The organism is Dyadobacter sp. 676, assembly GCF_040448675.1.
GTDB lineage: Bacteria > Bacteroidota > Bacteroidia > Cytophagales > Spirosomataceae > Dyadobacter.
This window is the reverse complement of sequence record NZ_CP159289.1, coordinates 7166881-7223176: the sequence shown is the minus strand read 5'-3', so window position 1 is coordinate 7223176 and position 56296 is coordinate 7166881. Positions and strand designations below refer to the sequence as shown.

Genomic DNA, 56296 nt, shown 5'->3' with positions numbered 1-56296 from the left:
CACCGTCAGATCACCGCCCTGATAATTTACCTGCACGCCATTTGGATAAATGACTTCATAAGCATTGTCCATGGCCGAACGCTGGGCGGATATACGAACAAAACCCGTCGCTTTTTCAACCAACTTTTCCTTTCCGACCCAATAGCCAAATTTAGCTACTGTCATGCCGTGCAACTTGCAGAATTCACTTTGGCTCAGGCCACTTTTACGCCATTGTCTCACTAATTTGAACATTTCTTCTGACTGATCCATAATGCGTTATGTTTTTGCCAAAAGTAATCAGGCGGCCGCTGCTAAAAAATATGCACTTGATAGGCCGGATACGTTGCTCTGGCGAAGTAGAATGAGCTGCCATCACCATCAATAATCTTATTGGCACGAAAAGTCATGCTTGAGACGCATAATGGCTAGTCGGGCTGACATCCAGGTCAGGCAATTTGCAGACTTCATATTGGCCTTCAGCCGCGAACACAATTTGTTGGAATGCGTCGGTGTGTACGACAATCCAAGGTACCTGACCGTCCGGTTTGCCCGTGTGCTGAGGAAGAACGTGGGCATCAGGCTCCTGATCTTGGTACAGACCGACGGTGATAAATATTAATGCGCAGCGTAAAGCGACTATGTTTTCACGACTGCAACCGAAAGATCCTTGTTGGCAAACCGGTTTGGCCTGTTTGGAACGATTTTTAATGGCTGATTCAGAAAGAATAGTTAGCCTTCGGGCCAAGTAAAACGAATGTAGGCATCACATGTTCGGTTGTAATCTATTGCTGCGTTCCGAGGACTGCCGTATGGCCGACTATGACAAAGCACTACTATTTCATTTTAACGAGCGTGAAGGGCAGACCCATAATTTATTCCATAACTGAAACCTCACCCGCGTGAAACCAGCCGAATTTCAATATATTGCTTTTTAGCATTTCAGGGTTATCTGAATAGGCGACGATAGCGAGGCTCTCTTTGGCGCGGCTGCAGGCAACGTAAAAGAGCCTTCTTGTCCGGTCGATACCGCTTTCTTTACGATCTTCTAAATTTTTCTTGTCTGTTTCGCTAAGATCTTTTGTTCCGAACAATTTGTCGTAGCTGAACATAAACCCTCTGGCCTCGTCGTCATCAATTATTACCATGACGCGAGGGTACTCTAATCCCTTGACACCTTGATGTGTTCCAAACTTCGACTTTTCGGAAATGTATTTATGATAATTTATGATACATGAAAATGGGGCCTGTAGTGCGTTTCCCAACGCGACTAACAGATCATCATCTACTTCTTCCTCCTCGTCGTCCGCCGCATCGTGTAATTTTTCCTTTGCTAATGCGTTTACTCTTGCTTCCTTCGATATAACCAAAGAAAGATTATCCGAGATTTGAAACAAGGATGAGTTATAAACTTCTTTGGCGATTTCAATCAATTTCGGATCTCTGCCTCCTTCCCACAAGTCCAACAAATTTCGCACTTTCTTACCCATCATATCTATCTCGTCGACTTGATTCACACTTGCTAGCAAGGCCTCTCGCGTTAGAGAAGGCGCATTTGCTTTCACAATCCTTGCTATTGAAAACTGATCGCCACGTTTATGTGCGTCATACAGAGGAAGTATGATTTTAGTGAACAAGCTTATACTCGATAAACTACCGTCAATTAATCCAGTTTTAAACCTGTCGACTCTGTAGAGTGGTTCAAAGAATTCCATGAAAGATAGGCGATTCGCCGCCATGTGGTGTTCCAGAATTAAGAACTTTGTATCAATAGTATCGGTCGTCCAAAGCTGGTCTGCAGTCACCGACGCCATTTCCGAGCACACATTTTCTTCGATCGCGGATTTATCGCTACCTCGCTTCGCAATAAAAAATCTAACATATCCGTCTCTTTGCTCGGTCCTTGGTATCTGTTTCTGATCGTCAACATTCTTTCTAATGTCATTGATTAAATTGATAATACGCTTACTTGACCGATGATTCATCTTCTTTGCTGGTTGAAGCCAGTCGGCAGGAAGTTCAGTGCCTAAGTTCTCCTTCCCATCGGAGTAGATTCGCTGCATGGTATCCCCAAACAATCCGAGTGTAAGGCAATCTCTCTTAGCGTGTTGTAATGTAAACAGCGCATCTACTAGTTCCTTCTTTGTATCTTGACTTTCATCGACAAAGATTATTGGAAATTTACATGTCAATATGTCTTGCATCAGCGGCTTACTCTGAATAAAGCTTGCCGTCATACTGATTACCTCAGCATGGTTTATAGAGTCCTTTGTAATATTGTCTCCATTGGGGTTGTAGGTGAACCTCACTACGTTATCAAGATGCACTAGTCGTTTCTTTTTAGAATCGATCCTGAGGGCTCGAGCAATGGAGGTCTTGTTGTTGAGATTTCGGCTTTTTGATTGCTCCTCCTCAAGAATCTTGATTTCCTCGCTGAGATTGAATTTGAGCCAATAGCGTATATCATGCGTAAAGTTTTTAACCAGTTCCCAGGAAAAGCTATGGATAGTGCTGACAACAAATATGTCATCATGATCTAGTCGATGAGTGATTTCGTCAGCAGCAGCATTTGTGTAAGTTATGATTGCAACTTTCTTTCTCAACAGACGAAATCTGTTGCCGTGGTTAAGTTTGAATTTTGTTAGAACGTTAACTAGCGACCTTGTTTTCCCAGATCCGGCTCCCGCAAACAGAAAAAAGCTTTTAGGAGCCGATGGTGTCAGACAGTCGTATATTACATCATCAACCGTATCATCGATGCTGTTGGGTGCAACCTGTACCATAGTTAGATTCGGCTAAATTTTTCCGTGAGTTAAAGGGGTTTCCCAGCGGCTAGTTTGCCTTCCAGCCAATTCAATCCTTCTTCGATATATAGGGGTGTTTTTAAGATGTTTGGGTCTTGAAAATAGAATAACTCAAGGGCGAATTCTGCCTTTTTAGCACCCTTCTCAGTTATTTCCTTATACATCAACTGGGCTGACTTTTCAAAATCTGTTTCTTTGGCAGCAGCACACATTTTTCTCAACAGACCGGTACCCTTTTCGAGACCTTGAAATAACCCTCGGTTTTCAAGAACAAGCGAATCTTCAAACGTGTACGGGTAGACAATAGATTCTTTTTCTCCGTTCATCTCACTCACCTTAAATTGATATGCTACTCTGACGGGATAGCTTTTATCGACCTTAGCATCCTGTGAAAATCCCAAGAGTTTGTCTAGATCTCTTGTTCCCGGAAGCCATTCCGCTAAAGTGTCATTTCCCGACTTGAAGCCCTTTCGAAGTTCGGGGGGGCACTTTACTATTATGATTTTCCGGATCAATTGAATCAATATCCGTTATGATTAGACTTATTATCCCCAAGCTCTCGATAAGCGGTTTTAAAGTATGAGCGTGGCTGCCTCCGATTTCCAGTATGGAGATGTAGCAATTACTCATTTTAGTGTGGTGTTTAATAAAGTAGGGAATCAGCATGCGTTCTGCTGGGCCCTCAACCATAATTACCGCGTCAGCAAAAAAAAGATCACTATGTGTTGTCTTAAGGTATCGAATGGCAAATTTAGTAGTCTCAGTTTCATCACCGAACGTCCTGGATAAATTGACAACTTTCGAAGTGTGCAGGCTCTTCCCATGCTCAATTTGCCTCTTAAAGTATCGCAAGCAGTTGAAATCGACTTCGTGTGCTATGTGATTTGAATGTGTGCTAATGACTAGCTGGGTGGTGAAATTATTATCGCTTAGATTATCATGCCGCCGCAGAGTATTAAAGGCCTGCTTGATAAAAACCTGTTGGACCTGTGCGTGTAAATGTGCTTCAGGCTCTTCGATCAGGACTAGGTGCAATGGTTCAAAGCTAAAATCGGACTCTCCTGATGCCGTCTTAATTCCCTTTCCAACCTGCATCCATTCATCCCTAAACCGGATTAGTTTAAATATAATGGATATAAGATTTTGGTAGCCCAGTCCATTATATTTCTCTGGCAGCGAGAGGTCCAACATACTTTCATCCAGAAAATATTGCACTGCGGATTCATGACTCAATCCTTCGACAGTATTGATTATGGTTGAGAGCTTTATTTTCGGGTTCCCAAAGCCGGGGTAGTTTAGGAATTCAAGCTCTTTAAGTGGAGCCGCAAAACTTTGTTTTAGATTGTCATCAAAGGATTCTTTAGCATTATAGATCATTTCCAATGCACTCAAATCCGCTTCCGTAGGGTTAATGGCTGGGTTCAAGTGCTTATCATAATAACTTCTTAACTGGCTGGATAAAGTTTTGTTGGTAGTAGATGCATCTGCTAATTCGGAATTCGGATCGGAAAATCCTCGTTGCGCATTTATAATATCAACTTTTATAAGCCCGTTAAAGGCATCTATGTCCAATGGCAGATTTGTCGATTCAAGCTTTTGAGGCGATTCGTGTAGTTCCGGATTAAGTAGATATGTTCTTACAGTAAAGAATTTTCCGAGATGTTTATCTAGGAAATCCCAAAGGTCTTTTGGCCATAAGTTTATTTTTCCTTCTTTTTTTTTGGCGTTACTTACCTTTTTTGAATTATTATACTGTGTGCTGAATTCGTTGTATAAATCAAGTAAATTTTCTGGTTCAAATCGTAGCCGGATCCCTAGCACGCCGCCTGTCCATTCAAGGGTCGGTATTAAATGACTAACATAGTGAACCTCTTTTGAACTGACATTGAGCCATACGTCCAATGTCGGTAAATACTGCTCCCATTGATCCATCCGCAAGTCAAGTTTGGCGAACTCTGCTTCATTTGCCCATACGTAGCCAATATCATTGATCGAGCGCCAGTTTGAGATGGTAAAATCTCGAGTTGTGAATTTATGCCGCGCTTTTAAGAATAGAATCAGCGCGTCCATCGCTGTTGTCTTTCCGCTGTTATTAGGCCCAACGAAAATTGTTTCTTTCATTGAGAACTCTATGCGGCAGTCCTTTTAGTTTTCTGAAATTTTGAAGATGTACAAAACTGATATTCATGAAGGGGGTATTTAGGCTGTACTTTTAGATAGCAACTGTTTGATTGTCGGATGCGGCTAAGCCGACTTGAAACCGAATACATTTAGCGCCGCAAACAAATCCTCCTCAAAAACCACTTCCGGCCCGGCTCCTTTCTTCTTCATACTCATTGCTTTCTCCACCTTTCGCCCGTACATTTCAAATGCCCACGCCGGATTTCTCTTCTCACATACTACTAGATATTGAAGCTTCGCCGTAATAGAGTTTGTCGCAAAACCGCCGTACATCTCAACAATCTGTGCGAGCTCCTCCCGAGAATACTTTTCGGATTTACCGGTGAAGCAAAAAGTAGACTCTTGTATCACAATTGCTACTTTCTCATTGGAAAGTTTCATCGCGATGGACGTTCTCCGTCCCTGTGGCGCCCCTAGGCTACAGACTGACTGACAAAAATCCAGCAATTGAGTCTGCCGTTCTGCGCTCAGGTGCTTTTCTGTTTCAACCTGCGCAATGATCGGTACCAGCGTGTCAAACGGCCAAACTTGCGTAAGCGAAGCGTTTTCCGAGGTCCAATTTCCAAGCGCAATTAACTCTTCAACATTAATAGATTTATCGGCCGAGATCCCTGCCAGAAACCCACTTAACTGTTGAGCCGACGAGGTGATCACATCGTAGTACGGACTATTATGGTCGAGATAGCTTCTACATAGCCAAATCAAATCTTCGGCTTCTTCCTCTGTAATGACTCCATCACTGATGATTTCATTGATCTTGTCGACCAGCTTAAAGTAGGGCGCTTTCGTACGTAACGTACCGATGGAATTGATCCACGAGCGCAGTAAGTCGATTTCTGTTTCGTTAATATGTCCGTCGGCCTGTATGCCTACAATGTATCCGTAAAGAGTGTTCAGATCTTTGTGCAGCTGTGCAGGGCCGCAGAAAATCGAGTGCGAATCGTTGTCATAGGATTGAAAGAATGTAGTATCAAGCATCGTGAAGTCGAGTTAGGCTTACATTCAAATAAAGTAATTTAAGTAACCAAGCTAATCTGAGATGCTCATGAATTGATTAAACGGTCAAACCATCGTATCGACAAATCACCTGATTGCCTTATCGAGTCACCGTTAGTGAGAGAGTATGAAAAGTAACTGATGGTGATTAAATTGCTAAATGTGTTATCTGATTGTTAGACCATGAATCTTCACTCCACCATTCGGTATCCGTTTTTTAAATTCATAATTGAAGAATTCTCCGGCACTTTTTACGAGGACGATTTAACCAGCCTGAACAGGCTTCTGATTCTCTACCATAATAGGTATTCATTTACGGTTAGGAGGAACGACGTCGGCGAGTTCATTACTTCGTACGAGCAAGGCATTTCCGGGCCTGACTGGCTGCACTGGTGGTTCGGTCCATCGAAGCGTGTTAGGGTCCGCCAAGTCAAGCGTCGCACAGCATTCACGCTTCTACATAATCGAGAGGTAATTGAACAGCTTTTGACAAGGGAGGACTATGGGTCTGAGAAAGCCATCCACGATACTATCACTTCAATTTCAAACTGGGTTCAAACGTTATCCCCTGAGGCAGTAGCGGAGAAATTGCTTGACTTAGATCGATGGCGAAAGGAGTTGGAACTTTTAGTTCAACAATTACCAAAGCCAGAAGCTGCTACAAAGAGGGCAGCGCGTACCCGGGTGTCGGAAAGCTTCCAGGAACAATTTATAGACGGAGAAACTGACGAAAGGTTGCTCAAATTTAACCGCTTGAAGCGTATCTTGTTGACGGAACGATGGATTGTGCCGATCGGCGACACGGATACTTACCGGTATTGCAAACAATCCAAGGGTGGAAGGCTTTACATCGCCGCGCTTTACTACGTTCTAATGGAAAAACATTATATCAAGATGACAGCAGATGCGCCGCAGATTGCCGCATCCTTCAACTCTTGGTTGGTGCATGATTTTGAACAAAGCTCCTTTGTGAAAGCCTTTCAAGCGGAAGAGCTAAGTCAATTCGATGGGGGAGATAAAAAATCCTCGCACAAAATATTTAACAGAGGTCAGATTGCTCCTTCGAGACTTCTAAACTAAATTCTTTTCATTCCCGAGCGAATAGCAGGAAGGAAATCCTGCTACCTGACTCTGAATTTTGCCAGCATGTTTTCTCAAACAGAAAGGCAAAATGAAAAACAAAACTCCGGATTCGGGGATCCACAATCCCAACACAAACCCCACTACTCAGGATACGCTCCCTGCCAAAATGCGCTCCGATCCTGCGGCCAGCTCTGACCATCTCGTCGATGTGCGCGAAGCAAAGCGGTTGTTGAAAAGAGTCACTGCAAAGAAGCTTTACTACCATTGTGCCAAGGGACATCTGCCATTTGTTCGCCAATCAGGGAAGCTGTATTTCTCCGAGACGGTTCTTCGGCACTGGTTCCGCAGGAGTGAATACCAGAAAGATCACAAGATTAACCGTTGACGCTATGGAGATAACCAAGGAGTTGGTCTTGAAGCTCTGTGAGCGAAAAGACCCTAAACGCAAGCGCATGCTTTTTGAGCTGTACCGCGATCTGTTTACCACCACGATGTCAGCCAGGTTCCTTGTGGACGTGATCAACGAAAAGCTCTCGACGGAGGCAGTGTCGCTTTATGATATCAAATACATCCGCGCTAAAATGAAAAAGTGGGGTGACCAACAAATGCCAGTTCAAAAAACTGAAAAGCCCGAAGCTGAGGCTCAACCCAAAGCGGCAATGAAATTTCCCCGCTCCGAGCCTGAGCCATATGTTAAACCATCTAAAAAGTACTAACCGATGAAAAACTTACATTTTATAGTGCAAGCCAAAGGAGGCGTAGGCAAATCCATTTTGATGTACCTGTTTGCCCTCAAACATTATCAAGACCCCAAATGTCTTTTTATTGACGTGGACGCTTCTACGCAGACCAGTACACGTCAGCTGAAATTCGTCCATCAGGATCAATCCGATGTTGCGAACCTGTTAGACGAGAAAGGTCTTTTGATCCGTGATAATTTACTGGCTTATTTGCAGAGTATCGCAAAGGAAGATTTCGAAGAAGCCTATTTCGATTTCGGTGCGCCTGAAAGCGAGCAGCTTCCAGCGCTTATCGAGTACGACATCCCTCTCAAAGCTTTTGCGGAAGCGCTGGGTTTTGAAATCACATTTTATATCGTCATCGGCGGTGGAGGTGCTTACAATCCATCCATCGATTATTTGCTAAGAATGTTTGACCTTGTCAAAACAGACTTTGAAATCGTCGTCTGGCAAAGTATGGTCACCTTTCGCAAGTTTCCGCATCTGACCCAGGAGCTCAAGGAAAACTGTAAGAACTCAGGCCTGGCATTTCGCAGGTTTGGAGATTTTGAGCCTGAGTCATTTCTCGGGGCAGAAATCCTGACAGGCATCCGCAAAGGCCTTGCACTTGATACCTACACCATTGGGCCAAGACTAAGGCTTCAAAGAGAACTTCAAATCAACTTTGCCGATGTCTAGCCAGCCGATCAATAGACAAACCCTGGCCAGGATCAAAGCGGAATACCTGGCCAGGTACGAAATCGAGATGGACGACTGGTCGGCAATCATACTACTGGACAACCAAGCTCAATTTCAAAACATGGATAGCCAGCTCCGGGCAGTTCTGGATGAGAACAAAAAGCTGAGCGGCAAGATCAAGGACTCTGTGAAGATGGTCCAATTCAATTCGATTTGGGAAGCTTTCATCCACGGATTAGGGAAGGGATTGCCGTATTCGATTACTGCACTTGTTCTGGGAATTCTGTACTACGTATACATGAGTACGTATGTGGATTACCAGCGGATCGAGGATTTCGTTTCAGCTTACAAAAATGCCTCGAACTATGCGGCACTGATCAGCGAGGGTGAGACGGAAACGTCAGGCGGCATTGAGTATCTTATTCTCTCGCCTTCAAAACGTGGCAAATATGTGTTCGGAAAGTCTTACGAATTCGACTCGCGACGAAAATTGGTCAAAGTGCCTTTGCAGAGGAAAAATTGATCCAAAAGCGATACAGAAAGGTCTAAATGTGCTCCAAAGGAGTCTTTAAGGGGCATTAAGAGCCAGAAAGTGCTCCAAAGAGTCAAAAAGCAATCCAGAAAAATCACTTAAAGAAAAAATTGAGCCAGAAACGGTCAGGAAAGGTCCTGCGCGGTGGTTTCCTCCACAGCCAGCTATCGCCGGTACGTCGCGAAATGCGACTCCCCGGCGGGAGCTGGCCATGGGAGAACCCCTGGACCCCTGCTATTCGCCTCCGGCTCATAGCTAATCAAAAAAGACACATGGAAAATCAGAAACAAAAAGGCAGACCGCCAAAGGAAAAAGGCATTGCCAAACGGGAACACTTTTCAGTATGGGTGAGCGCTGATCAGAAAAGACGGATCAATGAACTCATAGAGAAAAGCGGGCTTTCCGCCAGTCAATATTTCTTGACCTTGGCGCTGGATGTCCCTTTTAAAAGGCCACAGAAAAGGGCGCTCCCCAAAGCAACTGCTGAAATAGTCAAGGTGCTCCAACAACTTTCGGGCGTCCTATCCCTAGCGGCGCTAAAAACCAAGGGACACCAGATGCTTTCAGACCAGTGGCAGCACAGTAGCCAGCGGATTAGGCTACTCGCTGATCTTATCACCCTTTGGGTGTTTGAAAGCTTTGAGATCCGCAGCATGAAGAAGGCATTCGAAGAACTGCATAAATGGTCAAATGAGCTCAGCTCTTATCTTTCTCAAATGCTGCCTGAAACCGAAGGCAAACATCAGCTGCTTCTAAGATGCAGTGCGACCAGTCGACTGATCGGTGATTTGCAGCAAAAATATGAGGCCTACTATTCGCAGCCTCTTGAAGAGCTCGCGCCCCTCTGGAAATCGGGTGAAACCGATGCACTTTCCGTTCACGCTGAGATTGAAAAAGCTGTAAATGCAACCCTGAAAAAGATGAAATTGTGATTGGAAAGGCGACACTCGGCAGTTACGCTAAAGGGCTCATTCAATACTGCTACTACGACAAGCATGTCTCCCCAAAGATGCGGCAAAGGCTGGACGAACAAGATGTCCGAGGGGAATTGGTTTATATCCAAAACCTGGGTATAAAAATGCAGGCAGACGGGAAGCTGGACCTGGACTATTTGATCAATCAGTTTAACAGTAACCACATGCAAAATACGAACCTGAAAAAATTCATGTGGCACCAGTCTTTTAGCTTCGCGCCGGGCGAAAAGCCGGGCAACGAAACGATCGCCGAGATTTCCACGGAATTCGGCAGGGAGTTTGGGTTTGAACAGAACCAGATGCTGGTTTTCAAGCATGAGGATAGCGCCAATTTGCACTTTCATATCGTTGCCAATCGCATTGATTCGAATGGTAAAAACACCTCAAAGCATTTTCATAACTACGCCAGAACCGGCGAGTTTTGCCGAAGAATGGAACAACGGCTTGAATTAGTGCAGGCACCGGAAATGAGGATCAATAAGCGGCTCGGGCTTGAAAATGTCCTGACCGACAAGCAGTATCTGAAACTTAAATCATCCGTTGACGAGCTTCTAAATTCGGCAGCATCGATCGATGAGCTCAAAGCGAAATTGTTAACCCAGGGGTATAAGACTTATGTTGGAAGAGGGATCGCATTCTATCATATGCAAAAAAATATCAAGATTAAGGGCTCCGACTTAGGACGGAGCTATTCGCTAGCCTCCATTGAAAAACGACTGGCTCAAAACATCGGAATCGAGGTAAAAGAGCAGTTGCAGCAGGTGCAAAAAAGACAGAAAAAGCAGGGCCTTGGCATTTAAATGCCAGTTTCTAGGGAGAATGACTTATTTTAGCCAAAAATAACCAATTGCACCCATGAAGCTTAAAGCAATCAAATTCTTTTCCCCAGAGGAAAACGTATCAAAAGCCAAGGAGACCCGCAAAGAAGCACCGCTTCCAACGGGTTACATTTCTAATACAGGCAAACTTGTCTTTCCGGCAACTGCACTACGTGATCTAGGAATTGATCCTGAGTCCACCAAATTCAAAATCGGCACTCAGGAAGGGAAGCGAAAAATCAAATCCGTATATCTGGTCCCATCTACAAGTTCCGATCAAACTTTCTCATTCGAAAAAAGCGGCCGAGGTCATGTAATTCCATTGGCCATAATTTTAAAAAAAGGTAACGTCAACTTCGAAAGTGAAAAGCTAATTTTCAAAATCTCGACATTTGATTTTGATCAGACCACGAAGGGGTTTGAGCTGGCAATTGAAGCTGAGGCTCCGAAACCTGAATACACAGGTAAGCCACGTGGCAGAAAGCCTCGTCAGCAGGCAGAATAGATCGTTATCGCGACGCGCTAGATTTTCATGATAAGCAAGAAAGCCGCGTCGACGCGGCTTTCTTTTTGTTACTTTTTGCTCAGAAGCTCAACTTTCTCTCGTTCACTTTGAAGCAAACGCTCATAGAGTTTCCTATTTTCTTCATAAGCTTCAATGAGTTTATCCAGTGGATTAAAAGTGCATTTGTAGTTTTCAACGTAGGCCACCGACTCGTTGTGGAAGGTGTTGGCGATAATATTGAAAACAGCCTCTTCGCTAAAATTTTTGATTCCCTCGGCAGGCACACCCAGTATCTTACTGATCTGTTCGAGCAATTCTTCATCAATAGTCTCGCTCTGCTCGATTTTCGACACCGTTTGCTGGCTAACCTTCAATTCGTGCGCGAGGACTTCTTGCTTGAGTCCGCGTAGTTCGCGGATGCGGCCGATCTTGTGACCAATATGATTTGGTTTTGTTGCTGTGCTCATGGTTACAAATAAATGAAATATACTGGCTAAGGTCAACTGTTAACCCGGAAGTATTATACCAGTCATGATTGGTGGAATACAAGGGACCATGGTTCGCTACGTCTGAGTTGTTTGGCTCCTTGCCCTAAAAACTTGGACTATGGAGAATTTAGGTATCAATCCATCACAAAGCTATAACGCCGAAGTAGCACAAGCACTTCAAGAGATATTGGTATTCTTTCAGCCCGGAGATCTAGAATATCTACGCGTAGATTTATGGCACTGGTTGAAAGCTGTGACAGGTGAAAAGCCATTCCTTTTTCGTGGAGAGCCATCAACGGTTATTTCCCTATGGAAGCAGCTGACTAAAATGATAGATACTGGAAGGCTGATCCTGGATACCACCGGCAGGCATGACGATAAAAAGCAGCGAAACAGCTTTCCTGCTTTTAGCGAAGAACAGATTGCTAGCGATTTTCAATACATGCGGGAGATCAAATTGCTAACAGCAAAGTACAATGGAACAATAAGGAGACTGACGCTCGCTGAGTCGGAAAGGCCTGTGTTTTTCATTAAAAGATTCTTTGAGACATACAGCCAGGATGATTGGAACCAGATTTTGGAAGACTGGGTCGAATATGGTTTAAGCAAGATGAGCATCTGCGAGGCGACGGGAGAATGCAATGAGGTACACCAATATGAGCTATTAGAGGCACTCGCAGAAGCTTTTTCCCTAATTTTGAAAGCCGAGTACGAGGTAGGCGACAAGGGTGAAAGCCAAGAAGTGGCATTCGATGTGAATCCCTAAATTGTATCGCATAAATTGGATGTACCCGTCAACATAAACCTAAGTCAGTAATGAAATTGATTTCTTGCATATTTTGCTTGGGACAAATGTTTGTCGCTCTCGATGCATTTGCTCAATCCGGCGCAGGTAGTAATGGCAAAAAAAGATCTAGTCGGTTGGTTTTTCAGCCACGAAGGAACGAGGGCCGATATTGACACTTCTGTAAAGGTAAGTGAGTATAGCGTTGCGCAAATCCGCCACCTACTTTCAAAAATGGAGATGGTGGACCAGCTCTACCGGGACAGATTAATGAGTGTACCTGGCACAGATCAACGGTACTTGGGGTACGTTTCTAAGTTGATAGCAAATGACAAAGCCAACCAGGCGATTTTGACAAAGATTATAGCGCATATGGGATGGCCCAAATTAAGCGTGGTTGGAAGCCAAGGAGTCAATGCCGCATGGTTAGTCGTTTGGCATGCGAAGAGGCCGTATCAGGACCGGTACTTCCCATTAATAAAAAAAGCGCATGAAAACGGTGAAATTCCTGATGCTCATTTCACAACACTGAGAAAGAAACTTGCACCAGCTCATTGAAATTAACGAAGCAGTGCGCTTGCCGTCGCATTTGTAAACAGGCACTTCCAACGTTAGCACTTGCGATGGTGTCTTTTTCGAAAATAACGCGGGGAGCATATGAAGAACCTTACCTTTAAAAAATTCCGTTATTTCGTTTTGGTTCTCGGTTTGTCTGGGTGTCATAACATTCAGCCGAAGGAGAAGGCCGCCTACATTGATAGGGCAGATCCCTTGTTTTGCGGTTGGTGCGGTGGATGGCTTGTGACCATCGATTCAATAATGTATCGGGCGAATGTTCCCGAGCCGTATAAGGGAGGGAATCAGGACGTGTGGATACGATTTGAAAAAGATGAGAGCGACGGAGCGAAAAAACAAGGGAATTGGATCATTATATCGTCGATCCGTCCCAGATAAAATCACCAGACCATGAGAGTTCGAAAATTTCTACGCGCTCCATTTCTGCTGCCGGTACTCCTGGCAGCAGCGGTTTCAAGTTGCCACGGAGACAAAGATCCTGATCCCAGCTGTCAAGAACAGCCGCGAAATGACTCCGGATGTTATCATATTTACCATCCTGTCTGCGGCTGTAACGGCAAAACATATGGCAACGAATGTGAAGCGCTCGCCCATGGCATTACTTCCTACCAAAGCGGTGAGTGTTCAAAATCCAAATAGTCAAACATGCTTGAATGTGATCCCTCGCATTTAAGGTCTCAATTGACATCCCTATGACAAACTACCCGGTCAGCAAGAGCGTTTTAAAGATTGCGTTGACAATGGCATGTCTAGCCTGTAAGGAAGATGCACCGGAGCCACTTAACTGCCCGGATATTTACAGGCCGGTTTGCGGGTCTAACGGAATAACATATGGGAATAGTTGTGAAGCGGAAAGCCACGGAATCGTCTCCTATACCAACGGAAAGTGCTTGTAACCTATTCTCCGTGAAGGCATATTTCGCTTACTTTGCTGCAAACCTGTCCGGAAGTACCTGTGATCAATTATGACGACGTCCAAAGCCAATTCGCCAGCGATGGCTTTTTTGTACTCAATGAGGTTTTTACTGGTGAGGAAGTTAAAATGTTGCTGGAAACTATTTCTAATGCCGATGCCAGTAACGATACATTTCGTCAGAATGGCGATTTATTCGCAATCAGGCAGTTCGTAAAAGAAATTCCGCAGATTCAATTGCAGGTTATGAATCAGCGGCTGGACCATTTGATTGACAGGCTTTTCGGAAACGATTACTTTATCATTAAATCTATCTATTTCGATAAGCCAGAAAAGTCGAACTGGTTTGTGCCTTATCACCAGGACCTTACCATCTCGGTCGACAAAAAAGGTGATTATCCCGGCTTTGGGCCATGGACTGTAAAGCAAGGGCAATTTGCCGTTCAGCCGCCATTGGAGATCTTGGAAGATAATTTTACGATCCGGATTCACCTGGATGATACCGATCAAACAAACGGGGCCCTCCGGGTGGTGCCAGGATCCCATGCCAAAGGAGTGTACCGCGCCGAGGACATCGACTGGTCTGCCGAGCGTGAGGTTATCTGCAATGTCCCGAGTGGCGGAATCATGTTAATGAAGCCGCTATTGCTTCATGCTTCGAGCCGCACAACTTCTAACCATCGCCGTCGTGTGATACACATAGAATTTGGCAGAAAACCATTGCCCGAGGGGCTCTGTTGGTCTGAATTCGCCAGTATTTCTTCGATGCCGAACTGATTTGAAGGAAAACAGGATCAATCGTTGAGAATCTGTTGAAGAAATAAGTGATGGGGTAAAACTTCAATTTTTCCCTTTGTTGGAATCATGTTCTTCCATACCCAATTGTAGTGGTCAATCACCTGATGGGCTCTCAGACCCGGTCTGTCGCCGGTAGTGTGACCATCTTCGATGACGGTTACGTTATAATCCTTGGAAACCGCTGACTGAACCGTGGATTCTACACAGAAATCTGTGGCGCAGCCTGTGATAACTAATTCGTTAACAGCTAGCAGGTCCAGTCTCTTTTTGAGTTCGGAGCGATAGAATACGTCATTGGCATATTTGTCAATGCGGATATCATCGTTATCAATTTTCAGCTCGTCCAGCAATTCCCACTCAGTAGTAAAGGGCACGAACTCGTTCATTGTGCTACCATCATGCTGAATAAACAACACGGGCCAAGATTGCTCGCGAAAGACCGCTGCAAGCAAATTGATTATCTGCACGACTCCTTCGGTGTTGTGACGAGGCGTGGCTTCTGTAAATGAGCCTTTTTGCATATCAATTACCAGAAGCGCTTTTCTATTGAACATCGAAAATTGGATTTAAGTAACGTTACTTGTCGGGGCTGTTTACGACTTCCAGAGCAAATCAATTAATTTTCTCCACTCGAAATAATCGGAAAGCTCTCCGTTCATCAAAACAATCAACCCTTTTTTTGAGAACGGGTCATAAAGCATGTAAGTGGATATACCGGGGCCATGCCCGCTATGGCTGTATGTGGGTGTCTCGGTGTTGAGCAAATACATAAACCAGGTGTGAAATCCCAGGCTCACGTCTTTTGGCGTGAGAAGTTGTACTGACCTGGCTTCAATAACATGCTTGCCAGCATATACGCCATCGTTTGACCAGCAGGCAAGGAACTTCGCCAGATCGTTTATTGTGCAGCGCAGCTGGCCCGCGGGGTAATCAGGATATTTGCCTTGGGGCAGTTTTTGATACCGGCCTAGTGAGTCTGAATACAGATAAGGCACCGCCAGCCGATGTGATTCGGGCGATTCTAAAAGCCAACTGGTATGATTCATTTCCAGCGGAGCGAACAGATGCGTTCTGCAATACTGGTCGAATGGCATTTTCGCAATTCGCTCGACAAGATAACCTAGCAACGCAAAGCCAATATTGGAATATTCGAACCTGCTACCGGGTTCAGCGACGGCAAAATTCTTATTCGCGTGATAATGTTTGCCCCCGACAGATAGATAGTCTGTAAGAAACGTTTCCAATGGGATATCGGCACCCTGATATTCATTCTCCCAAAATGGGAGCAGATAATCCGTGTTATCTGTTATCGACGAGCGGTGCCGCAACAGTTGTCTGAACATGATCGGAGCAGCTGGAAACAATGGATTCACAACTCGGAATGGGAGGGAGCGGTTTATGTCATCATCCAGTTTGAAGTATCCCTTTGCTTCGAGTTGCATAATGGCCGCAGCCGTTATTGTCTTAGAAATAGAGGCTATGTGAAAGACCGTTGAATCTGTCACGGGTATTTTCTGCTCCATGTCCTGGAAGCCGTAATAGCGCGTCCAGGAAACTTGGCCATTTTCAACCTTCGCTGCGGCAAGGCCTGGAACGTGCAGCTCTTTCAACTTCCCGATAACCATCGAGTCAACTTTTGATGTCTGAGCATAAGCTAATCGAGCGAATAGGGAAAATGCAACAAGCAGTAATGGACTTTTCATAAACCGCGGAGGAAATGATACTTGAATGGGAACCGAAGTTAACGATGTGATCAGTGCAAACGAAAGTTACAAAGCAAAAAATGACGGTTGCAAGCCTTTACTCCGTCATCCGGCTTTTTAGCTGGTCGCACAACTCCCAGCCGCACCTTAAACCGCCGTATGGGCTTGCAACCAGGGGGACAAGCCCCGTCATTTTTTCTTTGAGTGGAAGGCAGCGATTGCCCTGAGCACAACGCTGGGGCCAAAGCAACCTAAAATGTCTTTCAATCATGAAAAGTCTCGAAAATGCTCCAAAAATCTATGTGGGAACCTATGGCCAGTACAACAATGGGTCGCTGTTCGGGAAATGGTTTGACCTGACAGACTACGCAGACGTCAAAAAATTCCTGCAAGACTGCCACGAGTTTCATCGAAACGAATTCGATCCGGAGTTGATGTTCCAGGACTGGGAAAATATCCCGGATTTTTTGATATCAGAATGCAGTCTTCATAAAGAGGCGTTCGCTTACTTTGAGGCAACCAGCGAAATGGACAAAGAGACTGCCGAAGCGTTCGAGATTTACTGTAAGCAGATCAATTATTGGCCATCTAATGGCTGCGAGCTGGAAGACCAAATCGAAAGTTTCCGGGAAAGCTACCAAGGATTCTTTGGAGGCTCTGGGAAAGACGCTACAGTTGAATATGCCTATCAATATATCGAAGACACAGGTTTGTTGTCAGGTGTGCCACAGTCTCTTGAAAGGTACTTCGACTACGAAGCCTTCGCTAAAGACTTGTTTTTAGAAGGATACAGCGATCACGAAGGTCATATCTTCACAGATTATTGAAGGCAAGTGCCGTTCGATGCGGCCCGCATCGAACGGCACTTATTCTTTTTGTTCCACCTGGAAAAATAGGAAGCAAGTATCAAGTCCTGACTATTATTTTCCGATCAAAAACATCGACTGCACGTGTCAATCGATGTTTTTGATTGTTAACATAAAATAATGTGCAATGGAAAAGAAGGGCAAGCAATCTGAGGAGAGTTCGGAGTTGTTCATGCATCAACTAGTCACTTTGGCGGATCTTGAAAAGTTTAAAGAGCAAATGCTCTCTGAAATGAGACGGCTGCTGGCAGGTGGAGGCACTCAGCATTCCAAACAATGGCTCAAATCTCGGGAAGTAAGGAAGTTACTTGATGTATCACCGGGCAAGCTGCATGCGATGCGCGCAAGTCGTCAGCTTGCCTTTATGCGGATCGGGGGTGTGATTTATTATGATAGAACTGATATCGATAAGATGTTCGAGAAATTCAAAATTGCGGCATCCAAATGAAATTCAACAACGCCCAACCGGTTTTGGATGCCAGTGTCCCCCGAACGAAGGCCACGTTAGGGTTTATTTTTTGTAGAAGGGATCGATGGCCGGAGAAGCAGCCAGGTTTTTCTGCCATTATCAAAGAATACAATGGCAAAATGTAAATGGTGAGCAGCTAAAAAATTGGGAGAGACCTGCTTGGGCGTGGGTGTGGTACACCAAATGCGCCTGAAAAGGTGACGGGTTGTTAATTTTAACCCCTATCTGTCAGATCAAGTAGTGACTATTGCATAGTCCCTCAAAATATTCTCCAGTCGGGTGGGATTCTATTTTACAGCATCAAAGGCATAGATATTTAAATTCGTACTCACGTATATTTTACCTTTGTTTCCGCTATATGCGGGTAATCCGGTAACAAATCCCCAAAACCAGGAGTCGGAACGTCCCTCTTCATGTTTGTCCGGCGATTCCATGTTCCACAACATTTTCCCCGACTGTATATCAGCAGCCCGCAGCGCATTAGTAGCGATCCAATACACCGTGCCATCTTGGCAGTAGAGATCGCTTGCAAATGCGCTTGATGGTAGCGACCAGCGTTGTGCCCCCGTCGTTTTATCCAGACAGTACAATTTGGCATCGCCCGAGTTAACGAGTAGATTAGAGCCGTCAACAATCATATCCAGGGCTGTTGTGCTGGTTTCCGTAAGCCGAGTTTGCCAAATCCTTTTGCCTGTCATAATCTCATAACAATCTACAGCGGCGCGTGAAGTCATGTAAACAAAGTCCCCATCGATAACAGGCACGACACTCGCAGTTGTGCCGTCTTCGCTAATACCCAGAGGAATTCGGTCATATATCCATTTCTTTGTATCCAAATTGTACATACCGAACAGTGCACGTACGCTAGAGTATTTCACTGCCGGACCCGGCTCTGCGTAGGGTATGATCAAGTAGCTTTTCCCGTCCTTTTTGAATGCATGAAAGTTTACAATCGCACCGCCCATATCCACGCGACCATCAACTTTCTTAAAATACTCATCGCTATACTTCGGCATTGCGATTTGTCGCAGGTCGCCATTCTGATAATTACCCTCATAAATAGCGTCTTTGGCAATATCGAGGGCCATTATTTCTGGGTCGGACGCTTTGATAAAATAACGGTCGTCAAGAAAGGAAGCGTGTGGGCCAATACCAGGTAGCTCGCTCTTCCCCTTCCATATGGTCTTGCCTGCATCCGTGTCAACAAAATACCGGGATCGCCCATCATGTAAAAGCATCCTGCCTTTCTGAACATCAATGCTCTGACGAATGGTGTTGGCGATCCTTTTATCGAACAGGTCGTCCCATTCCCAAATATTTCTTCCTGTTTGTATGTCTTTAAGTTGCAGAAAATTGTCACCATAGCCTTCCGGCGGCGTAGAATTTTTCATCGCCACGCAAAGAAGCCCTTTCCCGTCAACTAAATATCCTCTTGATATTGCTGATAAGCGGGCGCCGTCCGAGATACGAGATTTCCATAAAAAGGGCATTTTAGTAACCACGCCATCCTTGTCGACCTGGGTACCAATCTTCTCCTGATTGCAGCTCTGCAACCAGGAGAAGAACAATATAAATAGTAGCTTACGCATTTATCTGAGGTCAATTTGGAAGTGCCCACTTTGGTCACCGTTATTGAAAACCCAATCCAACGTCGGTCTTACCCTATCCGGTCGCTTAAATTCTCCGTGATTGGTGTTCGGAGCTTCTAGGTGGATCCCTTGCCAGCTACCTCCATCGTTCGTCGCTGATCGTTGGGTTACTACTCCGTCACTCGGATAGTCATGGTACACGGTGTAAGAATGATATACCTGATCTGTACAGTAGTCATCACAATAGCCTGGTGGAGGACTTGAAGCATAGCATGCTTGCCATTGGTTTGCATCGCATGTTACAACAGTTTCATACCACGAAACCAATTCTGTGTAATTCGAACCAATCACTTCCTCCCATCCAGCGTTTGAGTCATTATTAACCCAATTCTTACCTTCTTCCCATTTGCCTTTGCGCCATTGATGGAACCCATGCATAGGCAGGTTTGCCCAACTCAATGCTTCCTCACCATTGGCGATTGTATTATAAATGTCAGCGGCAGTAGATGCAATACTTACTCCCTGATCATCGGTTCCATTATCGGATGAGTATGTTCCGACGGTTCGCCATAAAAGCGGATAAACTTCATTTCCCCAAATTAGTATTTTAGGTACGGTAGCACCCTGGAATTGCACGCCGGATTGATAGTTACTATTGGGGTGCAAATCCACCGCGGTTTGTCCGACGAGGCCGAAGCTATTCATCAACGTACTATTCGCTTTGGAAGCAAGCGTGCCGGAAAAAAGCTGGCCGAGAATACTCACTTGGTGGATTAGTATTCCTAGGTTCGGAAAGATTGGAGGTGCTGTTCCTGCTCCAACTCCCGGTCCGGCCATCATCCGGTCGATACCATTGTTGATGAATGCAGTGTTTGTTCCATCCGAAGCCGATGCAGATATTTTTGCACCTCGCAAAGGCGATCCCATGGTTACTATACCTCTCCAGTGCGAATTGTTCCAGAAACTGACTTGTCTCGCGGCGGTTCCTCCGAGACTATGGCCTATGCCAAGTCTGTTAGCTCCTCCTGTGCTTCCTTGAACTGCAGTTGCCATGTTAGTAATCCCGTTACTCGTATTGTATCCCTGACGGATTGGGGTAACTACTCGTCGCAATGCATTATATAAGCTGTCCACTCTGCGCAACGAGTTCACATCCCCACCGAGACCGTGTATCCAATCGACGCCCCGCGTTTGCTGGCCGTAGGAAAGTGAACGACTCGTGAACAGAGCCGTAAGTGCTGTAAGCAGCATTATCCTGGATCGAGTTAAGATTTTCATCCTTAAATTAGTTTTGATTTACGACAATGTTCATTTTCGAGTAGAAAACCTGTTTGGTTACCTTCGTCCGCAAACCCGTCCTTGGATCTTCGTCAAAGGTTTCACTAATGATTTTCGAAACCTGATTCCCTTCCTCTGGAGAGGAGTAAAATATACTGGATTTGTAAAGCAGCTTATCAGTGCTGCTTTCGAGTAACTTTTCTCCCAGCAGCCTGTGTCTGTCAAAATCATAATATTGCACTGCCATTTTGCTTAGGCTCTCCCCCTGAGCATCAACCTCGCCACTGAATTTTGAAAGATCGAATGTTATCTCGGTAACGGCCCCATTGGCCTTCACAACGGCACCCTTCTCCTGGGCAGTTTTAAGAATTTGAGATTCTGTTATAAGGGGATGTCCGATGATCTCGTTCGAAATCGAATTGTCGCCACCTTTACTTTCAAGCACCTTAGCCACCAGTTTATCGAATCGGCCTGCTTTGAACATTGAATTTCCGACTTCTTCCCCTTTTGAATTGTAAAATGTAGCTACATTATTCCTGACAACTGTTCTGTTTGACAGCACAGACTCGGAAGCTCTTTTTCTTACCGTCGGAGGTAAAAGATCTAATCGTTGCGGGGAAAGCGGCTGTATCGTAAGTTCGTAAGAACCATCGCCATTAATCTGAAAATTGACTTTCTGTCTTTCGATTCTTGGTTGCAACCCGATTTCTGCGAAAACAATGTCGGATTTGGCCGCCTTCGAATCACGAGACTCAATTCGTCCTATTGAGACCGTTTCAACTTCATAGTCAGCTTTAAAAACTGGTTCCCCAGAAAGTCGAGCCGCTCGCTTGCCTTCGTCGGGACTGCTTCGCGTCTCGCTTAGCAGCTGCTTGTCGCAACCACTTAACAACACCGACAATGCACCACAAAAACTCAGGAAAACCGGCCACGCCGATCTACGTACCTGATAGGAAGTTGTTCTCATACCCATTCGTTTAATTTGTAGAATAAATATTTATCGGTTACAAATTAAATCACAATTGAACTATGCTTATCTTGTTATAAAACATCACTTTTGGTTGTTGTTCGACAACATTTTGGCTTGTTGTAGCACAAGAAACTAAGCATTACACTTCGCAATATTTATGAAAGACTCTAAACCTCTTACGTTGCTTTTCGACGCTTTACAATCGGAGGCTTTCGCCGATTTGAAGCACGAATTTTCTTCACTGACTAGTCCTTATCGAGTTAGAAAGGGACGTATTCTTGTGGATGTCGGACAAATAAACGATCACATTTACTTTATTCATTCCGGAGTTATACGCACCTACTATCACATCGGAGGGGAGGACGTGACATCCCGTTTGGTCGCCGATGGCGATATGGCATGCGTCGCAGAAAGCTTTTTTCTGAGGCAGAAATCTAATGAAGCAATCGAGACGTTAGAGGACTGTTTGATTTATTCAGTTTCATATGCGGAGTATAAAATGTTAGCGGAAAGACATGTTTTGATTTCCAATTTGATAGTGAGAATATTGGAGCAACGGTTGGTCAATTTTAGTGAACGTATTAAATTGTTTAAGTCTCTGACGGTCGAAAAGCGCATCGAATCATACCTAGGTCAGCCCAATTCATTGTTCCGCCGTATCCCAGATCACTATATCGCATCTTACCTTGGGACAACTCCCGCAACATTCAGCCGCTGCCTGAAACTGTTGTTACGGGATAAGCCATCTCAGTTGCCTGTATTGACGTTCAATACGATAATTAACATCTTGGCTGGTGACCTCCTGCTTTGAAGCAACCACTAAGAACACCAAGCATGGATGAATATGCGGAGTCGTGCTATCGGATCTTCCATTACTTTTTGGTTAATCAATCGCGCAACAACTCTTCACTCGCCACGGTTGATAGGGACTTGGGAAGTATTCCATTTAATCCTTTTAGTGACACACATCCTGTCAAGTTCGCGGGAAAGCAATGGCCACAACCGGTTCTAATTCAATTACACCAATGCTTTCGATCGGAATGGCCCAAATTTATAGTCGATGTGCGATACGATCCTGAAACAGCGACAAAACTTAGGATCTGACGGTGCAAACAACTCTCCCTTCGTCAGCCACATTGCCAGACATATTGGCTCTTAGTTGAGTGTACACTATGAATCAGAAGGATATGCTTGTCTTCTAAAACAGTGAAAAAATGACGTTTTTGAACGAAAAAAGCGCCCTTTGAGGCGCTTTAGGTGATCCAGCTGTAGGCCTCTTATAGCGAAGCTTCACCTGATCAAGCTGCTAACATCACATTGACGGTGTGAGGCCACCCACCTTGGAGATGTTCAGGATGCTTGTCGGAGTTTCCCGGTTTTAGTAAACAACCGATCTCTTACCAGTCCCACATTTTCACTGATGCGCGATTTCCTCACCCGGCAATAACGCATCGTAGTTCTGATGTTTCTATGACCAAGCATCTTGCTGACGTCTTCTAATGGAACGCCATTATTCAACATCATATCTGCAAAGAAATGCCTGGCATCATGAGTATCTAATCTCCTGATACTTCCCGTGATGTCACGGATATCGCAGAGATCTGCCAGCTCTTTCAAATAGGTGTTGTACCTGAAATTGCTGTTCACTGGGATCAATTTATCGTGTGCTACGCAATAGGGATGATCCTTGTATTTTTCAATCAATTCTTCAACGATAGGCAGTATCGGTACCATTTCGCCGACCTGCGTTTTACCTCGTTTCCGAACCAGCCACCTTTCTCTCTTCGGACCCACAAGCGTTATGCTATCACGAGTGAGACCATAAATGTCCTGGTAAGCAAAACCGGTAAAGCATTGAAAGATGAAAGCGTCGCGCACCTCAGCCAGTCTTTCAACATGCAATTTCTTTCGGTGGATTCGCTCCACCTGTTCGAACTCCAATGGAATTACCTCCACATCGCCGCCGGAGCATTTGAAACCTTCCATCGGGTTGCGCGTTATGAAATCTTTTTTGACGCCGATTTTTACTATCTGCCTGGTCCATTTCACATCCTTGCGAGCAGATACCTCAGCGAGCGGTTTGGGCTTGTAGAGCGTCAGGTATTCGTAGAGCTCTTCGGCAAACAAACCAGATAACTCTGAAAAATTCAGGTCAGATGCTTTGTACTGAAACTTGATGAAAGCTGTAACATGTCTTTTAAGTTTTCGCCAATGTCGCAGTGTGTTGTCCGAACGCATGCCTCGTTGAACCATTAATTCGAATTTCTCGATGTGTTCGTCGAAGGCTTGAAGCAGGGTCTGCTGCTTCTTCGATCCTGGCTGGGGAGCATCGACTTTGTCTTCGACCGGTTTGCCTTTGTAGACGTTTTTGAGCATCGTAGGCGTGATGCATTCAAACTGCGATTGCAGCACCATGAATTGGGATGTCAGCGAGGTGCGCGCCTGATCGATAGCAATGTTGATCAGTTTGGCTTCCATGCCTGACGCAGTAACCTTTTTGGTTTGGTTGCACCAGTCATCGGGGTGCACTTTTTTGCCGAGAGAGATTTCGTCATCGAGGCCATCGATGGTAATCCGGACATAGATCGGCGCTTTGCCGTCTTTGGTTGCTTTGGCTTTGAATAGCCAGAAGAGGATCGAAAGTTTCTGATTGCTTTTCATCCTTCACATTTTTAAGTGATCTAATGTTCCCTGTGGGGACTTCCCGCAGGCGACGCATCGATTTCCTCAAAACCACATCACACAAGCTATTTTCGGAAATTCGGTTACCTAATTTAGAAAATCAAATAGGTAACCGAAACGGTAACCGAATCGGATAGGTTACTTTGATCAGGAATGACTCAAAAATTTTGAAACAAGCTGATTTTCAGAACAATTTAAAACAAAAAAAGCGCCCTTTGAGGCGCTTTCAGTGATCCCGCTGGGATTCGAACCCAGGACCCATACATTAAAAGTGTATTGCTCTACCAGCTGAGCTACGGAATCGGTTTCTATTTGCTTTCGGGGCTTTCGAGACTTTGCAGTTTTGGATTAGCCGTGGCGTTTTCCGTAATTGCGATGCAAAAGTAGAATTCTTTAAAGTATAATGCAAGCGTCAAATAAGAAAAACCTTTTTTTTTCGTTTTTATTCCTGGCTTTTTTCGGACCGGTGACAGCTTTCTGCGCTAATCGGAAGGAGCTCAAAATCGCTGATTCTCTGTTCGCTATCGCCCGGTATCCCGAGGCCCAAATGCTCTATAAAAAAAATTTCAACCTAACCGAAAAAAATAGCCAGGCGCTCCTGTTGAAGCTCGCCTTCCTTGCCGAGAAAACGAACAATTATACCGATTGCCTCTTCTACCTCTCAAAACTGGCCCTGGTACAGCCGTCAAGGCACCTTTTCGAAAAAATGGATAAGCTCGCCAAAGAGCAAAATCTAAGTGGCTATGAATTCGACGATTACAACTATTTCATAATATTTTATCGAAAATATGGTGATTACATTCCGATATTGCTCCTAACTTTGGGCACCTATATCGTTGTCATAATGGTCACAAAGACACGCCGAAAGGAGCCTATTTTGCAGATTCACAAGGTTTCCATTGTAGTTTATCTGCTGGCATTGCTGGGAATATTAAATGTCCCTTCCCTTTATCAAACGTGCATTATAGTGAACGAAAATACCTTCCTGCGCGATGAACCCTCGTCGGCGGCGGGAGTGGTCGAAAGGGTGGGAAAAGGCCATAAACTGACGATTATAGGCTCTGTGGACCACTGGGACAGGGTGATCTGGAATAACCGGATCGTCTATATCCGCAAAAGTGATTTGTGGAACATTTAACGGTCCGATTGGTATCATTTTTGCAACATATGAGTTTGTATGTATATTTAGGAGTCAAATTTTTAATTTAACGCTGTATGAAAAAGCCAATGAAACGTTTTTTACTATTGATCGCAGGAGTTTTGATGTTAGGATTTGTCACTTCCTGTAAAGAGGAAGGGCCTCACAAAGATGACATTGTCAAGTTCTCGGCTGTCATTAATAGTAGTCCAACTGTTCCAAAAGCTACCTCTTCTGCACAAGGCACAGGGGTTTTTGAGTACAACAAGAATACCATGGACCTGAAATACAATATTAATTTCCAAAATATTAAACCCACTTCGGTAACGCTCAACGCTGCCAACCCGGCATGGGAAAGAGGCGGAATCATCCAGACGCTGGCTGAAAACCCAACCGGCCAGGTTACAGGTACCTATAAACTGAAAAACGAGGAGGAGCAAACCCAGTTGATCATGGGAATGATGTACATCAACATTCCTACCGAGGAAAATCCTTACGGGGAAATTCGCGGACAGATTATCGCCGACAAATACGAGGAATAAGCAAAATATACCTATGAAAAAGGCTTTCGGAACGGTTCTGAAAGCCTTTTTTATTGCGCTATTTTTTTCCTTTCTTTTTCTGCCGGGACTCGAATTCCTCCACTTCCCGCATCAGCGCATTCAAATCGTTGGACGCGTCGGCTGTGAAATCGAGCGTCTGGGCATAGTCCGCGGCGCTGATGTCGACCACGGCAATGGGTTTGTCGAGGTATTGCTGGATCTCATCGAGCAGCGGCTTTTCCTCATTGCTGCAAAACGATACGGCAATGCCTTTTTGCATGCCGCGACCGGTCCGGCCTACACGGTGCACGTAGTTTTCGGGCTGCTCGGGGAGGTCGTAATTGATCACGTAATCTACATTCGGAATATCGATGCCGCGGGCGCTGACGTCCGTGGCGATCAGCACTTTCACCTTACCGTTCCGGAACTCGTTCAGAGCGGTAAGCCGGTCGGCCTGCTGCTTGTCCCCGTGAATGGTGAGACTGTCGATCTCCATGCGTTCGAGCGCGTTATGCACGCGTTCGGCGCGTACCTTCGTGCGTACGAACACGAGGATCTTTTTATTCTCATTCTGCCGGATAATCCTTTCCAGGAAAAAACGCTTGTCATCCATTGCCACAAACGCGACGGAATGGTCGATGTTTTTCGCCACCGGATTTTTCGGGGAAATTTGAATGCGGATCGCGTTCCTTACGAGCGAATAGGCCAGTTTCTTAATCTTTTCGTCGATAGTCGCGGAGAAGAACAAGGTTTGCCGTCTTTTGGGCAAATGCCGGATAAGGTCCTGAATGTCTTTGATAAAGCCGAGGTCGAGCATATGATCGGCTTCGTCGAGGATAAGCGTGTCGACGCGGTCCAGCTTGATATAACCCTGGCTCACGAGGTCGAACATCCGCCCCGGCGTCGACACGAGAATGTCGATCCCCTTTTCCAGCTTCGCGATCTGCGGGCCCTGCTCCACGCCCCCGAATACGCTGAAAGCCTTCACTTTCGTGTACCGGGCGATGTTTCCGAACACCTCGGCAATCTGGATCGCCAGCTCCCGTGTAGGCACCATGACCACGCATTTGATGCCCTCCGACCGGCTGGACGACTTCTGCTTATGGAGTTTGTCTACCACAGGGATCGCGAAAGCGGCCGTTTTGCCTGTCCCGGTTTGCGCGATAGCGAGCACGTCTTCTCCCTTCATCACCGCCGGAATCGCTTTGAACTGGATGTCGGTCGGTTTTTTGAACCCCGCCGTTTCCAGGCTCCGTTTGATTTCCGGGGCAATGGGATAGTCTTCAAATTTCATAGTAATAAAGGAGGAAAGCCTGTCCGGGCCTGCCCTTGATTTTTAAATGGAGTGCAAAGATAGCCGGTTATCCGGCAATGCATCAACATATTATATGCCGGGCTCGTAAAACCGGAGGCGGTTCCTTAGTGACGTCACCTCTTTATCGAGTTGCTCGATGCGGTTCAGCAGGCCCTGGATGGCCGCGATGCCTTCGAGGTTGATGTCCAGGTCGTGATGGAGCCGGATAATGCGCTCGATCCGGCTGAGCTGCGGCACCTGTAAAAAGCGGGTGTTGCCTATCGCCACCGTCTCGATGAGGTCGTGTTCCTGCAATGACTCTACAAATGAGTATTCCACTTCATAATTCGAGCAGAATACATCGATAGCAATCAATTGATCATTTTCCATATCGTTTCAGGATTTAGCCAATTCTGTGAACAGTTCTTTTTGCCGCTCGCTGAGGTTGGTAGGAATCTTTATGTCGAAAGTCACGTAAAGGTCGCCGAATTTGCCTTCCTGTTTGTAAACCGGGAAGCCCTTGCCTTTCAGCCGAACGGTGCTGCCATTCTGTGTCTCGGGCTTGACAGGCAGTTTCACCTTGCCGTTCAACGTCTCCACCACCAGCTCACCGCCCAGAACCGCCGTGTACAGATCGAGATCCGCCTTCACATGCAGATCATTGCCCGAACGCCTGAATTTTTCGTCGGCCGCCACGGAAAAGGTAATATACAGATCGCCATTCGGGCCGCCGTTGCTCCCGGGGCCGCCGTGGCCTGCGATCTTGATCGTCTGGCCGTTTTCAACGCCTGCCGGAATCGTAATGCGGATATTCTTGCCATTTACGGTAAGTGTCTGCTTGTGGGTTTCATAAGCCTCCCGCAGGCTCAGCTGGATTTCCGCCTGGTAGTCCTGTCCGCGGAAACGCGCCTGGCGCCCGCCGCCAAAGCCCGAGCCGAACATCGATTCGAAAAAATCCGAGAAACCTTCGCCACCCCCGCCGAACCACTGGCCCTCGTGTCCCCCGGCCTGGCTGCGTGCCTGGCGCGCCCGCTCGAATTCTTCGCTGTGTTGCCAGTCCTTGCCGTATTTGTCGTATTTCTTCCGTTTTTCAGGGTCGCTCAGCACCTCGTTGGCCTCGTTCACCTCCTTGAACTTCTTCTCCGCTTCCTTGTCGTTCGGGTTCAGATCAGGGTGGTATTTTCTCGCCAGTTTTCTGTATGCACTCTTAATGGCCTTCTCGTCGGCATTTTTATCGATTCCAAGAATTTGATAATAATCTACAAAAGCCATAAATATTCAATCTGTTGAAGTGAACAATGGGTAAAACAGCCGGTTCTACTTTCGTGCCAGCATTTTCAGGTACAAATCCTCGACTTTCTTACGCGCCCAGGGAGTTTTTCTCAAAAATTTGAGGCTCGATTTCACACTCGGGTCGTGCTGAAAGCTGTTGATATTCACATAGTAGCCCATTTGCTCCCAGCCGTAATAGTCCACAAGTTCGTGGAGGATAGCTTCCAGCGTTTTGCCGTGAAGCGGATTGTTCGGTTGCGATTCCATTCGTACCGTCAGGAAATGTTGGTGTTCAATTTAAAGTAGATTTCTGTTTATAAATAATTATTATGCAGGTTGATTAGTTCAAAACCTAAAAACCTGTCCAATGGATCAGATCAAATGGGGTATTATCGGTTGCGGAAATGTGACCGAGATAAAAAGCGGGCCTGCATTCGCCAAGGTACCTAATTCCTCGCTGGTGGCGGTGATGCGCCGCGATGGCGCGCTGGCAAAAGACTATGCCGAACGTCACGGCGTACCCAAATGGTACGACGACGCGGATGCGCTCATCAACGATCCCGAGGTCAACGCGGTTTATATTGCCACGCCGCCGGATGCGCACGAAAGCCTCGCCATCAGGGCCATGCAGGCGGGAAAACCGGTCTACATCGAAAAACCGATGGCGCGCAACGCTGCTGAATGCGACCGGATCAATGCGGAAAGCAAACGGACGGGCGTTCCGGTTTTTGTAGCCTATTATCGCCGTGCGCTCGACTACTTCCTGAAAGTGAAGGAGCTTGTCGACAAAAAAGCCATAGGGGACGTCCGGTTTGTGGATATCTGTCTGCAATGGCAACCCTACGAGGAAGAAATAGGCCCCGATGCCAGGCCACGCTGGCGTGTGAAACCGGAAATTTCCGGAGGCGGCCATTTCCACGACCTTGCTTCACACCAGTTCGACTTCCTCGAATTCGTCTTCGGGCCGATTCGCCACGCGTCTGGCATCGCGCGCAACCAGGCGGGCCTGTACGAGGCCGATGATATCGTAGTGGCCAATTTCGAGTTCGAATCGGGTATATTAGGTAAGGGAAGCTGGTGTTTTACGGTGGATAAGGACCAACGCGAGGACCAGACGCAGATTATCGGCTCCAACGGCCGCATTACCTTCTCGTTTTTCGAAAAATTCGATATCCATCTCGAAACGTCCGAAGGCATCGAAGTGTTCCACGTTCCTTACCCGCAACACGTGCAGCAACCGCTCATTAGCCTGATCGTTCAGGAGTTACGCGGTGAAGGAAGAAGTCCGAGCGACGGTGACACCGGTGCGCGTGCCAATCTGATCATGGACCGGATCACACAAAGACAATAATTTTCGCGTTACAGATACAAATGCGCGGGTTATTGCAGTTATTTAAACGATCTACACTACTCTAAATTCATAGTCATGGCCAAAGGAAAAAACCTGGACAAGGGGAGCGCCAAAAAAGAGGCTACTAAAACCCTGAAAGAAAAAAGAGCTGAGAAAAAGGCGAAGAAGGATGGCAAAAAGGACTATTGATCCTTTCCGAATGTCCTCTCCCGGTGGCTCCCGCAAATATGTTGCAGGAGCCATTCGTATTTAATAGATTTCCCGGTTGGTTTTGTATTTGGCCAATCGCTTCCGGGAACGGACAATTTTCGAATGGATCCTGTTCTTTTCGTCGGGCGTCAGGATGTCGTCGGCCAGCGCCTTGTCGATCGTCAGCCGGATTGCATCGTGTTCCCGTTTCAGTTTGGCGTATTCGTTGGCGGTCAGCTTCCGGTTTTTATACGCCGCCTCGACCTGGCCGTTGAGTTTGCGCAGGTCGGCTTTAAAGTTCTGGGAATGGCTGCCGAATGCAATAGATATGGTAAAAAGGCTCGTAAAAACTAACTTCATGGCTGAGAAAAATTCGAGGTAATGTCGTGGTTTTAAACTGATGCGAATATAAGCCTGCGTACAGAAACGGCGCCAGGCCCGCTTCGTAACTGGTGCAGATACTTGCGCAAGTTTCGGGTTGGCTGCCGGCAGCGGCCGTGCCAAATTTGTATCGACAAATTAAAAAATCCAATGAACCAGCAAGCTTATAATTACGAAAAGATCGCGAGAGCCATTGAATACATCGTGGCGAATGCGAAAGGACAGCCGTCGCTTACGGAGGTTGCCGATGAAGTCAGTATCAGCCAGTTCCATTTCCAGCGGGTGTTTTCGGAATGGGCCGGGGTGAGCCCCAAACGCTTCCTGCAATACATTACCGCGGCTTATCTGAAAGAGAAGATCAGGGAATCGAACAATTTGGCCGAACTGGCCGAATCTGCCGGACTTTCCAGCCAGAGCCGCGTTTACGATCACTTTATTTCGATTGAAGGCGTCACGCCGCAAGAGTACAAAAGCGCGGGTAAGGGGCTGGTGATCAGCTATGGCTTCCATGAGACACCGTTCGGAGAATGCTTTTTGGCTGCAACCGACCGGGGTATTTGCGCCATGGCGTTCGTCGAAGAAGCCACCCGCGACCTGCAATTGATAGAACTCGCCCGCAAGTGGCATTATGCCACCATCCGCGCCGACCAGTCGTTGACAGCCGGCTATATCGGGCGCATTTTCAACCGGGATCACCAATCGTTCGAAAAACTACCGCTGCTTGTCCAGGGTACCAATTTTCAGCTGAAAGTATGGGAGGCGTTGTTAAGCATTCCACAGGGCGCCGTGACGACTTACCAGCAGATCGCCGAGAAAATCGGTCATCCGAAAGCCGTTCGGGCAGTCGGATCGGCCGTAGGCGATAACCCGATCGCTTACATTATTCCGTGTCACAGGGTCATCCGTAAAGAGGGCGTTCTTGGCGAATACCGGTGGGGCCGCCTGCGCAAGAAAGCGCTTATCGGGTGGGAGGCAGCCCATCAGGATGAGGAATATTTTGCACAGAAACAGGCCGTCTGAATAGTACAATAAAAATAAATTGTTATTGTAATGGATTGTATGACAATGTTATAATGCTGCTGTAATGCAATTTTTCCGTGTTGGACTGATTATGGATGACGATTTCGGAACTATTAACCAAATCCATACATCAACATGAAAAAGAAACTAATCCTCTCGCTGGCAGTTTTTGCATTGGTTATTGCGGGAACATCGGCAAGCTTTGCACAGTTTTCCCTCGGGTTGCAAGGTGGCGTGGCAAAATCCAACGTGGAAGATTCCAAAACGGTGGCGGGCGGTGGCGTAAACCTTCGCGTATTCGCGTCGCCGCAATTTGCGATCGGGGTGGCCGGCAAGATTTACGCCGACGGTAGCGATTACCGGGTGGCCGGCCAGACGCTGACTACCACGGGAACTCTGACTCCCGTGACCGGTACACTGGACTATTTCTTTACCGATGGCGTGATCCGTCCGTATGTCGGCGGTGACGCAGGTGTGTATTTTTCCAAATACAAGGCGAAATGGAACGGTGAAACGGTACTCGAATCGTCGAAACACAGCAATTTTGGTGCAGCTCCCCGCGCCGGTGTGGTGTTCGCGTTCGGTAACCTGGGTATACAGGTAGAGGGCATTTATCACTTCGTATTTGGCAACAAAAACCATAGCTCGGAAACCGGATCACCCAATAATATCGACTTTGAATCTACTTCCAAATTCGGGGGAGTCAATGTCGGCATCATTTTCGGGTTAGGAGGCAAGTAATCCATTATATGACACTCTGATTGGAACGCGCCGCATCGGCGCGTTTTTTTGTTGTCAGACTTTCCCGACTTAACTTGCCCCCTTTATTCGGGCATTTCAAATTGGCAGAACAAATATCATTTCCGGACCAACTTTGCGACTGGTTAATATCCATAGGGTTCCGTGCGGTATTCCTCGAAAAACCCGGCTTTGCATTGCCCGTAATAGGTGTCTTCGAAGACAGCAGGTTGCGCATGGAGGTGATCGCGGTCACGTTCGAGTCTTGGCGGAAAGCGCAGCATGAACTTCTGCCTGCGGAATTGAAAAAGCGGTTGTCGGCCACGCGGGACGATGGGACCCGGGCGGTTGTGGTTTGGGAAGATTATTGGGCTGCGCGAAAAGGCATTGTCCGGTCGCGGCTGGCGGCGATGCTGGGTATTTCGACCAAAATTCCCGCCCGCCTCACCCAGGTACGCAGGATCGATACCGCGACTGCTTCCGCGTTTCTCGAGGGAAGTCATCTGAACGGCAGTACCGCGTCGAAATTCCGGTACGGACTGTTTTTGCCGGAGCGATATTACCGTATATTACCCCATGGTTTCGCCATGGAAAAACCGGCCGGCGAATGGATGGTGGCCGTCGCTACGTTCAGCCACGCACGCATTTTCGGGCAAAGCGACAGGCCGTTCAGATCGCACGAACTGATCCGTTTCGCCAGCTTGCCCGGTACCAATGTAGTTGGCGCGCTCGATAAGCTGTTGAATGCTTTCATTCGCGAGAAATTACCGGACGATATCATGACCTACGCGGATCTTGAATGGTCGGACGGCCGCAGCTATCGTCAGTTGGGTTTTGAAAAAAAGGGAGAAATGATGCCCCGTAAGGTGTATGTCAACACGGCCACCGGAGAGCGGACCGGCAAACCGTTCGGGGCCGGAGATTTGCCGGAAAATCCACCGAAGGTATACCTTACCGTGTGCAACCTGGGCAGTATCAAGTATGTAAAAACCCTTAAAATCGCCCGGTTTAATGAATAAGAAAACGCCCTTACTAGTCATTCTGGGGCCAACCGCCTCGGGCAAGACGCATCTTGCGACGCGGGTCGCGCACGAAATAGGCGGCGAGATACTCAGTGCCGATTCCCGGCAGGTTTACCGGCAGATGGACATCGGGACCGGAAAGGACCTTAGTGAATATGTGGTGGACGGTAAAAATATCCCTTACCATCTGATTAATATTCGTGATGCCGGTGAACAGTACAATGTCAACGATTTCCAGCACGATTTCGCCACGGCCTATCGGGAGGTCGTCGCGAGGGAGCGCATTCCGGTTGTTTGCGGCGGTACCGGGTTTTATATTTACGCATTGCTGAAAGGGCATGCAAACGACACGGTGCCGGTGAATGCGCCTTTACGCGAAAGTTTGGAAAACCAGACAACCGAACAGCTACTCGAACGGTTTCGGCAATCGGATTCGCCTTACCATGCATTCGCGGACACTTCCACACGCAAGCGGCTGATACGCGCGCTCGAAATTGCCGCATTTCTGGATGAACATCCTCAACATCAAATACAGTTTGGTACAAAAGAGCCAGTGTATCCTGCCATAATTTTCGGCCTTGACCCTCCGGTCGAAACACGGCGACAAAAGATCAGCGGCCGGCTGGCTGCCCGGTTAAAGCAAGGTTTAACAGAAGAGGTGCAAGGCCTTTTAGATCAGGGGATCACTCCCGATCAATTGATTTACTATGGGCTGGAATATAAGTATGTGACGCATTACCTGACGGGAGAAATGGACTACGGAGAAATGTATGCAAAGCTGGAAACAGAAATTCATCGATTTGCAAAACGGCAGATGACCTTTTTCAGGAAAATGGAAAAAGACGGCCTGAAAATCAACTGGATACCGGACGAGTGGCCCGAAGCGCAAAAAATTGCCTTCATCGTCCGGCATTATCGGGAATTTAAAAGTATCCGCGAGGGTAGTATGTAAGTGTAAACCAACCTGAAAAACGTCATCAGAATGAATCGCAAATGGAGCAGCCTGTTGCTGCTGCTGGTATTGAGTGTCACGGATGCTTACCTTCTCGCGCATCCGAATCTGATCGGGAAGATCGGAGTACTGGTGTACAAGCACCATTACATACGTAATTTTCCGAGGGCATTGCTAACCGTGATGATCGTCGTCGGGATTTCGCTTGCGCTTTGTGAGCTGGTTTACCGTTTGACGCGCAGGAAAACGGCCATATTTACCTACCTCGCATTGACGGGCGTTTCGCTTGCGTGGTTCATGTACGTGTTTGTAACGTTCTCGTCATTTTCGTACCGGATCACGGGCAAGGCATTCATTTACGGCGCGCATTTATTGCCGGTCATCCTCACCGGCCTGCACCTGAGGTACCTCTTCAAGAGGATATTGGTCAAAGAACCGGGTAACGATGTGCTAACACAGGGGAAAAGTGGTTCCGGCGCCGTTTAGGCGCTTTTTTTACTGCGAATTATTGTCCGGTAAAAGTGTGGCAGTAGAATATTCTTATAAATACTTCAAATTGTGAAATAATATTGTTTCCGTCTTGATTTTTCACAAATAAACCATGGATAATAATAGAAAGTACGCAGTTTTTTAGGATATTGCGGCTTGTGTCGGACGGGGAAATGGTTAATCCCCGGGCCTATTTAACACAAAATTAACTTGTTGGGTAAGTAAATCGCTGTTAACGAAAAACTTTGGCTTGAATTGACCGATTGGCCTGCCTTGTCATTAACCCTTTTAATTTTATTCTTATTTCTATGTCCCAAATAGCTGAATTGACCCTTGAAGGTAAAAAGTACGAGTTCCCCATAATTGAAGGTAGTGAACAGGAAAAGGCGATAGATATTTCCAAATTGCGTGACCAGACAGGGTATATTACGATTGACTCGGGTTACAAGAATACCGGCGCGACCAAAAGTGCCATTACATTTCTGGACGGAGAAGAGGGCATTCTGAATTACAGAGGTTACTCGATCGAGGACCTGGCCGAGAAATCTTCTTTCCTTGAAGTTGCATACCTGCTTATTTACGGAGAGCTTCCTACCGAAAAACAATTCGCTGAATTTGAACATGAAATCCGTACGCATACGCTCGTGAACGAGGATATGCGCAAAATTTTCGAAGGTTTTCCGGTAAATGCCCACCCGATGGGCGTGCTGTCGTCGCTGGTGAGTGCGATGAGCGCATTCTATCCCGATGCGAACGGGCAGAATTCGGAGGAGGTGACCCAGCTGCACATTATCCGCTTGCTGGCCAAATTGCCGACGATCGCAACGTGGTCGTACAAAAAATCCCAGGGGCATCCCGTAAACTATCCGCAGAACGACCTCGATTATTGCTCGAACTTCCTGAACATGATGTTCTCGTTGCCGGTAGCGAAATACCATGTTGACCCGGTTGTTTCCGCCGCATTGAACAAGCTTCTCATTCTCCACGCCGACCACGAGCAGAACTGCTCTACTTCTACCGTGAGGCTGGTAGGCTCGTCGCATGCCAACATTTTCTCTTCGATTTCTTCGGGTATCAGCGCATTATGGGGGCCTCTCCACGGAGGTGCCAATCAGGAGGTGATCGAAATGCTCGAGGCTATCAAAGCCGACGGCGGCGATACGCAGAAATACATTAATATGGCCAAGGACAAGAGCAGCGGCTTCCGCCTGTTCGGTTTCGGTCACCGCGTTTATAAAAATTTCGACCCGCGTGCACGCATCATCAAAAAGGCTGCGGACGACGTATTGAACAAGCTGGGCATCAACGATCCTGTGCTTGAAATCGCGCAAAGACTCGAAAAAGCCGCTTTGGAAGACGAATACTTCGTGCAGCGCAAGCTCTACCCGAATGTGGATTTCTATTCAGGTATCATTTACCGCGCATTGGGTATCCCGACCAACATGTTCACGGTAATGTTCGCCATTGGTCGCTTGCCTGGATGGATCGCCCAATGGAAAGAAATGCGCGAAAACAAAGAGCCGATCGGCCGCCCACGCCAGATTTACATCGGAGCGCCAAGGAGGGATTTCGTTCCGATGAGTGAGAGGAAATAGTAATGAGTGAATTTTGAATGAGTGAATGAGTGAATGATCTGTTTCTGTAAACTATTCACTCATTCACTCATTGAAGCATTCACTCATTAACTTATTGACTACGGCGAAAGCCGCTCAACTTTCCACTCTCCGTCGCTTTGCTTCGTATAGGCCAACCGGTCGTGCAGGCGGCTGGGGCGGCCCTGCCAGAATTCGATATAGTCGGGAACGACCCGGTAGCCACCCCAATAGGGCGGACGGGGCACCGGCCGGCCTTCGAACCGGGCTTTCAGTTCGCTGGTTTTTTCTTCAAGAAACGTACGATCGGGAATGACCTCGCTTTGGGCCGAAGCCCACGCGCCGATCTGGCTGCCGCGCGGTCGCACAGCAAAGTATTCGTCCGATTCTTCTTCCGATGTTTTTTCGATTTTACCTTCGATACGGACCTGTCTTTCAAGTTCTTTCCAAAAAAAAGTCAAAGCTACCTGCGGGTTGGCTTCGATTTCCCTGCCTTTTTTACTGTCATAATTGGTGAAGAAGGAAAACCCTCTTTTATCGAAGTCCTTGAGCAACACAATCCGGCCCGCCGGGCGACCCTCGGAAACCGTGCTGAGGAGCATTGCATTCGATTCGGTAATCCCTGCTTCCAGCACGTCGTCGAACCATAACCTGAACTGTTTCAGGGGATCAGGGTCGAGATCGGATTCGAGAAGGCCTTTGAGCTGATAATCATGACGGATATTTGCAATATTCTGATCCATTGGATACTAATATGTTCAATGATGGGCTGTCAAAAGTAGCCAATTCAAAGGAAAGATTATTAGATTTGTAATCTATAAGAGACCGTACGTACGAAACAAGCATCACGATGGCACAAGAACAACAAGAAGGGGTCAAAAGCGAAGAGCAGGACGACCTGGCACCAAAAACGATTGATACCCTTGAAATTGATCTTAACAATGAGTTGACTGAGGAGCACGAGGAAGAAACGCCTGATGTGGATTATAGCCAACTGTCTAAGGAGCAGCTGGTTAATTTGTTGGAGAACGAGCTGGCGGCCATCCGCGGCGAAGGTGCTACCGCAGCTCAGCTGAAAAAGGCGGAAGCCGTTGCCAGGGGCGTCCGTACGGTTTTGGATCAGATCAAACAAAGGGACCGCGAAGCCGCATTGAAGGTATTTATCGAAGAAACCGGCGGCGAAGAAGGGTTCGAATACAAATACGACGCGGAAACGCAGAAAATCGATTCCCTGACGCGCGACATCCGTAGTTTGAAAAACGCATTTTACCAAAGTCAGGAGAAGGAAAAGGAGAAGAATTTCAACGTCAAGACGGCACTTCTCGGCCGCTTGCGTGCGCTTGTAGACGAGGAAGGCACGCGGGAGACCGACGCCAGCGGATTGAAATCGAGCTGGGAAGAATTTAAAAAGATACAGGAGGAATGGAAGGCGGCCGGTAACGTCGCATCGCCGCATAACGGCACGCTCTGGGCGACGTACAATGCGCTGATCGACCGGTATTTCAGCAACCGCAATATTTACTTCGAACTCAAGGAGCTGGACCGTCGCCGGAACGCGGAACTGAAAGCCGAGTTGTGCGAGAAAGTAGAGGAACTCGGCAGGTCGCTGGAAAACCGCCCAATGTCACGGGAAATCCTGAATGAAGCCAACCATATTTTCGAGGAATATAAACACCTCGGGCCCGCCCCTAAAGAGGAACAGGAGAAGCTCTGGCAACGTTTCAAGGAGGCTTTGGACGTGCTTTACGATGCGCAGCGCGGCCAGTTCGCGGAGCAGAAAAAATCCATGCAGGAAAACTACGAGCAAAAGCTGAAAATCTACGAGGCGATTGTTCCGTTCACGACCTATAACTCCGGCAGCATCAAGGAATGGAATGCCAAGACGAAAGATATCATGGCGTTCCAGGACCAATGGGTTGCCTTGAAAGGCATTATGCCACGCGAAGAAGGCAAGGAACTCAGCAAGAAGTTCTGGGCCGCGTTGAAAACGTTTTTCAATAACAAAGGCGAGTTCTTCCGTCAGCTGGAAGCCAAGCGCGAGCAGAACCTCGAACTGAAAAACCAGCTTTGTGAAGAAGCGGAAGCTCTTCTGGCGAGCGGTGAGGACAATCCCGCCACGACCCAGAAGGTGATCGAACTGCAAAAGAAATGGAAGGGAATCGGACAGGTTCCCGAGAAATTCAAGGATACGATTTACGACCGCTTCAAAAAAGCCTGCGATTCCTATTTCGACCAGAAACGTGCCAAAAACCGCGAAGTAGAAGAGGAATTCGAAAACAACTTGAAACTGAAAACCGATCTCATCGAGAGAATCGAGGCGGCAGCCAAGGATAAGGACGAATCTTCGCTCAATTTGCTGAGCGCGTTCAAGGCCGAATGGTCGTCGATAGGGTTTGTTCCCAAAAAAGGATATGCAAGCCATTCAGAAGCGTTATATCGCGGCCATCAACACTTATGTAAGCGCCATCGGCCAGCTCTCTACGAAAGAGAAGGAACAAGCCGTGCTGGAAAGCGAAGTGGAACTGGTACGTGACAGCGAAAGCAGCCGTAACCTGTACCGGAAGGAAAATGATATCCGCCGGAAGATTACACAGCTTGAAAACGACATCGCACTTTGGCAAAACAACATCGAATTCTTTGCGAAATCGAAAACTTCGGATCGTTTGAAAGCCGAATTCGAGAGGAAGATCAATAACGCGTTGAGTCAGCTGGACGACCTGAAACACCAACTCACTATTATTCAGGAAGCTATCTGAAACCGGAAAAAAAAGTTCAAAAAAATACTTTGTAAAGGTTGCATTGTATATCCCGCTCGACTACTTTTGCACCATGATAACGGAATAACAAACGGTATCACAAAGAAAAAAGGCCTCCATAGCTCAGCTGGTAGAGCAACTGACTTGTAATCAGTAGGTCGTTGGTTCGATCCCGACTGGGGGGCTCTTGAAATCAAGCACTTAGCAACTTTGTTAAGTGCTTTTTTCTTATATTCGCCTCCATGTTGCAATAAAAAAATCTGGGATCAGTCCGAAAACTTGGGGAGCGGTGAAAAAAGTAGTTGTTTTGCAATGAATCAACATTGAATACATTGCAAGAGTCCTATTTAGCCCTAGTCCGCTTCCTGTTACCAGAGGGTATCCTCGATTATTTCGAGCTTTCCAAAATCGTCGAAGGCCTCACTGGTCTGCATATTTACTTGGAAGAGAAAAATCTTCCTCCTTCCGAATACAAGGATCAAAAATTAGAATCCAAAGGTTATTTACCTGAGATTTACATTCAGGACTTTCCTATTCGTAATCAAAAAGTTACGCTCTGTATCAAGCGTCGACGCTGGGAAGTCAAGGACACTGGCGAAATTATCAGCAGGGATTGGAATGTGGTGCAAGAGGGAACTCGGATGACTAAAGAGTTCGCTGATTTTTTAAAAACAATGTATTGATAATAATCCTGTTAGCTGCTCACAATTAGGGAAATACTTTCATCTGGACGGCAAACAGCTTCAACAACAGTATAAAGACCATATAAGCGACTACAAAGATTGGGATCAACGCGAGCATGCTGCTGACTGGTTGTTGTACCCTGAGAACACCGGCCCGTATTTAAGCATTGACGAAACCTCTCTTTCCAACGGTGAGCTCTATACAATTGTGACTAACAAAGCAGCCAGAGGCAGAAAAGGCTCATTGGTGGCTATGGTCAAAGGCACGCAAGCTAGCTTGGTCATCGAGGTTTTGAGAAAGATTCCGAAAGGTATTCGAGGTAAAGTACGGGAAGTAACGCTGGATATGGCCGCTAACATGGGGTTGATTGTCAGTCGATGTTTTCCAAAAGCTCTGAAGGTCATCGACCGCTTTCATGTGCAAAAACTTGCCTTTGATGCAGTTCAGGAAATCAGGATACAACATCGTTGGCAAGCCCTGGATCAAGAAAATCAGGCTATTGAAGCTGGCAGGCAATCTGGTTTGGTTTACCAGCCGGAAATTCTTGCCAACGGAGATACCTTAAAACAGCTGCTTGTCAGGAGTAGATATTTGCTTTTCAAGCACCATGACAAGTGGACACCTTCACAGGTTCATCGTTCCAGGCTGCTTTTCGAGCGTTACCCACTAATCGCCCAGGCTTACACGCTCGCAACAGGCTTAGGAACCGTTTTTCGGGTTTGCAAGTCCAAAGAGCAGGCGTTTAAAAGACTGGCATTGTGGTACAATGCAGTTGAAAATTGCGGCTTAGATTCCTTTAAAACCGTTGCCCGATCTATTCAAACGCATTATCTGGACATCCTTAATTTCTTCAATAACAGGAGTACCAACGCTTCGGCAGAGTCATTCAATGCGAAGATCAAGGCTTTTAGATCCTCATCCAGAGGTGTGAGGGATATTCCATTCTTCCTATTCAGGCTTACCAAACTTTATGCTTAATCTCCCCCCAGATTTTCTGCTTGATCCAAAATCTGGGATCAGGGATCAGTCCGAAAACTTGGGGAGCGGTGAAAAAAGTAGTTGTTTTGCAATGAATCAACATTGAATGCATTGCAAGAGTCCTATTTAGCTCTAGTCCGCTTCCTGTTACCAGAGGGTATCCTCGATTATTTCGAGCTTTCCAAAATCGTCGAAGGCCTCACTGGTCTGCATATTTACTTGGAAGAGAAAAATCTTCCTCCTTCCGAATACAAGGATCAAAAATTAGAATCCAAAGGTTATTTACCTGAGATTTACATTCAGGACTTTCCTATTCGTAATCAAAAAGTTACGCTCTGTATCAAGCGTCGACGCTGGGAAGTCAAGGACACTGGCGAAATTATCAGCAGGGATTGGAATGTGGTGCAACAGGGAACTCGGATGACTAAAGAGTTCGCTGATTTTTTAAAAACAATGTATTGATAATAATCCTGTTAGCTGCTCACAATTAGGGAAATACTTTCATCTGGACGGCAAACAGCTTCAACAACAGTATAAAGACCATATAAGCGACTACAAAGATTGGGATCAACGCGAGCATGCTGCTGACTGGTTGTTGTACCCTGAGAACACCGGCCCGTATTTAAGCATTGACGAAACCTCTCTTTCCAACGGTGAGCTCTATACAATTGTGACTAACAAAGCAGCCAGAGGCAGAAAAGGCTCATTGGTGGCTATGGTCAAAGGCACGCAAGCTAGCTTGGTCATCGAGGTTTTGAGAAAGATTCCGAAAGGTATTCGAGGTAAAGTACGGGAAGTAACGCTGGATATGGCCGCTAACATGGGGTTGATTGTCAGTCGATGTTTTCCAAAAGCTCTGAAGGTCATCGACCGCTTTCATGTGCAAAAACTTGCCTTTGATGCAGTTCAGGAAATCAGGATACAACATCGTTGGCAAGCCCTGGATCAAGAAAATCAGGCTATTGAAGCTGGCAGGCAATCTGGTTTGGTTTACCAGCCGGAAATTCTTGCCAACGGAGATACCTTAAAACAGCTGCTTGTCAGGAGTAGATATTTGCTTTTCAAGCACCATGACAAGTGGACACCTTCACAGGTTCATCGTTCCAGGCTGCTTTTCGAGCGTTACCCACTAATCGCCCAGGCTTACACGCTCGCAACAGGCTTAGGAACCGTTTTTCGGGTTTGCAAGTCCAAAGAGCAGGCGTTTAAAAGACTGGCATTGTGGTACAATGCAGTTGAAAATTGCGGCTTAGATTCCTTTAAAACCGTTGCCCGATCTATTCAAACGCATTATCTGGACATCCTTAATTTCTTCAATAACAGGAGTACCAACGCTTCGGCAGAGTCATTCAATGCGAAGATCAAGGCTTTTAGATCCTCATCCAGAGGTGTGAGGGATATTCCATTCTTCCTATTCAGGCTTACCAAACTTTATGCTTAATCTCCCCCCAGATTTTCTGCTTGATCCAAAATCTGGGATCAGGGATCAGTCCGAAAACTTGGGGAGCGGTGAAAAAAGTAGTTGTTTTGCAATGAATCAACATTGAATGCATTGCAAGAGTCCTATTTAGCTCTAGTCCGCTTCCTGTTACCAGAGGGTATCCTCGATTATTTCGAGCTTTCCAAAATCGTCGAAGGCCTCACTGGTCTGCATATTTACTTGGAAGAGAAAAATCTTCCTCCTTCCGAATACAAGGATCAAAAATTAGAATCCAAAGGTTATTTACCTGAGATTTACATTCAGGACTTTCCTATTCGTAATCAAAAAGTTACGCTCTGTATCAAGCGTCGACGCTGGGAAGTCAAGGACACTGGCGAAATTATCAGCAGGGATTGGAATGTGGTGCAACAGGGAACTCGGATGACTAAAGAGTTCGCTGATTTTTTAAAAACAATGTATTGATAATAATCCTGTTAGCTGCTCACAATTAGGGAAATACTTTCATCTGGACGGCAAACAGCTTCAACAACAGTATAAAGACCATATAAGCGACTACAAAGATTGGGATCAACGCGAGCATGCTGCTGACTGGTTGTTGTACCCTGAGAACACCGGCCCGTATTTAAGCATTGACGAAACCTCTCTTTCCAACGGTGAGCTCTATACAATTGTGACTAACAAAGCAGCCAGAGGCAGAAAAGGCTCATTGGTGGCTATGGTCAAAGGCACGCAAGCTAGCTTGGTCATCGAGGTTTTGAGAAAGATTCCGAAAGGTATTCGAGGTAAAGTACGGGAAGTAACGCTGGATATGGCCGCTAACATGGGGTTGATTGTCAGTCGATGTTTTCCAAAAGCTCTGAAGGTCATCGACCGCTTTCATGTGCAAAAACTTGCCTTTGATGCAGTTCAGGAAATCAGGATACAACATCGTTGGCAAGCCCTGGATCAAGAAAATCAGGCTATTGAAGCTGGCAGGCAATCTGGTTTGGTTTACCAGCCGGAAATTCTTGCCAACGGAGATACCTTAAAACAGCTGCTTGTCAGGAGTAGATATTTGCTTTTCAAGCACCATGACAAGTGGACACCTTCACAGGTTCATCGTTCCAGGCTGCTTTTCGAGCGTTACCCACTAATCGCCCAGGCTTACACGCTCGCAACAGGCTTAGGAACCGTTTTTCGGGTTTGCAAGTCCAAAGAGCAGGCGTTTAAAAGACTGGCATTGTGGTACAATGCAGTTGAAAATTGCGGCTTAGATTCCTTTAAAACCGTTGCCCGATCTATTCAAACGCATTATCTGGACATCCTTAATTTCTTCAATAACAGGAGTACCAACGCTTCGGCAGAGTCATTCAATGCGAAGATCAAGGCTTTTAGATCCTCATCCAGAGGTGTGAGGGATATTCCATTCTTCCTATTCAGGCTTACCAAACTTTATGCTTAATCTCCCCCCCAGATTTTCTGCTTGATCCAAAATCTGACCGTGTTCGTCACGGCCAATGCATTTTGCAGGGGTTTGGTAATAACATAGGGGGCGTTGGCATGGTCTATTCGAAATGTTACTACGGTGCTTTTCCGGCCAGGCGTTTTCGTGACCCCGATTACATCGTCATAATGAGTGACTAAATCGATTCTGTGGTTTTCCCGGTAAACTTCCGCCGGTTCTTCCGTTAAATGCAGGATACGGTCGAGTGCCAGTGTGAGTATCTGTTCCTGCTGCCGATGCGACTCGCCCAAAACGAACCAGCGGTTGCGATACTCTTTCAGCAAATAGGGGCTGAAACAGAAAGTGGATGCCGCCCGTGCTTTGAAACATTGGTATGTAAAGCACATGGCCGTTTTCGAAATGATCGCCTGTCTGATCGATTCGATGTGTTCGAGTCCCTTCAAATTATCATTCTTTTCAAAATCAACCACAGGCATGCTGTGCGTGCGCCTTGCGTGAATCTTGTCTTCCAGCCGACTGACATTTCGTTGAGGTCGGCGAAATGGCTCAGCCCTTTAAATTGTCGCAGCAGAGCCGATATTTCCCCAAGAATCTTCAAATCCCGACGGCTCAGGGGGGATATTGGCGATGCTGTAATTTTTGTCTGAATAGGTGTAGTACTTTTTGTCGACCACTACAATGCACCCGAAAGCAAAAGATGCCGGCCAGCAAATGGTTTTCGACCGGATCGCGTCCGACAATCTGGACACGCCCTACACCTGGGAAATCGAGTTGTCGACGTTGGGGCAGCAGGTATTTTCGGACGAAGCCGAACGTGCGGAAGCATTCAAAACAAAGTGGGAGGAGTTGATAGACAGTGGAAAACTCGGCTATATGGCATTGCTTCGAAATCTCCGGAATTTGCTGGAAGTTAATTTCCCCGGCGCATTTCCGGAAAATCTGCCGGATTTTGTCATCGGCAGAGCAGGTTGCGAAAGCCAAACAACTTCCGTTCCGATACCTTGCGGCTTACCGTGAGCTTTTGAAAATGACTTCTGAAAGTGATGACAAGAATGCTATGAGCGGTTTCAAAAGGTTGTTCGGCCGCGAGCCGGAAGGGCGCGAACGGGTGATGGAAGCATTGGAGCTGGCTGTTGCGCATAGTGCCGCCGCGATCAGCGGTTTTGGAAAAAATACGCGAGTGGTGCTTGCGTGCGATGTCTCCGGTTCAATGCAGACGCCCGTTTCCGCCAAGTCGACCATTATGCTTTACGACGTGGGACTGGTGCTGGCAATGTTGTTGCAAACGCGTTGTGCTAATGTGGAGATCGGAATGTTCGGTGACATCTGGAAGCGCATCGGTGTTCGTAGTAACCGTGTGTTGGCCGGTGTTCAGGAGTTTTACCGAAGGGAAGGTGAAGTGGGTTACGCCACTAACGGCTATCTGGTTGTCAGGGACCTGTTGCAAAGAAAAGCGGTTGTGGATAAAATACTGCTTTTTACAGACTGCCAGCTTTGGGACAGCATGGGAACAGAAAGCATCCAGGCGCTTTGGATACGTTACAAACGTGATCTGGCTCCACGCGCACGGCTTTATCTGTTCGATTTACGTGGATATGGACAAACGCCGTTGCGGCTCATGAATGATGACGTTTATCTGATCGCAGGTTGGAGCGACAAGATTTTTGGCGTGCTGGTTGCGTTGGAAAACGGCGCGCATGCTTTGGAATCCATAAATAGTATGTCGATATAGCGGTGTGGTACCGCCACAATACAGAGATGCCGTAGAAACGGGATACTTCGCTGCATCACAGGGGGAGGGCATTGTGGTGCAAACCATGATGGAGGTTCGAGTCCCATAAGCACGCGTGGATTGTTACTCCCTCTTCTTTTACTTATTGTATTTCATTGGTATCACGGGCATTGCGCAGTTTTTTTTAAAAAGCGCAACGCTCGTGATTTATTTTGTTGTCCTGTAAATAGAGACGGCCATCTCCCTTTTTGACCAAATAGTACGCTACACGTTCTTCCACCTTTAACAGTTGTTAGCTATGAAAGTTATTTTAAAGAAAATGGTAATGCTGGTATTTGGCCCGCCGGTCAAATATATTATCTCTCAAATGGCGCTGCACAGGGAAACCAATCAAAAACTGCACGCACTGGAACAAAGGATTCACGACATTTATCCGGACGAGTGGCGATTGAATGAGGCGACACTGCTTGAAATAGAGCGGGTCAAGAAGGTTCTGGCCCTCCCGTCGCGCCTCGATATGGGTATCTCAAAAAACGATATGATGCTGCTGCATTTCATTAATAACGGTTTCAGCGTCGAGGCGGCGGTCCGGGCGTACCTGGTCAGGGGAGTGAGCTTGCTCGATATGGTCAGCAAGATAGCCGAAAAAAGGTGGGGTAGCGGGTGGGCGCGGGAAGCCGGCCCTTTCCTGGACTTTGCTTCGGGCTATGGTACGCTGGAAAGGCATCTGGTTCACGTAATGCGCCCGGAACATATCTACACGGCCGATGTTAAAAAACATGGGGTGGATTTCCAGATCGAAAGATTCGGGGTCAACGGGATCGTCTCCTCGTTTATCCCCGAGGAGTTCCGGCCGGGAATGAAGTTCCCGTTTATCTTTGTGGCTTCCCTGTTCAGCCATTTGCCCGAAGACCTTTTCCGGAGGTGGCTGATACAGCTGTTGAATTGCCTGGCGCCGCTTGGTGTCCTCGCATTTACGGTGCATGATACGTCCCTGTGCAATTCGGACGACGACTTCATCTATTCGACGCAAAGCGAAGACAGCGACAGTGTCGTGGAAGACAGTATCAAAAACGCCAGCGTATATGGGACGACGTTTGTAAGCGAAAATTACCTGAGCCGTTGTTTTTCCGATCTCGGCCTGGCAAAAGAAAACTACACGCGTTACAGGAAGATCAGCTCCGGTTTACAGGACATCTACATTGTCAGCAAAGCGCCGGTGACGTTCGATAACATCCGGTTCAACGCCTACGATTCGGAGGCGATCTGAGGCCTGTGCAACGGCATGTCCTTAGCCGGTTTTCAAAATCTGCGAAGGCGCCGGACAACCTACAATGCATTCATGTAACCGGAAGGGCTCACGCCGAACTGTTTTTGAAAATCGCGCGAGAAGTTGGTAGGCACGCTGTATCCCACCATGTCGGCCACTTCGTTGATTTTGTAATTTTTTTCGGCAAGCAGTTCGGCCGCTTTTTTGAGCCGCGACAGGTTAATAAGCTCATGGGGCGTCATGTCGGAAATGCCCTTGATCTTCCGGTATAGGGTAGGGCGGCTCATGTTCATTTTGGACGACAACATATCCACATCCAGATCGCTGTCGGCGATGTGGGCGGTGATGATGGCATTCAGCTGTTCGAGAAAGTCCTTGTCCGCACGCGAGAATGCGATGCCCTTGATGTGGGTAAGCGGCGAGCGCGCGAAATAATCTTTGATAATATCGCGGTTATGGAGCAGGTTCGAGATCTGCGCGGATAAATGTTCGAGCGAAAACGGTTTTTCGATGTAAGCGTCCGCACCTACTTCCAGTCCTTCGATCCTGGAACTGATCGAGTTTTTGGCGGTCAGCAGGATGATTGGGATGTGGCTGAAACGCACATCATTTTTCATTTCCCGGCATAATGCGATACCGTCCATCACAGGCATCATAATGTCGGAGATTACCAGATGGATTTGTTCTTCCTGCAACAGATCGATGGCCTGCCGGCCGTCGCCCGCCCTGAAAATATTATAATCCAGGCTTAGTTCGCGGCCGAGATACCCGAGAATTTCAGTGTTATCTTCTACAAGTAATACATTGGGTTTATTCGGGTTAGCCGAACTTTGTTCATTTTCGCCGGCATTGTTTTCCGCGGCGGTTCCTTCGTTCTCCTTATTGAGGTCGAGCTCGTAATCCTGGTGGATCGGGATGGACAACAGGAATGTGTTCTGATCCATTTCCGACCGTTTCAGTTCGAGCGAGCCCTTGTGCAACTCGGCGAGCGACCGGGCGAGCGGCAGGCCAATGCCTGTTCCCTGCTCCTTGCTATTGCCTTCCGCGCGGTAAAACGGCTCGAAAATGCGGTCGCGGTCCTGGTATTCGATCAGCGGGCCGTCGTTGGAGAATTCGATATGGAAAAGGAGGTCGTCGCTGTTGAATGGAGAAAGCTTCACTTTGACGCGGCTTTCGGCATATTTGATCGCGTTACTGATCAGGTTGCTGGTGATTTTCTTGCAGGCTTCCTCGTCCACAAACGCCTGCAATGTAATGCGCGGTAATTCCAGTTTGTATTGCAACTGCTTTTGCTCCGCGGCGGGGCGGAAGGTCGCGAAGACGTCGTTGAGCAGTTCGTTAATATCGGTTTTGGTAAAATTAAGGCTGTAATTATTTGCCTCGGCTTTTCTGAAATCGAGGAGCTGGTTGGTCAGGTCGATCAGCCGGGAGGTGTTTTTATCAATCATATTCAAACGCTCAATCATTTCAGGGTCCGACTTTACACTCGCCAGCAGCTTGTCGAGCGGCATTTTGATCAGCGTCAACGGCGTACGGATCTCGTGCGCCACATTGGTGAAAAAGTCGATTTTGGCATTATAAATTTCCCGCTCTTTTCCCATTTCAATCGTCTCGATCTGCCGGCGGTTTTTTTCATGGAGGGCGAGGAAATAATAACGAAAAATTACCACAATAATACTCACAATCAGCACCACATAAAACGAATATGCCCAGCCAGTCGCCCAGAACGGCGGTAGAATGGTAATATTCAGCCGTTTTTCACGGGTGTTCCAAAGGCCGTCGTTGTTGGCGCCGCGGATTCTGAGCGTGTACTCGCCGGGCGGGAGCTTCGCAAAATGAATGCGCCGGCTGCCCTGGAACGGTACCCATTCCTTCGAAAGTCCTTCGAGCTGGTATTGATAGCTGTTCCGTTCAGGAATGACATAGCTCAGCACGGCCACTTCGAAGCTTACACCCGAGCTTTGATAGGGGAGGGTGAGCCCGCTCGCGTAAACGACCGATTGCCTGAGGGGCGAGTCGGCCTGCCGCACGTCCACATCGTGGTTGTTGACCTGCAAACGCGTAATGTAAACCGGTGGTACGAATGCGTTCCGAAGCAATGCGGCCGGTTTGAAACCGACCATTCCGGCCACCGTGCCGAAATACAATGTGCCGTCGGGATCTTTGTAGGATGAGTTGTAATTGAACTGGTCCGTGGGCAGGCCATTGCCGGTGTGAAAGGTAGTGAACTGGTCGGTGTGGCCGTCGAGCCGTGCGAGCCCGCGGGAAGTCGAAATCCAGAAATTGCCCGACTCGTCCTCCAAAACGCGGAATACCTGGTTGTCGGGCAGGCCGTCGGTCATGCGGTAATTCCTGAATTGCCCGGTTTCCGGGTTGTAGCGCGAAAGCCCGTGTTCGGTGCAGAGCCAGATGCTCTTGTCGGAGCTCTGATAAATGCTGTTCACGTAATTGTCCGGGAGTCCGTCGGGGCGGTCGGCATTCTGGCGGAGGTGCCCCTGTTTTCGGGTTTTCGGGTTGAAATAATAAACGCCGCCGCCGTAGCTGGCTGCCCAAATGGTTCCTTCGGCGTCTTCGTGAATGCTTTGTACCTGCGCATTGAAGAATGGTATTCTCGTGAAATCGTCGGTAGCGCGGTTGTATTTGCAAAGGCCCATCCAGGTGCCTGCCAGGATATCGCCGTCGCGGGTTTTATATAATGTAACAATGAAATTGCTGCTGAGCGAGCGCGGATTGGACGAGGCGTTGTAATGCCGGATTACGCGCCCGGTGCGGAGGTCGAGCACATCGAGACCGTGCTCGTAGGTACCCACCCACAGCTCGTCGCCGTCGGCCACCAGTCCGTGTATGTTGTGGTAGGAGATACTGCCCGGACGGCCATCCGGAACAAACGCTTTAAATATACCCGTTCGAGGATCGAGCCGGTTGAGCCCCGCGTCCTCGGTCCCGATCCAGAGCCTGCCATATTTATCCGCCGTAATTTCATGCACGATGCTGCCACTGATGCCGTTACCGGGTTTTGGAAAGAACTTGCGGAAATTATTGAATTGCGTAGAGTAATAATTGATCCCGCCAAACTGGGTCGTGATCCAGATACCGCCCTCGCGGTCGCGGAAAATGGCGTTGATAATGTTGTCGGTAATCGAATAGCGGTTAAACTGTTCACGGACAATATGCTGGGAATGGCCCGAGACCAGGTCCAGGATATAAAGCCCCGATTCGGTGCCGAGCCAGAACTCGCGGCTGCTTTTCCGGAAAATGGTATGCACCTGCACGTCCTCTGCCGGCAGGCCCGCCGCAGTGAGGTTACGGACCTGTTTTTTCAAAAAGTTTAAAAGCAGAACTTTCTTCATGGAGCCAATCAGCAACGACGAGTCGCCGACCGCGTGCAGGGTCATTGAGCCGTAAATATCCCTGATACCCGACAACGCGCCCAAATCAAAAGCTTCGAACCGGCCCGTGCTTTGCTGGTAATGGCGCACCACGCCATTGTTACAGGCGACCCAGACGGCCCCGGCGGGCGAAACGTGCAGCGATACGGGTTGGTCGTTGCCAAGGTCGACGCGTGCCGCGCGGCCTGTGCGGAGGTGGTAGCGGTAAAGCGTCAGATTGGAGATGATCCAGATGTTCCCGTTGCGGTCGCCCCGGATTTCCAGTATCTCGCCGGCAGGGATGAGCCTGAACGCGTCGAAGCGGTCCTGAACGGGGTCGTAACGGTATACGCCCTTGTGCGTACCCACCCAGAGTTTTTCGGCCGCATCTTCGTATAGTGCAAAAATCGAGTTGCTCCCGATGCTCGTGGAATCGCCGGCTACGTTCCTGAAAATCCTGAACGAATGTCCATCGAAGCGGTTAAGACCATTGCGGCTCGCAAACCACATAAAACCCTTCTTGTCTTGCAGCATTTTGCCCACTGCATTGCCGGAAAGGCCATCGGCGACCTGATAACTGCGAAAATAGAAAGGGATCTCCTGCGCATGGACCCCCGCCAGAACAAGGGAAAAAAGCAGGAAGGAAAAGACTGTTTTCACCAATTTTGAACTTCAATATTAATCACGACCTGGCACAACCGGTGCATAAAGATATCCACTAAAATCCTAGTTAAATCATAAAAATTTCGGGTGAGACATTTTGATTCAAAATTGAGACAAAACGATCATCCGGTTACGCGCCAAAGCCGGAACTTCGCAGCATTCTTAATTAATCCAATATTATAATCAAATAGTAACAACGCTGCGAAGCGTTCACCCTATTAATCCTTCATGAAAATGAATTTATACAAATCTGCCGGTCATGGCAAATGCCAGCGGCCGGTAAGGAAATCGCTGGCACGGGCAGCTACCTGGCTGGGCTGCATGCTGTTGCTTCTTTCGGCTATGCAGGCCGTCGCACAGAACACCGTCCAAATCTCCGGAAAGGTTTCCGATGCGAAGGACGTACTGCCGGGCGTATCGATCCTGGAAAAAGGCACCAGCAACGGAACGGTTACCGGGGCCGACGGTACCTTCAAACTGCAAGTCAGCAATCCTTCCGCAACGCTCATAGTCTCCAATGTGGGTTATGTGAGCCAGGAAATCAGTGTCGCCGGTAAAACCAATCTGGAAATCGTGCTGGTGGAAGACCAGAAAACGCTCAACGAAGTGGTGGTGATCGGTTACGGATCGTTGAACAAAAAGGAGGTTTCCAGTGCTATTACGCACCTTTCGGGCAAGGATTTGCTCCGCGTGGGAAGCAATAACCCGCTGATGGCCATTCAGGGTAAAGTGGCGGGTTTGTCGGTAACCAATACGGCGGCGGCGGATCCCAACTCTTCGCCTAATATCCAGCTTCGCGGGGCCTCGTCGAGGAGCGCCGGTCTGGGCCCGTTGTTTGTGATCAACGGCGTGCCGGGTGGTAATATCGACAACATCAACCAGAACGAAATCGAGTCGATCGACGTCCTAAAAGGCGGTGCGGCATCCGCTATTTACGGTACGCGCGGCAGCAACGGGGTGATCGTGATCACGACGAAGAAAGGTTCGGCGGAATCGCGCTTATTCTACGATGGGTACACCACTTTCGATTACGCGACCAACCAGCTCGAAGTACTTTCAAAAGACGAGTTCCTTGCCCATAAGCGTGGCGTGGATTTCGGTGGCAACACCAACTGGATGAAGGAGGTGAAACGTAACCCGTCGTTCTCACACAAGCATACGCTCCAGTTTTCGGGAGGTAACGGCAAAACCAACTATTTCACCTCGCTCGATTACCGCGATGCGAATGGTCTCGACCTCCGTTCGGCCAAGCGCGAGTATGGTGGCCGGATCAATATCAATCATAAAACGGCCAATAATCTGGTCGAACTGACTTTCACCGCCGCGCCGCGCTTTTCGAAAACCAGCGATGCCGATTACAGCGGTTTTAACTACGCACTGACCCTGAACCCGACGCTCTCCGTTCACGACTCAACCGGCAAGTACGCATATCTGACATCCGGATTCTTTGCCAACAACCCGGTTGAAGTCGCGAAGAGCGTGAAATCCGACCGCGAGTACAAGCTGCTGGATATGAACGGTTCTGCAAAGATCAACATTCTCGAGAACCTGAATACCGTAATCACCCTCGGGGAAGTGAGCTCGTCGATGAGAAGGTATCTGTTTTCGCCGTCGACGCTGACGACCATCGTCAATGGCAGCAAACGGAACACGGGCGAGCAGGTCCTCGAAGAGAATGATCAGAAGAGCTTCGAATGGATCGGTAATTATTATCTGGACCTGAACAAGCATTCGGTCAAATTGCTGGGCGGGTATTCGTTCCAGTATTTCACCTCGTCGGGTTTCAATGCGAAGAATGAGAATTTCCCTTCCAACGTATTGACCTACAATAACCTGGGCAGCGGGTTGTGGAACCTGCAGCAGGGAATCAACAACGTGGGTTCCTACAAGAATTCGTCGAAACTGATCGCATTCTTTGGCCGTCTGAATTATGATTTCGACCAGAAATATTACCTCTCGGCCAGCTTGCGCCGCGAAGGTTCCTCCAAGTTCGGCTATTCCAACAAGTGGGGTTATTTCCCGGCTGCATCGGTGGCATGGCGTGCCACGCAGGAGCGTTTCCTGAAAGACATTCCGTGGCTGAACGAACTGAAAGTGCGTGCGGATTATGGTGAAACGGGGAACCAGGATTTCGGAAACTACCTGTCGCTGGACACTTACGGCGGTTATGGCTATTACCTGTACAATGGCACCTACTACCAGGTTTGGGGGGCCTAATCAGAATACCAATTATGATCTGCGTTGGGAAAAAGCGGCCAACTTTAATGCCGGCGTCGACTTCGAACTGTTCGGAAGCAAGCTTTCAGGTAGCCTGAACTATTACATCCGTACCAACAGGGATTTGCTGGGTAATTATAATGTATCCAACCCGCCAAACATTCAGGGCCAGACTTTTGCGAACGTGGGTACCATGCGCAATACCGGTTTTGAGCTGCAATTGAACGCGTCGGTGCTTCGGAAAGGTGATTTTACTTACGACCTCGGTTTTACGGGCGCTTATAACAACAACAAGTTCGTATCCTTCTCGAACGCGCTTTTCCAGGGCCAGAAATACATCGATGTGGTGGGTATGCCCGCACCGGGTAGTCCGGGGACGATGCAGCGCTTGCAGGAGGATACCCGCATTGGTAGCTTCTATGCGCTCAAATCGGCCGGCGTGAACGACCAGGGCGCACTGCTGGTGTACAACAAAAAGGGCGAAGTAATCCCCGGAAACCAGGCGACCAACGACGACAAGCAGTTTGTAGGCAATGGCCTTCCGAAGTTTACAATGGGTCTTTCCAACAACTTTAAATACAAAAAATGGGACCTGAGCGTGTTCCTGCGGGGAGCATTCGGTTATAAGCTGTTCAATACCTACGCATTCTACCTGGGCACACCCGCCACACAAGAGAATGCGAACGTACTGAAATCGGCTTACGATGGCGGTAAATACTCTAAACTGACGAGCCCGACCACCTATTCGACACTATCCGATTATTTCCTCGAACCGGGTGGATTTTTGAAAATCGACAACGTGACGCTGAGCTATACCCAACCGGTCCAGACGAAATTCCTGCAATCGGTGCGCATTTACGCGACGAGCCGTAACCTGGCGACGTTCACGAAGTTTACGGGCGGCGATCCGGACTTGATCCAGGTCAATGGCCTCTACCCGGGTGTCAACAAAAACAGCGATAACAACGGCACGCTCGATTACTACCCGTCGACCACCCAGCTGCTGCTGGGCGTTCAGCTCACCTTCTAATCTTTTGAAATACAATGAAAAGGAATAAAATATTCAAGCATATTACCGCAACAGCATTGTCCCGGACTGGACTGTCCCGGACTGGATTGTCCCGGACTGGACTGTCCCGGATCGGGGCGGGCATGCTGTTGCTGGCGACCGTAGGCTGTACCAACCTCGACGAGGAGCTTTACGACCGCATTACTTCCGAAAACTTTCTCCAAACCCGCGAGGACGTCACCCGCGACTTCCTGCGTGCATTCGAACACAGCTATTGGAGCATTCAGGGCGGGAACACTTTTATGTTGCAGGAAAACAGCTCCGACGAGATCATGACACCGAACCGCCAGGGCGACTGGTTCGACGGCGGACAGTTCCAGCGTGTGCATTACCACACCTGGACGCCCAACGACGGCTTCACCGCCGATCCCTGGAACGCGTTGTACGGCGGTGTAACGCTGGCTACCAACTCGCTGGAAGATTTGCAGGGTATTAAAGACCCTTCGAAGTTCGACATGACGCAGGCTGAGCTCGACGGCATGATCGCCGAACTACGGACGCTCCGTGCGTGGCTGAACCTGCGCTTGCTCGATTTTTACCGCAACATCGTGATCGTCACCAAAGTGAAGGGCGAAACGACCGGCGGGCCCCAGGTAACACCGCAGGAAGCATTTACATTTATCGAAACGGAGCTGAAAGAATCGTTGCCGAAATTGCCGACAGTCCAGAGCCTCGGCGAGAATGCGGTCGGTCGGTGGACGCAGGGCGGCGCCGCTTCGCTGCTCGTGCGCCTGTACCTGAATGCAAAAGTGTACACCGGCACCGACCGTTTCGCCGATTGTGCGAAACTTTGCCAGGAGCTAATCGATGGAAAATATGGCGCATATGCCCTCGAATCGCGCTGGGACGCACCATTCGATTACAATAATGCCAGGTCGAAGGAAACGGTATTCGGTTTCCCGGGCAGCTTCGGGCTCACGCACTGGCAGTACGACGGCGGCATGTATTTCTGGATGTTGCCAAACCTGGCACCGAGCTACTTCGGATTTACCGATTTCGGTAATGCCAACCCTAAATACGCCATGCAGCCGGGTCGCGACGTGGATGGCAACGAGTATCCGTTCGCATTGGGCAAGCCGTTCGTGAAGTTCCAGAAGTACCCGGACGATGTTCGGTTGAAAAAATACAAAAACCTGGGCAACAGCAAACGCGAGGGGATGTTCCTTTACGGTTATCTGCCGTATATCAATTCAGCAGGCAAGCCGGACACGGTTCGCGGTTTCAAGGGGCCGTACGCACTGTATTTCCGCGACCAGGTGGGCAAATTCCTCGATGCGAAACCGGGAACGCCTATTGCGGACAAGACTTCCAATATGAACAATGCGGATAACAATTCGGGGATATTCCCGGTGAAATACCCGTTCTATCCGAGCGACGATCCCAACAAGATTTCTTCGGCCTACGCGGAGATACGTTTTGCGGAGATTTACTATTCGCTGGCAGAATGCAAATACCGCGCGGGAGACAAAGCTGCCGCTGCCGCGTTGCTGAATGCGGTGCGCAAGCGCAATTATCCGGCCAATTCACCCAGCCTGTACAAGGCCGACGGCAGCCAGCTTACCGACCAGGAAATGCTCGACGAATGGGGCAGGGAGTTCCTGGTGGAGGGCCGCCGCCGCACAGATATGATTCGTTGGGGCGTGTTTACCAAAGGAAGCTGGTGGGATAAGACCCCGGATGCGGATAATCACACCGAGATCTTCCCTATCGGGCAGACAGTACTCAACTCGTCGCCGCAGTTGAAACAAAACCCAGGCTACTAATAATTCTGTTGCCGTCGATTTAAGTCGACGGCAAGGAGAAATCAAGATTTTAAAACTAAAACCGATGATAGCTGCCGTGGCTGTGCGGAGCAGGATCGCCTGCTTCGCCGCCCGGCACATTGCTTTTATAGGGGCTGTCGGCAAGGATGTCGTAAGCTCTTAAAGATAGAGGCGTTACGATCCCGAAACAAAATGTATCGGGCTGCGAATGCGTGCTACGGGCAACGTAACGCCAACTTAATAAACTGATAATAAATGCGTAAACTCTGCGAAAAGTGAATGGCTGTTCTTTGTGGAAACCATTTCACTTAATCAGTTTATCTTCACCATGAGACCTTTGTTTACCTACACCGCGCTGGCCGGCCTTCTGGCACTCGGCGCATGCCAGGACCACCGCGATCCAAACAGCCCGGACATTACCCTGCAAAACCGTTCCGTGACGCCCGTACTTGCGAAATTGCTTCCCGGCGCTACCAACGGACGTGTTTCGGCCAGCAATGTGAGGCTCTATTCGCTGCTCAGTAG

At 47.7% G+C, this 56296-nt stretch carries 60 protein-coding genes and 2 tRNA genes (2 of these 62 running past the window's edge); 41 read left to right on the top strand and 21 right to left on the bottom strand.

What is annotated here, in order from left to right; translation table 11 throughout:
- The 5 genes from ABV298_RS31675 to ABV298_RS31655 all read right to left on the bottom strand — a co-directional run.
- A protein-coding gene (locus ABV298_RS31675) for an IS66 family insertion sequence element accessory protein TnpB (RefSeq protein ID WP_188939487.1) crosses the window boundary here: on the bottom strand, positions 1 to 252 show its 5' portion. It extends 27 nt beyond the left edge of the window; only the first 252 of its 279 coding nucleotides appear in the window; its start codon is at positions 250 to 252; the stop codon falls past the left edge of the window.
- A gap of 602 nt (positions 253 to 854) precedes the next feature.
- Positions 855 to 2762, bottom strand: coding sequence for a UvrD-helicase domain-containing protein (locus ABV298_RS31670; protein ID WP_353720107.1), 1908 nt, complete (start codon positions 2760 to 2762; stop codon positions 855 to 857).
- A gap of 29 nt (positions 2763 to 2791) precedes the next feature.
- The gene (locus ABV298_RS31665; RefSeq protein ID WP_353720106.1) at positions 2792 to 3184 is read right to left on the bottom strand and encodes a hypothetical protein; all 393 of its coding nucleotides are present in this window, start codon (positions 3182 to 3184) and stop codon (positions 2792 to 2794) included.
- Positions 3185 to 3230: 46 nt separating this feature from the next.
- Positions 3231 to 4916 (bottom strand): AAA family ATPase, encoded by a 1686-nt coding sequence (locus ABV298_RS31660; protein WP_353723279.1) that lies wholly within the window; start codon positions 4914 to 4916, stop codon positions 3231 to 3233.
- Between the two features lie 111 nt (positions 4917 to 5027).
- Positions 5028 to 5942: a BRCT domain-containing protein gene (locus ABV298_RS31655; protein WP_353720105.1), complete on the bottom strand. Its 915-nt coding sequence runs from the start codon at positions 5940 to 5942 to the stop codon at positions 5028 to 5030.
- A 201-nt stretch (positions 5943 to 6143) separates the two neighbouring features.
- On the opposite strand from ABV298_RS31655, the gene ABV298_RS31650 reads away from it, so the two are divergent.
- From ABV298_RS31650 to ABV298_RS31615, 8 genes are all read left to right on the top strand, one after another.
- Entirely contained in the window at positions 6144 to 7040 is an 897-nt protein-coding gene (locus ABV298_RS31650; RefSeq protein ID WP_353720104.1) for a hypothetical protein, read from the top strand.
- Between the two features lie 91 nt (positions 7041 to 7131).
- Positions 7132 to 7428: a helix-turn-helix domain-containing protein gene (locus tag ABV298_RS31645; protein WP_353720103.1), complete on the top strand. Its 297-nt coding sequence runs from the start codon at positions 7132 to 7134 to the stop codon at positions 7426 to 7428.
- A 4-nt stretch (positions 7429 to 7432) separates the two neighbouring features.
- Positions 7433 to 7759: a hypothetical protein gene (locus ABV298_RS31640; RefSeq protein WP_353720102.1), complete on the top strand. Its 327-nt coding sequence runs from the start codon at positions 7433 to 7435 to the stop codon at positions 7757 to 7759.
- Positions 7760 to 7762: 3 nt separating this feature from the next.
- Positions 7763 to 8461 carry a hypothetical protein gene (locus ABV298_RS31635; protein WP_353720101.1) on the top strand — a complete coding sequence of 233 codons (699 nt, stop codon included), beginning with the start codon at positions 7763 to 7765 and terminating at the stop codon, positions 8459 to 8461.
- Positions 8454 to 8984 carry a hypothetical protein gene (locus ABV298_RS31630; protein ID WP_353720100.1) on the top strand — a complete coding sequence of 177 codons (531 nt, stop codon included), beginning with the start codon at positions 8454 to 8456 and terminating at the stop codon, positions 8982 to 8984. Before ABV298_RS31635 ends, ABV298_RS31630 begins: the two co-directional genes overlap by 8 nt.
- A 281-nt stretch (positions 8985 to 9265) precedes the next feature.
- Entirely contained in the window at positions 9266 to 9925 is a 660-nt protein-coding gene (locus ABV298_RS31625; protein ID WP_353720099.1) for a hypothetical protein, read from the top strand.
- A 146-nt stretch (positions 9926 to 10071) separates the two neighbouring features.
- A complete protein-coding gene (locus ABV298_RS31620; RefSeq protein ID WP_353720098.1) occupies positions 10072 to 10767 on the top strand; it encodes a relaxase/mobilization nuclease domain-containing protein in 696 nt (231 codons plus the stop codon).
- A 55-nt stretch (positions 10768 to 10822) separates the two neighbouring features.
- On the top strand, positions 10823 to 11290 hold the full coding sequence (locus ABV298_RS31615) for a hypothetical protein (protein ID WP_353720097.1): 468 nt from the start codon (positions 10823 to 10825) through the stop codon (positions 11288 to 11290).
- Positions 11291 to 11358: 68 nt separating this feature from the next.
- Here the strand turns inward: ABV298_RS31615 and ABV298_RS31610 are convergent, their stop codons facing one another.
- Complete coding sequence (locus tag ABV298_RS31610) at positions 11359 to 11757, bottom strand: helix-turn-helix transcriptional regulator (RefSeq protein WP_188929665.1); 399 nt, start codon at positions 11755 to 11757, stop codon at positions 11359 to 11361.
- 139 nt (positions 11758 to 11896) lie between these two features.
- Here ABV298_RS31610 and ABV298_RS31605 point away from each other — a divergent pair, with 139 nt between their 5' ends.
- From ABV298_RS31605 to ABV298_RS31585, 5 genes are all read left to right on the top strand, one after another.
- Complete coding sequence (locus ABV298_RS31605) at positions 11897 to 12544, top strand: hypothetical protein (RefSeq protein WP_353720096.1); 648 nt, start codon at positions 11897 to 11899, stop codon at positions 12542 to 12544.
- Between the two features lie 132 nt (positions 12545 to 12676).
- Entirely contained in the window at positions 12677 to 13120 is a 444-nt protein-coding gene (locus ABV298_RS31600) for a DUF6624 domain-containing protein (RefSeq protein WP_353720095.1), read from the top strand.
- A 408-nt stretch (positions 13121 to 13528) separates the two neighbouring features.
- The gene (locus tag ABV298_RS31595) at positions 13529 to 13777 is read left to right on the top strand and encodes a protease inhibitor Kazal-type (RefSeq protein WP_353720094.1); all 249 of its coding nucleotides are present in this window, start codon (positions 13529 to 13531) and stop codon (positions 13775 to 13777) included.
- A 53-nt stretch (positions 13778 to 13830) separates the two neighbouring features.
- Positions 13831 to 14034 carry a Kazal-type serine protease inhibitor family protein gene (locus ABV298_RS31590; protein ID WP_353720093.1) on the top strand — a complete coding sequence of 68 codons (204 nt, stop codon included), beginning with the start codon at positions 13831 to 13833 and terminating at the stop codon, positions 14032 to 14034.
- 59 nt (positions 14035 to 14093) lie between these two features.
- Positions 14094 to 14828: a phytanoyl-CoA dioxygenase family protein gene (locus ABV298_RS31585; RefSeq protein WP_353720092.1), complete on the top strand. Its 735-nt coding sequence runs from the start codon at positions 14094 to 14096 to the stop codon at positions 14826 to 14828.
- 17 nt (positions 14829 to 14845) lie between these two features.
- On the opposite strand, the gene ABV298_RS31580 is transcribed toward ABV298_RS31585, so the two are convergent.
- Together ABV298_RS31580 and ABV298_RS31575 are read right to left on the bottom strand one after the other, a co-directional pair.
- The gene (locus tag ABV298_RS31580; RefSeq protein ID WP_353720091.1) at positions 14846 to 15403 is read right to left on the bottom strand and encodes an isochorismatase family protein; all 558 of its coding nucleotides are present in this window, start codon (positions 15401 to 15403) and stop codon (positions 14846 to 14848) included.
- 39 nt (positions 15404 to 15442) lie between these two features.
- Positions 15443 to 16552, bottom strand: a complete 1110-nt coding sequence (locus ABV298_RS31575; RefSeq protein ID WP_353720090.1) for a serine hydrolase domain-containing protein — start codon at positions 16550 to 16552, stop codon at positions 15443 to 15445.
- A 269-nt stretch (positions 16553 to 16821) separates the two neighbouring features.
- Here ABV298_RS31575 and ABV298_RS31570 point away from each other — a divergent pair, with 269 nt between their 5' ends.
- Both ABV298_RS31570 and ABV298_RS31565 read left to right on the top strand, forming a co-directional pair.
- The gene (locus ABV298_RS31570; protein ID WP_353720089.1) at positions 16822 to 17379 is read left to right on the top strand and encodes an antirestriction protein ArdA; all 558 of its coding nucleotides are present in this window, start codon (positions 16822 to 16824) and stop codon (positions 17377 to 17379) included.
- Between the two features lie 166 nt (positions 17380 to 17545).
- Positions 17546 to 17866 carry a helix-turn-helix domain-containing protein gene (locus ABV298_RS31565; RefSeq protein WP_353720088.1) on the top strand — a complete coding sequence of 107 codons (321 nt, stop codon included), beginning with the start codon at positions 17546 to 17548 and terminating at the stop codon, positions 17864 to 17866.
- 308 nt (positions 17867 to 18174) lie between these two features.
- Here ABV298_RS31565 and ABV298_RS31560 read toward each other — a convergent pair whose 3' ends face one another.
- The 3 genes from ABV298_RS31560 to ABV298_RS31550 all read right to left on the bottom strand — a co-directional run bounded on the left by ABV298_RS31560 (position 18175) and on the right by ABV298_RS31550 (position 21721).
- On the bottom strand, positions 18175 to 19476 hold the full coding sequence (locus tag ABV298_RS31560; RefSeq protein WP_353720087.1) for a PQQ-binding-like beta-propeller repeat protein: 1302 nt from the start codon (positions 19474 to 19476) through the stop codon (positions 18175 to 18177).
- A complete protein-coding gene (locus tag ABV298_RS31555) occupies positions 19477 to 20403 on the bottom strand; it encodes a hypothetical protein (protein WP_353720086.1) in 927 nt (308 codons plus the stop codon).
- A gap of 358 nt (positions 20404 to 20761) precedes the next feature.
- Entirely contained in the window at positions 20762 to 21721 is a 960-nt protein-coding gene (locus ABV298_RS31550; protein ID WP_353720085.1) for a hypothetical protein, read from the bottom strand.
- Between the two features lie 160 nt (positions 21722 to 21881).
- On the opposite strand from ABV298_RS31550, the gene ABV298_RS31545 reads away from it, so the two are divergent.
- A complete protein-coding gene (locus ABV298_RS31545; RefSeq protein ID WP_353720084.1) occupies positions 21882 to 22535 on the top strand; it encodes a Crp/Fnr family transcriptional regulator in 654 nt (217 codons plus the stop codon).
- 539 nt (positions 22536 to 23074) lie between these two features.
- On the opposite strand, the gene ABV298_RS31540 is transcribed toward ABV298_RS31545, so the two are convergent.
- Both ABV298_RS31540 and ABV298_RS31535 read right to left on the bottom strand, forming a co-directional pair.
- A complete protein-coding gene (locus ABV298_RS31540) occupies positions 23075 to 24385 on the bottom strand; it encodes a site-specific integrase (protein ID WP_353720083.1) in 1311 nt (436 codons plus the stop codon).
- A gap of 251 nt (positions 24386 to 24636) precedes the next feature.
- Positions 24637 to 24709: transfer RNA gene (locus ABV298_RS31535), tRNA-Lys, on the bottom strand.
- Positions 24710 to 24953: 244 nt separating this feature from the next.
- Here ABV298_RS31535 and ABV298_RS31530 point away from each other — a divergent pair.
- Together ABV298_RS31530 and ABV298_RS31525 are read left to right on the top strand one after the other, a co-directional pair.
- Positions 24954 to 25544: an SH3 domain-containing protein gene (locus tag ABV298_RS31530; protein ID WP_353720082.1), complete on the top strand. Its 591-nt coding sequence runs from the start codon at positions 24954 to 24956 to the stop codon at positions 25542 to 25544.
- Between the two features lie 77 nt (positions 25545 to 25621).
- Positions 25622 to 26086, top strand: coding sequence for a CHRD domain-containing protein (locus ABV298_RS31525; RefSeq protein WP_353720081.1), 465 nt, complete (start codon positions 25622 to 25624; stop codon positions 26084 to 26086).
- A gap of 58 nt (positions 26087 to 26144) precedes the next feature.
- On the opposite strand, the gene ABV298_RS31520 is transcribed toward ABV298_RS31525, so the two are convergent.
- The 4 genes from ABV298_RS31520 to ABV298_RS31505 all read right to left on the bottom strand — a co-directional run bounded on the left by ABV298_RS31520 (position 26145) and on the right by ABV298_RS31505 (position 28919).
- Positions 26145 to 27380 carry a DEAD/DEAH box helicase gene (locus ABV298_RS31520; RefSeq protein ID WP_353720080.1) on the bottom strand — a complete coding sequence of 412 codons (1236 nt, stop codon included), beginning with the start codon at positions 27378 to 27380 and terminating at the stop codon, positions 26145 to 26147.
- Between the two features lie 90 nt (positions 27381 to 27470).
- Positions 27471 to 27770 carry a chaperone modulator CbpM gene (locus tag ABV298_RS31515; RefSeq protein ID WP_353720079.1) on the bottom strand — a complete coding sequence of 100 codons (300 nt, stop codon included), beginning with the start codon at positions 27768 to 27770 and terminating at the stop codon, positions 27471 to 27473.
- Between the two features lie 6 nt (positions 27771 to 27776).
- Positions 27777 to 28652: a J domain-containing protein gene (locus tag ABV298_RS31510; RefSeq protein ID WP_353720078.1), complete on the bottom strand. Its 876-nt coding sequence runs from the start codon at positions 28650 to 28652 to the stop codon at positions 27777 to 27779.
- A 45-nt stretch (positions 28653 to 28697) separates the two neighbouring features.
- Entirely contained in the window at positions 28698 to 28919 is a 222-nt protein-coding gene (locus ABV298_RS31505; protein ID WP_353720077.1) for a VF530 family protein, read from the bottom strand.
- A gap of 100 nt (positions 28920 to 29019) precedes the next feature.
- On the opposite strand from ABV298_RS31505, the gene ABV298_RS31500 reads away from it, so the two are divergent.
- Positions 29020 to 30003, top strand: a complete 984-nt coding sequence (locus ABV298_RS31500; protein ID WP_353720076.1) for a Gfo/Idh/MocA family oxidoreductase — start codon at positions 29020 to 29022, stop codon at positions 30001 to 30003.
- 249 nt (positions 30004 to 30252) lie between these two features.
- On the opposite strand, the gene ABV298_RS31495 is transcribed toward ABV298_RS31500, so the two are convergent.
- On the bottom strand, positions 30253 to 30552 hold the full coding sequence (locus tag ABV298_RS31495) for a hypothetical protein (protein WP_353720075.1): 300 nt from the start codon (positions 30550 to 30552) through the stop codon (positions 30253 to 30255).
- Between the two features lie 171 nt (positions 30553 to 30723).
- Here ABV298_RS31495 and ABV298_RS31490 point away from each other — a divergent pair, with 171 nt between their 5' ends.
- The 6 genes from ABV298_RS31490 (at position 30724) to ABV298_RS31465 (ending at position 36389) form a co-directional block, all read left to right on the top strand.
- Positions 30724 to 31593 carry a methylated-DNA--[protein]-cysteine S-methyltransferase gene (locus ABV298_RS31490; protein ID WP_353720074.1) on the top strand — a complete coding sequence of 290 codons (870 nt, stop codon included), beginning with the start codon at positions 30724 to 30726 and terminating at the stop codon, positions 31591 to 31593.
- Positions 31594 to 31728: 135 nt separating this feature from the next.
- Positions 31729 to 32334 carry a hypothetical protein gene (locus ABV298_RS31485; protein ID WP_353720073.1) on the top strand — a complete coding sequence of 202 codons (606 nt, stop codon included), beginning with the start codon at positions 31729 to 31731 and terminating at the stop codon, positions 32332 to 32334.
- A 101-nt stretch (positions 32335 to 32435) separates the two neighbouring features.
- Complete coding sequence (locus ABV298_RS31480) at positions 32436 to 33350, top strand: hypothetical protein (protein WP_353720072.1); 915 nt, start codon at positions 32436 to 32438, stop codon at positions 33348 to 33350.
- On the top strand, positions 33343 to 34305 hold the full coding sequence (gene miaA, locus ABV298_RS31475; protein WP_353720071.1) for a tRNA (adenosine(37)-N6)-dimethylallyltransferase MiaA: 963 nt from the start codon (positions 33343 to 33345) through the stop codon (positions 34303 to 34305). Before ABV298_RS31480 ends, miaA begins: the two co-directional genes overlap by 8 nt.
- A 30-nt stretch (positions 34306 to 34335) precedes the next feature.
- Positions 34336 to 34791: a hypothetical protein gene (locus ABV298_RS31470; RefSeq protein ID WP_353720070.1), complete on the top strand. Its 456-nt coding sequence runs from the start codon at positions 34336 to 34338 to the stop codon at positions 34789 to 34791.
- Positions 34792 to 35102: 311 nt separating this feature from the next.
- Positions 35103 to 36389 carry a citrate synthase gene (locus ABV298_RS31465; protein ID WP_353720069.1) on the top strand — a complete coding sequence of 429 codons (1287 nt, stop codon included), beginning with the start codon at positions 35103 to 35105 and terminating at the stop codon, positions 36387 to 36389.
- 98 nt (positions 36390 to 36487) lie between these two features.
- Here ABV298_RS31465 and pdxH read toward each other — a convergent pair whose 3' ends face one another.
- Entirely contained in the window at positions 36488 to 37129 is a 642-nt protein-coding gene (pdxH, locus tag ABV298_RS31460) for a pyridoxamine 5'-phosphate oxidase (protein ID WP_353720068.1), read from the bottom strand.
- Between the two features lie 107 nt (positions 37130 to 37236).
- Between pdxH and ABV298_RS31455 the strand changes: the two genes are divergently transcribed.
- The 9 genes from ABV298_RS31455 to ABV298_RS31415 all read left to right on the top strand — a co-directional run bounded on the left by ABV298_RS31455 (position 37237) and on the right by ABV298_RS31415 (position 43686).
- Complete coding sequence (locus ABV298_RS31455; RefSeq protein WP_353720067.1) at positions 37237 to 38919, top strand: DUF349 domain-containing protein; 1683 nt, start codon at positions 37237 to 37239, stop codon at positions 38917 to 38919.
- Positions 38888 to 39142: a hypothetical protein gene (locus ABV298_RS31450; protein WP_353720066.1), complete on the top strand. Its 255-nt coding sequence runs from the start codon at positions 38888 to 38890 to the stop codon at positions 39140 to 39142. The genes ABV298_RS31455 and ABV298_RS31450 overlap by 32 nt, the downstream gene beginning before the upstream one ends.
- Positions 39143 to 39254: 112 nt before the next feature.
- Positions 39255 to 39328, top strand: a tRNA-Thr gene (locus tag ABV298_RS31445).
- A 146-nt stretch (positions 39329 to 39474) separates the two neighbouring features.
- Positions 39475 to 39825 (top strand): transposase, encoded by a 351-nt coding sequence (locus tag ABV298_RS31440; RefSeq protein WP_353720065.1) that lies wholly within the window; start codon positions 39475 to 39477, stop codon positions 39823 to 39825.
- 130 nt (positions 39826 to 39955) lie between these two features.
- A complete protein-coding gene (locus ABV298_RS31435) occupies positions 39956 to 40804 on the top strand; it encodes a transposase (RefSeq protein ID WP_353720064.1) in 849 nt (282 codons plus the stop codon).
- 111 nt (positions 40805 to 40915) lie between these two features.
- A complete protein-coding gene (locus tag ABV298_RS31430) occupies positions 40916 to 41266 on the top strand; it encodes a transposase (protein WP_353719806.1) in 351 nt (116 codons plus the stop codon).
- A gap of 130 nt (positions 41267 to 41396) precedes the next feature.
- The gene (locus tag ABV298_RS31425) at positions 41397 to 42245 is read left to right on the top strand and encodes a transposase (protein WP_353720064.1); all 849 of its coding nucleotides are present in this window, start codon (positions 41397 to 41399) and stop codon (positions 42243 to 42245) included.
- Between the two features lie 111 nt (positions 42246 to 42356).
- Entirely contained in the window at positions 42357 to 42707 is a 351-nt protein-coding gene (locus ABV298_RS31420) for a transposase (RefSeq protein ID WP_353719806.1), read from the top strand.
- 130 nt (positions 42708 to 42837) lie between these two features.
- A complete protein-coding gene (locus ABV298_RS31415) occupies positions 42838 to 43686 on the top strand; it encodes a transposase (RefSeq protein ID WP_353720064.1) in 849 nt (282 codons plus the stop codon).
- Here ABV298_RS31415 and ABV298_RS31410 read toward each other — a convergent pair.
- Positions 43683 to 44132 (bottom strand): WYL domain-containing protein, encoded by a 450-nt coding sequence (locus ABV298_RS31410; protein WP_353720063.1) that lies wholly within the window; start codon positions 44130 to 44132, stop codon positions 43683 to 43685. The genes ABV298_RS31415 and ABV298_RS31410 overlap by 4 nt on opposite strands.
- A gap of 220 nt (positions 44133 to 44352) precedes the next feature.
- Here ABV298_RS31410 and ABV298_RS31405 point away from each other — a divergent pair, with 220 nt between their 5' ends.
- From ABV298_RS31405 to ABV298_RS31395, 3 genes are all read left to right on the top strand, one after another.
- The gene (locus ABV298_RS31405; protein ID WP_353720062.1) at positions 44353 to 44706 is read left to right on the top strand and encodes a TROVE domain-containing protein; all 354 of its coding nucleotides are present in this window, start codon (positions 44353 to 44355) and stop codon (positions 44704 to 44706) included.
- Between the two features lie 10 nt (positions 44707 to 44716).
- Complete coding sequence (locus tag ABV298_RS31400) at positions 44717 to 45421, top strand: hypothetical protein (RefSeq protein WP_353720061.1); 705 nt, start codon at positions 44717 to 44719, stop codon at positions 45419 to 45421.
- A 298-nt stretch (positions 45422 to 45719) separates the two neighbouring features.
- Positions 45720 to 46691 (top strand): hypothetical protein, encoded by a 972-nt coding sequence (locus ABV298_RS31395; protein WP_353720060.1) that lies wholly within the window; start codon positions 45720 to 45722, stop codon positions 46689 to 46691.
- Between the two features lie 59 nt (positions 46692 to 46750).
- On the opposite strand, the gene ABV298_RS31390 is transcribed toward ABV298_RS31395, so the two are convergent.
- Positions 46751 to 50719: a two-component regulator propeller domain-containing protein gene (locus ABV298_RS31390; RefSeq protein ID WP_353720059.1), complete on the bottom strand. Its 3969-nt coding sequence runs from the start codon at positions 50717 to 50719 to the stop codon at positions 46751 to 46753.
- Positions 50720 to 50956: 237 nt separating this feature from the next.
- Between ABV298_RS31390 and ABV298_RS31385 the strand changes: the two genes are divergently transcribed.
- The 4 genes from ABV298_RS31385 to ABV298_RS31370 form a co-directional block, all read left to right on the top strand.
- Positions 50957 to 52939, top strand: coding sequence for a SusC/RagA family TonB-linked outer membrane protein (locus tag ABV298_RS31385; RefSeq protein ID WP_353720058.1), 1983 nt, complete (start codon positions 50957 to 50959; stop codon positions 52937 to 52939).
- A complete protein-coding gene (locus ABV298_RS31380; RefSeq protein ID WP_353720057.1) occupies positions 52908 to 53969 on the top strand; it encodes a TonB-dependent receptor in 1062 nt (353 codons plus the stop codon). Before ABV298_RS31385 ends, ABV298_RS31380 begins: the two co-directional genes overlap by 32 nt.
- A gap of 14 nt (positions 53970 to 53983) precedes the next feature.
- Complete coding sequence (locus tag ABV298_RS31375) at positions 53984 to 55771, top strand: RagB/SusD family nutrient uptake outer membrane protein (RefSeq protein WP_353720056.1); 1788 nt, start codon at positions 53984 to 53986, stop codon at positions 55769 to 55771.
- 328 nt (positions 55772 to 56099) lie between these two features.
- Positions 56100 to 56296, top strand: the 5' portion of a protein-coding gene (locus tag ABV298_RS31370; RefSeq protein ID WP_353720055.1) for a hypothetical protein. 1273 nt of this gene lie beyond the right edge of the window; the window shows 197 of its 1470 coding nt (coding positions 1-197); it begins with the start codon at positions 56100 to 56102; its stop codon lies off the right edge, out of view.

What these genes read in the sequence shown, in the direction of transcription:
- ABV298_RS31605 (WP_353720096.1), top strand. Translation starts at nt 11,897, where the DNA reads ATGGAGAATTTAGGTATCAATCCATCACAAAGCTATAACGCCGAAGTA.
- ABV298_RS31400 (WP_353720061.1), top strand. Translation starts at nt 44,717, where the DNA reads ATGACTTCTGAAAGTGATGACAAGAATGCTATGAGCGGTTTCAAAAGG.
- ABV298_RS31635 (WP_353720101.1), top strand. Translation starts at nt 7,763, where the DNA reads ATGAAAAACTTACATTTTATAGTGCAAGCCAAAGGAGGCGTAGGCAAA.
- ABV298_RS31650 (WP_353720104.1), top strand. Translation starts at nt 6,144, where the DNA reads ATGAATCTTCACTCCACCATTCGGTATCCGTTTTTTAAATTCATAATT.
- ABV298_RS31550 (WP_353720085.1), bottom strand. Translation starts at nt 21,721, where the DNA reads ATGAGAACAACTTCCTATCAGGTACGTAGATCGGCGTGGCCGGTTTTC.
- ABV298_RS31575 (WP_353720090.1), bottom strand. Translation starts at nt 16,552, where the DNA reads ATGAAAAGTCCATTACTGCTTGTTGCATTTTCCCTATTCGCTCGATTA.
- ABV298_RS31560 (WP_353720087.1), bottom strand. Translation starts at nt 19,476, where the DNA reads ATGCGTAAGCTACTATTTATATTGTTCTTCTCCTGGTTGCAGAGCTGC.
- pdxH (WP_353720068.1), bottom strand. Translation starts at nt 37,129, where the DNA reads ATGGATCAGAATATTGCAAATATCCGTCATGATTATCAGCTCAAAGGC.
- ABV298_RS31645 (WP_353720103.1), top strand. Translation starts at nt 7,132, where the DNA reads ATGAAAAACAAAACTCCGGATTCGGGGATCCACAATCCCAACACAAAC.
- ABV298_RS31470 (WP_353720070.1), top strand. Translation starts at nt 34,336, where the DNA reads ATGAATCGCAAATGGAGCAGCCTGTTGCTGCTGCTGGTATTGAGTGTC.
- ABV298_RS31485 (WP_353720073.1), top strand. Translation starts at nt 31,729, where the DNA reads ATGAAAAAGAAACTAATCCTCTCGCTGGCAGTTTTTGCATTGGTTATT.
- ABV298_RS31375 (WP_353720056.1), top strand. Translation starts at nt 53,984, where the DNA reads ATGAAAAGGAATAAAATATTCAAGCATATTACCGCAACAGCATTGTCC.
- ABV298_RS31655 (WP_353720105.1), bottom strand. Translation starts at nt 5,942, where the DNA reads ATGCTTGATACTACATTCTTTCAATCCTATGACAACGATTCGCACTCG.
- ABV298_RS31615 (WP_353720097.1), top strand. Translation starts at nt 10,823, where the DNA reads ATGAAGCTTAAAGCAATCAAATTCTTTTCCCCAGAGGAAAACGTATCA.
- ABV298_RS31580 (WP_353720091.1), bottom strand. Translation starts at nt 15,403, where the DNA reads ATGTTCAATAGAAAAGCGCTTCTGGTAATTGATATGCAAAAAGGCTCA.
- ABV298_RS31520 (WP_353720080.1), bottom strand. Translation starts at nt 27,380, where the DNA reads ATGAAATTTGAAGACTATCCCATTGCCCCGGAAATCAAACGGAGCCTG.
- ABV298_RS31500 (WP_353720076.1), top strand. Translation starts at nt 29,020, where the DNA reads ATGGATCAGATCAAATGGGGTATTATCGGTTGCGGAAATGTGACCGAG.
- ABV298_RS31590 (WP_353720093.1), top strand. Translation starts at nt 13,831, where the DNA reads ATGACAAACTACCCGGTCAGCAAGAGCGTTTTAAAGATTGCGTTGACA.
- ABV298_RS31670 (WP_353720107.1), bottom strand. Translation starts at nt 2,762, where the DNA reads ATGGTACAGGTTGCACCCAACAGCATCGATGATACGGTTGATGATGTA.
- ABV298_RS31555 (WP_353720086.1), bottom strand. Translation starts at nt 20,403, where the DNA reads ATGGGATCGCCTTTGCGAGGTGCAAAAATATCTGCATCGGCTTCGGAT.
- ABV298_RS31510 (WP_353720078.1), bottom strand. Translation starts at nt 28,652, where the DNA reads ATGGCTTTTGTAGATTATTATCAAATTCTTGGAATCGATAAAAATGCC.
- ABV298_RS31395 (WP_353720060.1), top strand. Translation starts at nt 45,720, where the DNA reads ATGAAAGTTATTTTAAAGAAAATGGTAATGCTGGTATTTGGCCCGCCG.
- ABV298_RS31630 (WP_353720100.1), top strand. Translation starts at nt 8,454, where the DNA reads ATGTCTAGCCAGCCGATCAATAGACAAACCCTGGCCAGGATCAAAGCG.
- ABV298_RS31540 (WP_353720083.1), bottom strand. Translation starts at nt 24,385, where the DNA reads ATGAAAAGCAATCAGAAACTTTCGATCCTCTTCTGGCTATTCAAAGCC.
- ABV298_RS31515 (WP_353720079.1), bottom strand. Translation starts at nt 27,770, where the DNA reads ATGGAAAATGATCAATTGATTGCTATCGATGTATTCTGCTCGAATTAT.
- ABV298_RS31600 (WP_353720095.1), top strand. Translation starts at nt 12,677, where the DNA reads ATGGCAAAAAAAGATCTAGTCGGTTGGTTTTTCAGCCACGAAGGAACG.
- ABV298_RS31455 (WP_353720067.1), top strand. Translation starts at nt 37,237, where the DNA reads ATGGCACAAGAACAACAAGAAGGGGTCAAAAGCGAAGAGCAGGACGAC.
- ABV298_RS31525 (WP_353720081.1), top strand. Translation starts at nt 25,622, where the DNA reads ATGAAAAAGCCAATGAAACGTTTTTTACTATTGATCGCAGGAGTTTTG.
- ABV298_RS31545 (WP_353720084.1), top strand. Translation starts at nt 21,882, where the DNA reads ATGAAAGACTCTAAACCTCTTACGTTGCTTTTCGACGCTTTACAATCG.
- ABV298_RS31380 (WP_353720057.1), top strand. Translation starts at nt 52,908, where the DNA reads ATGGCACCTACTACCAGGTTTGGGGGGCCTAATCAGAATACCAATTAT.
- ABV298_RS31505 (WP_353720077.1), bottom strand. Translation starts at nt 28,919, where the DNA reads ATGGAATCGCAACCGAACAATCCGCTTCACGGCAAAACGCTGGAAGCT.
- ABV298_RS31385 (WP_353720058.1), top strand. Translation starts at nt 50,957, where the DNA reads ATGAATTTATACAAATCTGCCGGTCATGGCAAATGCCAGCGGCCGGTA.
- ABV298_RS31565 (WP_353720088.1), top strand. Translation starts at nt 17,546, where the DNA reads ATGGAAAAGAAGGGCAAGCAATCTGAGGAGAGTTCGGAGTTGTTCATG.
- ABV298_RS31595 (WP_353720094.1), top strand. Translation starts at nt 13,529, where the DNA reads ATGAGAGTTCGAAAATTTCTACGCGCTCCATTTCTGCTGCCGGTACTC.
- ABV298_RS31625 (WP_353720099.1), top strand. Translation starts at nt 9,266, where the DNA reads ATGGAAAATCAGAAACAAAAAGGCAGACCGCCAAAGGAAAAAGGCATT.
- ABV298_RS31640 (WP_353720102.1), top strand. Translation starts at nt 7,433, where the DNA reads ATGGAGATAACCAAGGAGTTGGTCTTGAAGCTCTGTGAGCGAAAAGAC.
- ABV298_RS31530 (WP_353720082.1), top strand. Translation starts at nt 24,954, where the DNA reads ATGCTCTATAAAAAAAATTTCAACCTAACCGAAAAAAATAGCCAGGCG.
- ABV298_RS31620 (WP_353720098.1), top strand. Translation starts at nt 10,072, where the DNA reads ATGCAGGCAGACGGGAAGCTGGACCTGGACTATTTGATCAATCAGTTT.
- ABV298_RS31465 (WP_353720069.1), top strand. Translation starts at nt 35,103, where the DNA reads ATGTCCCAAATAGCTGAATTGACCCTTGAAGGTAAAAAGTACGAGTTC.
- ABV298_RS31610 (WP_188929665.1), bottom strand. Translation starts at nt 11,757, where the DNA reads ATGAGCACAGCAACAAAACCAAATCATATTGGTCACAAGATCGGCCGC.
- ABV298_RS31490 (WP_353720074.1), top strand. Translation starts at nt 30,724, where the DNA reads ATGAACCAGCAAGCTTATAATTACGAAAAGATCGCGAGAGCCATTGAA.
- ABV298_RS31495 (WP_353720075.1), bottom strand. Translation starts at nt 30,552, where the DNA reads ATGAAGTTAGTTTTTACGAGCCTTTTTACCATATCTATTGCATTCGGC.
- ABV298_RS31570 (WP_353720089.1), top strand. Translation starts at nt 16,822, where the DNA reads ATGAAAAGTCTCGAAAATGCTCCAAAAATCTATGTGGGAACCTATGGC.
- miaA (WP_353720071.1), top strand. Translation starts at nt 33,343, where the DNA reads ATGAATAAGAAAACGCCCTTACTAGTCATTCTGGGGCCAACCGCCTCG.